49 protein-coding genes, 1 tRNA gene and 1 pseudogene (2 of these 51 only partly in view) are annotated in these 57267 nt (G+C 67.1%); 31 read left to right on the top strand and 20 right to left on the bottom strand.

What is annotated here, in order from left to right; all coding sequences use genetic code 11:
- The 4 genes in view from hemW to rph are tightly spaced (at most 56 nt apart) and all read right to left on the bottom strand, a layout consistent with a single transcriptional unit that may run on beyond the window.
- A protein-coding gene (gene hemW, locus AC5P9P_RS09050; RefSeq protein WP_288469223.1) for a radical SAM family heme chaperone HemW crosses the window boundary here: on the bottom strand, positions 1-499 show its start. 728 nt of this gene lie to the left of the window's left edge; only the first 499 of its 1227 coding nucleotides appear in the window; its start codon is at positions 497-499; the stop codon falls past the left edge of the window.
- A 56-nt stretch (positions 500-555) separates the two neighbouring features.
- A complete protein-coding gene (gene rdgB, locus AC5P9P_RS09045) occupies positions 556-1152 on the bottom strand; it encodes an RdgB/HAM1 family non-canonical purine NTP pyrophosphatase (protein ID WP_033834954.1) in 597 nt (198 codons plus the stop codon).
- Positions 1149-1538 carry a VOC family protein gene (locus AC5P9P_RS09040; protein WP_005414366.1) on the bottom strand — a complete coding sequence of 130 codons (390 nt, stop codon included), beginning with the start codon at positions 1536-1538 and terminating at the stop codon, positions 1149-1151. Before AC5P9P_RS09040 ends, rdgB begins: the two co-directional genes overlap by 4 nt.
- A complete protein-coding gene (gene rph, locus AC5P9P_RS09035; RefSeq protein ID WP_005410889.1) occupies positions 1535-2260 on the bottom strand; it encodes a ribonuclease PH in 726 nt (241 codons plus the stop codon). The genes AC5P9P_RS09040 and rph overlap by 4 nt, the downstream gene beginning before the upstream one ends.
- Positions 2261-2384: 124 nt before the next feature.
- On the opposite strand from rph, the gene AC5P9P_RS09030 reads away from it, so the two are divergent.
- The gene (locus tag AC5P9P_RS09030; protein ID WP_005410888.1) at positions 2385-3245 is read left to right on the top strand and encodes a YicC/YloC family endoribonuclease; all 861 of its coding nucleotides are present in this window, start codon (positions 2385-2387) and stop codon (positions 3243-3245) included.
- A 57-nt stretch (positions 3246-3302) separates the two neighbouring features.
- On the opposite strand, the gene selD is transcribed toward AC5P9P_RS09030, so the two are convergent.
- The 9 genes from selD to fdnG form a co-directional block, all read right to left on the bottom strand.
- Positions 3303-4382: a selenide, water dikinase SelD gene (gene selD / locus AC5P9P_RS09025; RefSeq protein ID WP_495232697.1), complete on the bottom strand. Its 1080-nt coding sequence runs from the start codon at positions 4380-4382 to the stop codon at positions 3303-3305.
- Positions 4383-4408: 26 nt separating this feature from the next.
- Positions 4409-4504 (bottom strand) — tRNA-Sec (locus tag AC5P9P_RS09020).
- 24 nt (positions 4505-4528) lie between these two features.
- Positions 4529-6460, bottom strand: coding sequence for a selenocysteine-specific translation elongation factor (gene selB / locus AC5P9P_RS09015; protein WP_049403447.1), 1932 nt, complete (start codon positions 6458-6460; stop codon positions 4529-4531).
- On the bottom strand, positions 6457-7881 hold the full coding sequence (gene selA / locus AC5P9P_RS09010; RefSeq protein WP_495227226.1) for an L-seryl-tRNA(Sec) selenium transferase: 1425 nt from the start codon (positions 7879-7881) through the stop codon (positions 6457-6459). The genes selB and selA overlap by 4 nt, the downstream gene beginning before the upstream one ends.
- A 4-nt stretch (positions 7882-7885) precedes the next feature.
- Complete coding sequence (fdhE, locus tag AC5P9P_RS09005; RefSeq protein WP_049403445.1) at positions 7886-8869, bottom strand: formate dehydrogenase accessory protein FdhE; 984 nt, start codon at positions 8867-8869, stop codon at positions 7886-7888.
- Positions 8850-9005, bottom strand: coding sequence for a hypothetical protein (locus AC5P9P_RS09000; protein ID WP_495216714.1), 156 nt, complete (start codon positions 9003-9005; stop codon positions 8850-8852). Before AC5P9P_RS09000 ends, fdhE begins: the two co-directional genes overlap by 20 nt.
- Positions 9006-9256: 251 nt before the next feature.
- Entirely contained in the window at positions 9257-9904 is a 648-nt protein-coding gene (locus tag AC5P9P_RS08995; protein ID WP_005410882.1) for a formate dehydrogenase subunit gamma, read from the bottom strand.
- Positions 9901-10818 (bottom strand): formate dehydrogenase subunit beta, encoded by a 918-nt coding sequence (gene fdxH / locus AC5P9P_RS08990; RefSeq protein WP_033834948.1) that lies wholly within the window; start codon positions 10816-10818, stop codon positions 9901-9903. Before fdxH ends, AC5P9P_RS08995 begins: the two co-directional genes overlap by 4 nt.
- 10 nt (positions 10819-10828) lie before the next feature.
- A complete protein-coding gene (gene fdnG / locus AC5P9P_RS08985; RefSeq protein WP_141097869.1) occupies positions 10829-13897 on the bottom strand; it encodes a formate dehydrogenase-N subunit alpha in 3069 nt (1022 codons plus the stop codon).
- Positions 13898-14187: 290 nt separating this feature from the next.
- Between fdnG and gmk the strand changes: the two genes are divergently transcribed.
- From gmk to AC5P9P_RS08925, 12 genes and pseudogenes are all read left to right on the top strand, one after another.
- Positions 14188-14853, top strand: a complete 666-nt coding sequence (gmk, locus tag AC5P9P_RS08980) for a guanylate kinase (protein WP_184014295.1) — start codon at positions 14188-14190, stop codon at positions 14851-14853.
- Positions 14854-14963: 110 nt separating this feature from the next.
- The gene (gene rpoZ / locus AC5P9P_RS08975; protein WP_005410877.1) at positions 14964-15263 is read left to right on the top strand and encodes a DNA-directed RNA polymerase subunit omega; all 300 of its coding nucleotides are present in this window, start codon (positions 14964-14966) and stop codon (positions 15261-15263) included.
- 105 nt (positions 15264-15368) lie between these two features.
- Positions 15369-17531, top strand: a complete 2163-nt coding sequence (locus AC5P9P_RS08970) for a RelA/SpoT family protein (RefSeq protein ID WP_005410876.1) — start codon at positions 15369-15371, stop codon at positions 17529-17531.
- Between the two features lie 148 nt (positions 17532-17679).
- Positions 17680-18066, top strand: coding sequence for a RidA family protein (locus AC5P9P_RS08965; RefSeq protein WP_005410875.1), 387 nt, complete (start codon positions 17680-17682; stop codon positions 18064-18066).
- A 7-nt stretch (positions 18067-18073) separates the two neighbouring features.
- The gene (gene recG, locus AC5P9P_RS08960) at positions 18074-20185 is read left to right on the top strand and encodes an ATP-dependent DNA helicase RecG (protein WP_033834946.1); all 2112 of its coding nucleotides are present in this window, start codon (positions 18074-18076) and stop codon (positions 20183-20185) included.
- Between the two features lie 383 nt (positions 20186-20568).
- Complete coding sequence (locus AC5P9P_RS08955; protein WP_021203710.1) at positions 20569-21507, top strand: nucleoside hydrolase; 939 nt, start codon at positions 20569-20571, stop codon at positions 21505-21507.
- 88 nt (positions 21508-21595) lie between these two features.
- On the top strand, positions 21596-21838 hold the full coding sequence (locus AC5P9P_RS08950; protein WP_005410871.1) for a type B 50S ribosomal protein L31: 243 nt from the start codon (positions 21596-21598) through the stop codon (positions 21836-21838).
- Positions 21839-22134: 296 nt separating this feature from the next.
- Positions 22135-23412 (top strand): citrate synthase, encoded by a 1278-nt coding sequence (locus tag AC5P9P_RS08945; protein WP_049404024.1) that lies wholly within the window; start codon positions 22135-22137, stop codon positions 23410-23412.
- A 292-nt stretch (positions 23413-23704) separates the two neighbouring features.
- Entirely contained in the window at positions 23705-24769 is a 1065-nt protein-coding gene (locus AC5P9P_RS08940; RefSeq protein ID WP_495227398.1) for a hypothetical protein, read from the top strand.
- Positions 24770-25296: 527 nt separating this feature from the next.
- Complete coding sequence (locus tag AC5P9P_RS08935; RefSeq protein ID WP_049404061.1) at positions 25297-25785, top strand: CS1 type fimbrial major subunit; 489 nt, start codon at positions 25297-25299, stop codon at positions 25783-25785.
- 60 nt (positions 25786-25845) lie between these two features.
- A pseudogene (locus AC5P9P_RS08930) lies at positions 25846-26184 on the top strand (usher protein); the annotation flags it as partial.
- 1 nt (position 26185) lies between these two features.
- Positions 26186-26590, top strand: a complete 405-nt coding sequence (locus AC5P9P_RS08925) for a hypothetical protein (protein ID WP_239502980.1) — start codon at positions 26186-26188, stop codon at positions 26588-26590.
- 130 nt (positions 26591-26720) lie between these two features.
- Here the strand turns inward: AC5P9P_RS08925 and AC5P9P_RS08920 are convergent, their stop codons facing one another.
- Both AC5P9P_RS08920 and AC5P9P_RS08915 read right to left on the bottom strand, forming a co-directional pair.
- The gene (locus AC5P9P_RS08920) at positions 26721-27365 is read right to left on the bottom strand and encodes a hypothetical protein (RefSeq protein WP_006466035.1); all 645 of its coding nucleotides are present in this window, start codon (positions 27363-27365) and stop codon (positions 26721-26723) included.
- Between the two features lie 328 nt (positions 27366-27693).
- A complete protein-coding gene (locus tag AC5P9P_RS08915; RefSeq protein ID WP_164133533.1) occupies positions 27694-30117 on the bottom strand; it encodes a PBP1A family penicillin-binding protein in 2424 nt (807 codons plus the stop codon).
- A gap of 219 nt (positions 30118-30336) precedes the next feature.
- On the opposite strand from AC5P9P_RS08915, the gene AC5P9P_RS08910 reads away from it, so the two are divergent.
- From AC5P9P_RS08910 to tkt, 13 genes are all read left to right on the top strand, one after another.
- Positions 30337-31395 carry a pilus assembly protein PilM gene (locus AC5P9P_RS08910; RefSeq protein WP_010484061.1) on the top strand — a complete coding sequence of 353 codons (1059 nt, stop codon included), beginning with the start codon at positions 30337-30339 and terminating at the stop codon, positions 31393-31395.
- Entirely contained in the window at positions 31395-32285 is an 891-nt protein-coding gene (locus tag AC5P9P_RS08905; RefSeq protein ID WP_049404031.1) for a PilN domain-containing protein, read from the top strand. The genes AC5P9P_RS08910 and AC5P9P_RS08905 overlap by 1 nt, the downstream gene beginning before the upstream one ends.
- The gene (locus AC5P9P_RS08900) at positions 32282-32938 is read left to right on the top strand and encodes a type IV pilus inner membrane component PilO (RefSeq protein ID WP_005410857.1); all 657 of its coding nucleotides are present in this window, start codon (positions 32282-32284) and stop codon (positions 32936-32938) included. Before AC5P9P_RS08905 ends, AC5P9P_RS08900 begins: the two co-directional genes overlap by 4 nt.
- Positions 32939-32964: 26 nt before the next feature.
- Positions 32965-33468, top strand: a complete 504-nt coding sequence (locus AC5P9P_RS08895) for a pilus assembly protein PilP (RefSeq protein WP_044571441.1) — start codon at positions 32965-32967, stop codon at positions 33466-33468.
- Positions 33469-33489: 21 nt separating this feature from the next.
- Positions 33490-35457 carry a type IV pilus secretin PilQ gene (locus tag AC5P9P_RS08890; RefSeq protein ID WP_005410855.1) on the top strand — a complete coding sequence of 656 codons (1968 nt, stop codon included), beginning with the start codon at positions 33490-33492 and terminating at the stop codon, positions 35455-35457.
- 198 nt (positions 35458-35655) lie between these two features.
- Entirely contained in the window at positions 35656-36681 is a 1026-nt protein-coding gene (locus AC5P9P_RS08885; protein WP_164133534.1) for an AAA family ATPase, read from the top strand.
- Between the two features lie 8 nt (positions 36682-36689).
- Entirely contained in the window at positions 36690-37619 is a 930-nt protein-coding gene (locus AC5P9P_RS08880; protein WP_005414346.1) for a DUF58 domain-containing protein, read from the top strand.
- Entirely contained in the window at positions 37616-38065 is a 450-nt protein-coding gene (locus AC5P9P_RS08875) for a DUF4381 family protein (protein WP_184014309.1), read from the top strand. Before AC5P9P_RS08880 ends, AC5P9P_RS08875 begins: the two co-directional genes overlap by 4 nt.
- Positions 38062-39066, top strand: a complete 1005-nt coding sequence (locus tag AC5P9P_RS08870) for a vWA domain-containing protein (RefSeq protein ID WP_445950093.1) — start codon at positions 38062-38064, stop codon at positions 39064-39066. The genes AC5P9P_RS08875 and AC5P9P_RS08870 overlap by 4 nt, the downstream gene beginning before the upstream one ends.
- A complete protein-coding gene (locus tag AC5P9P_RS08865; RefSeq protein WP_495232708.1) occupies positions 39063-40907 on the top strand; it encodes a VWA domain-containing protein in 1845 nt (614 codons plus the stop codon). The genes AC5P9P_RS08870 and AC5P9P_RS08865 overlap by 4 nt, the downstream gene beginning before the upstream one ends.
- The gene (locus tag AC5P9P_RS08860) at positions 40904-42619 is read left to right on the top strand and encodes a BatD family protein (protein WP_288417277.1); all 1716 of its coding nucleotides are present in this window, start codon (positions 40904-40906) and stop codon (positions 42617-42619) included. Before AC5P9P_RS08865 ends, AC5P9P_RS08860 begins: the two co-directional genes overlap by 4 nt.
- Positions 42620-42676: 57 nt before the next feature.
- Positions 42677-43996: a dicarboxylate/amino acid:cation symporter gene (locus tag AC5P9P_RS08855; RefSeq protein ID WP_005410848.1), complete on the top strand. Its 1320-nt coding sequence runs from the start codon at positions 42677-42679 to the stop codon at positions 43994-43996.
- Between the two features lie 215 nt (positions 43997-44211).
- Positions 44212-46209, top strand: coding sequence for a transketolase (gene tkt, locus AC5P9P_RS08850; protein ID WP_164133537.1), 1998 nt, complete (start codon positions 44212-44214; stop codon positions 46207-46209).
- Positions 46210-46334: 125 nt separating this feature from the next.
- On the opposite strand, the gene AC5P9P_RS08845 is transcribed toward tkt, so the two are convergent.
- Both AC5P9P_RS08845 and AC5P9P_RS08840 read right to left on the bottom strand, forming a co-directional pair.
- Positions 46335-48287 (bottom strand): acetyl-CoA hydrolase/transferase C-terminal domain-containing protein, encoded by a 1953-nt coding sequence (locus tag AC5P9P_RS08845; RefSeq protein ID WP_100443405.1) that lies wholly within the window; start codon positions 48285-48287, stop codon positions 46335-46337.
- 34 nt (positions 48288-48321) lie between these two features.
- The gene (locus AC5P9P_RS08840) at positions 48322-48879 is read right to left on the bottom strand and encodes a flavin reductase family protein (protein WP_495232696.1); all 558 of its coding nucleotides are present in this window, start codon (positions 48877-48879) and stop codon (positions 48322-48324) included.
- Positions 48880-48997: 118 nt separating this feature from the next.
- Between AC5P9P_RS08840 and AC5P9P_RS08835 the strand changes: the two genes are divergently transcribed.
- Genes AC5P9P_RS08835 through AC5P9P_RS08825 form a run of 3 tightly spaced genes read left to right on the top strand, consistent with a single transcriptional unit; the run spans position 48998 to position 51115 of the window.
- Complete coding sequence (locus tag AC5P9P_RS08835) at positions 48998-49363, top strand: BlaI/MecI/CopY family transcriptional regulator (RefSeq protein ID WP_288416268.1); 366 nt, start codon at positions 48998-49000, stop codon at positions 49361-49363.
- Positions 49356-50555 (top strand): M56 family metallopeptidase, encoded by a 1200-nt coding sequence (locus AC5P9P_RS08830; RefSeq protein ID WP_288416271.1) that lies wholly within the window; start codon positions 49356-49358, stop codon positions 50553-50555. Before AC5P9P_RS08835 ends, AC5P9P_RS08830 begins: the two co-directional genes overlap by 8 nt.
- The gene (locus tag AC5P9P_RS08825; RefSeq protein WP_024958475.1) at positions 50552-51115 is read left to right on the top strand and encodes a hypothetical protein; all 564 of its coding nucleotides are present in this window, start codon (positions 50552-50554) and stop codon (positions 51113-51115) included. Before AC5P9P_RS08830 ends, AC5P9P_RS08825 begins: the two co-directional genes overlap by 4 nt.
- Before the next feature lie 55 nt (positions 51116-51170).
- Here the strand turns inward: AC5P9P_RS08825 and AC5P9P_RS08820 are convergent, their stop codons facing one another.
- The 3 genes from AC5P9P_RS08820 to AC5P9P_RS08810 form a co-directional block, all read right to left on the bottom strand.
- Positions 51171-51971: an MBL fold metallo-hydrolase gene (locus AC5P9P_RS08820; protein WP_322535007.1), complete on the bottom strand. Its 801-nt coding sequence runs from the start codon at positions 51969-51971 to the stop codon at positions 51171-51173.
- 11 nt (positions 51972-51982) lie between these two features.
- The gene (locus tag AC5P9P_RS08815) at positions 51983-52801 is read right to left on the bottom strand and encodes a S1/P1 nuclease (protein WP_111109000.1); all 819 of its coding nucleotides are present in this window, start codon (positions 52799-52801) and stop codon (positions 51983-51985) included.
- A gap of 232 nt (positions 52802-53033) precedes the next feature.
- Positions 53034-53663, bottom strand: coding sequence for an OmpW/AlkL family protein (locus AC5P9P_RS08810; protein WP_005410839.1), 630 nt, complete (start codon positions 53661-53663; stop codon positions 53034-53036).
- Between the two features lie 191 nt (positions 53664-53854).
- Between AC5P9P_RS08810 and gap the strand changes: the two genes are divergently transcribed.
- Both gap and AC5P9P_RS08800 read left to right on the top strand, forming a co-directional pair.
- Positions 53855-54859 (top strand): type I glyceraldehyde-3-phosphate dehydrogenase, encoded by a 1005-nt coding sequence (gene gap / locus AC5P9P_RS08805; protein WP_005414333.1) that lies wholly within the window; start codon positions 53855-53857, stop codon positions 54857-54859.
- 125 nt (positions 54860-54984) lie between these two features.
- A protein-coding gene (locus tag AC5P9P_RS08800) for a DUF2339 domain-containing protein (protein WP_288416282.1) crosses the window boundary here: on the top strand, positions 54985-57267 show its 5' portion. It continues 399 nt past the right edge of the window; the window shows 2283 of its 2682 coding nt (coding positions 1-2283); it begins with the start codon at positions 54985-54987; its stop codon lies off the right edge, out of view.

Genomic DNA, 57267 nt, shown 5'->3' with positions numbered 1-57267 from the left:
CACTGTCGTGGATGCGGCCCAGGCGCTTGAGCATGGCGTCGTCGAAGCTCTGGATGCCGAAGCTGAGGCGGTTCACGCCGGCCGCGCGATAGCGGTCGAAGCGGCCATGTTCGGCGGTGCCCGGGTTGGTTTCCAGGGTGATTTCGGAATTGGGCGCGAAACGCAGGCGTGCGCTGGCCTGTTGCAGGAAGCGGTCGATCGCCTCCGGCGGGAACAGGCTGGGCGTGCCGCCACCGAAGAACACGCTGTGCACCACCCGGCCCCAGACCAGCGGCAGGTCCTGGTCGAGGTCGCGCAGCAGCGCATCGATATAAGCGTCGAACGGCAGCTCGCCCTTGGCCTGGTGCGAATTGAAATCGCAGTACGGGCATTTGCGCACGCACCACGGCAGGTGCACGTACAACGACAGCGGTGGCGGCACCAGCCGCGGCGGGTTGTCGTGGTCGGCGGAGCAGGCTTCGCCGGGCAGATGGTTGCAGTGGTCGTGGGCGTGCGGCATGGGCTTCTTCGGTAGTGCCGGCCGATGGCCGGCTTCCCTGGGTCGATCGGGTGGCGTCAGTACAGCGTCGCCAGTTGCTGCTTGAGCTGCTGCAGGGCAATGGCGCGGTGGCTGATGGCGTTCTTCAGTGCCGGCTCCATTTCCGCGGCGGTCAGGCCGTGGGTGGTGTCCAGGAATACCGGGTTGTAGCCGAAACCATTGGTGCCACGCAGTTCGCGGATGATCTGCCCTTCCCAGCGGCCTTCGCAGATCAACGGCTGCGGGTCGGTGGCGTGGCGCAGCAGCACGATCACCGCATAGAAGCGGGCGCTGCGCTGGCCATCGGGAATGTCGGTCATCGCGTCCAGCAGCTTGGCATTGTTGGCTGCGGCATTGGTCGGGTGGCCGGCATAGCGTGCGCTGTACAGGCCCGGCGCACCGCCGAGGGCATCGACGATCAGGCCCGAATCATCGGCCAGCGCCGGCAGGCCGGTCGCTTCGCAGGCTGCGCGTGCCTTCAGCAGCGCGTTCTCGACGAAGGTCAGGCCGGTCTCTTCCACATCGCCCAGGCCCAGTTCGGCGGCCGAGGTGATCTGCAGCGGCAGATCGGCAAGGATCTCCTGCATCTCCACCAGCTTGCCGGCGTTGTGGCTGGCCAGTACCAGTTTCTTCATTGACGGGGCTCCAGCAGGTCCCAGGTGTTGCCATACAGATCGCGGAACACCGCAACCGTTGCATAGGGTTCTTCGCGCGGCGCTTCCAGGAACTCGACGCCGGCGGCGACCATCGCCGCGTGGTCGCGGCGGAAGTCGTCGGTGTTGAGGAAGAAGCCGACGCGGCCGCCGGTCTGGTTGCCGATGCGGCTGCGCTGCTCCTCGTCGCTGGCGCGGGCCAGCAGCAGGGCGGCGGCGCTGCCGTCGGTCGGGCCGACCACCACCCAGCGCTTGTGGCCCTGGTCGATGTCCTCCAACAGTGCGAAGCCGAGCTTGCCGGTGTACCAGGCAATGGCTTCGTCATAGTCGGCCACCACCAGGGTGGTCAGGGCGATGCGGCGGTTCATGCCGACAGCGCCGCCTGCTGTGCGGCCAGCAGTTCGCCCACGCCCTTTTCGGCCAGGCCCAGCAGCGCATCCAGTTCATCGCGACGGAAGGCGTGGCCTTCGGCGGTGCCCTGCAGCTCGATGAAGCCGCCACCATCGTTCATCACTACGTTCATGTCGGTGTCGCAGTCGCTGTCTTCGGCGTAGTCCAGGTCCAGCACCGGGGTGCCGCGGTACACGCCTACCGATACGGCGGCCACTGCGCCCAGGATCGGGTTGCGCTTGATGTCACCACGCTTCATCAGCACGTTCACCGCATCGACCAGCGCCACGTAGGCGCCGGTGATGGCGGCCGTGCGGGTGCCACCGTCGGCCTGCAGCACGTCGCAGTCGAGGGTGATGGTGCGCTCGCCCAGCGCGTTGCGATCCACGCAGGCGCGCAGGCTGCGGCCGATCAGTCGCTGGATCTCCAGGGTGCGGCCACCCTGCTTGCCACGGGCCGCTTCACGGTCACTGCGGGTGTGGGTGGCGCGCGGCAGCATGCCGTATTCGGCGGTGACCCAGCCTTCGCCCTTGCCGCGCAGGAAGCCCGGCACGCGGTTCTCGACGCTGGCGGTGCACAGCACACGGGTTTCACCGAAGCACACCAGCACCGAACCTTCGGCGTGGCGGGTGAAGCCGCGTTGGATGACGACCGGGCGGAGCTGGTCGGGCTGGCGGCCGCTGGGGCGGGAATCGGACATGGTGCGGGTTCCGTAATGGCGAGGGAGTACGCCGCCACGCCCGCGGCCTTCACGGGGCGGGCAAGGGGGCTCTGGTGAGGGCGCTAGGGTACCATTCCCCCTTTGCACGCACCGGACACAATCCATGATTCGAAGCATGACCGCCTATGCCGGCGGCGAGCGGGTCACCCCGTGGGGCACGCTGGGCTGCGAGCTGCGCTCGGTCAACCACCGTTTCCTGGAGGTCGGCACCCGCCTGCCCGAGGAACTGCGGGCGCTCGAACCGCAGCTGCGCGAGCGCATCGCCGCGCGCCTGAGCCGTGGCAAGCTGGATCTGGTGATGCGCCTGCGCGCGCCGGAAGCGGCGGCCAACCTGCAGGTGGACGAGGCCCTGCTGGGCCAGCTGGGCCGCCTGGCGCACCGCCTGACCTCCGATTTCCCCAACCTGCAGGTCAGCTTCACCGACCTGCTGCAGCTGCCGGGCGTGACCCGTGGCGAGGCCACCGACGCCGCCGCCCTGCAGGTCGAGGCGCTGGCGCTGCTGGACCAGGTGCTGGATGGCTTCGTCGAGGCCCGTGAGCGCGAAGGCGGCAAGTTGGCTGCGGCCATCAGCGAGCGTGTGGACGGCATCGAACGCATCGCCACCGAAGTCCGCACGCTGATTCCGGCCATTCGCGACGGCCAGCGCGCCAAGCTGGCCGCACGCCTGGCCGACCTGCCGCACCCGGTCGACCCCGGCCGCGCCGAGCAGGAACTGGTGCTGTGGCTGCAGAAGCTGGACGTGGATGAGGAACTGGACCGCCTCGGCAGCCACATCGTCGAGATCCGCCGCGTGCTCAAGCAGCGCGAGCCGGTCGGTCGCCGCCTGGACTTCCTGCTGCAGGAGTTCAACCGCGAAGCCAACACGCTGGGCTCGAAGTCCGTGGACAGCCGTACGTCCAATGCCGCGGTGGAGCTGAAGGTGCTGATCGACCAGATCCGCGAACAGGTGCAGAACATCGAGTGATGTTGCATCCAGCGGTACAGCAGGGGCGCCTTCGGGCGCCCTTGTCGTTCCAGCGCATCAGCGCACGCTGACGCCCGGCGCTCCTTCGCTCAAACGCCCGACCACGGCTGCCTGGCCGAACTCCGCGTCGTGGAAGCAGGCCAGCACTGCATCCACCGCCTCCGGAGCGCAGGACACCAGCAGGCCGCCGCTGGTCTGCGGGTCGGTCAGCAGTGGCTGCCAGTGTGCCGGCAACCCATCGGCGAAGCGCACCTCGGTGCCATAGGAGGCCCAGTTGCGGTTGGATGCGCCGGTCACGCAGCCACGCTGCAGCAGCTCCAGCGCCTGCGGCAGCAGCGGCACCTGTGCACTGTCCACCTCGGCAGCGACACCACTGGCGCGGCACACTTCCAGCAGGTGGCCGAGCAGGCCGAAGCCGGTGACGTCGGTCATGGCATGCACACCGTCCAGCGCGGCCAGCGGCACGCCCACGGTGTTCAGGCGGGTGGTCGACGCGATCATCTGCCGGTAGCCGTCGGCATCCAGCACTTCCTTCTTCAGTGCTGACGAATACACGCCCACGCCCAACGGCTTGCCCAGCACCAGCACGTCGCCGGCGCGGGCATCGGCATTGCGCTTGAGTCGTTGCGGGTCGAGCACGCCGATCGCAACCAGGCCGTAGATGGGTTCCACCGAATCGATGCTGTGGCCACCAGCGACCACGATGCCAGCATCGGCGCAGGCGCGTTCGCCACCCTGCAGAATGCCGCGGATCGTGTCCTGCGGCAGCGTGTTGATCGGCATGCCGACGATGGCCAGTGCGAACAGCGGGCGCGCGCCCATCGCATACAGGTCCGACAGCGCGTTGGTGGCCGCGATGCGGCCGAAGTCGAACGGGTCGTCGACGATCGGCATGAAGAAGTCGGTGGTGGCGACGATCGCCTGCCGGTCATCGAGGCGATACACCGCGGCGTCGTCGCTGTTCTCACGGCCCACCAGCAGCTCAGCCGGTGCCGGAAGTACTGGAACGCCACGCAGCAGTTCGCTCAGCACGCCCGGCGCGATCTTGCAGCCGCAGCCGCCGCCATGCGCGAGAGAGGTCAGTCGTTGCGGGGCATCGGCCGTTGAAGGGGCGGGGGACTGCGCGTGCGTGGCCATGCCGACATCTCCTGCGGGAACGCGAATGGCGGAAGGCAGCAGGAGTCGAACCTACCAGGGAACGATCGACGCCCCCTACTGGGTTTGAAGCCCAGCCGCATGCCCGGATGCGCATGCCTTCCGAAAGTACGGCGGTACCGGTGGGCTCAGTCGCGGGCTGCGTTCCACTGCAGGTCGCCGCGCGGCCGATGCTGGTCACCGACGCGTCGAGTGTAGCCAACGCGATTAAAGAACTCCAAGATCTGGATGCTGCGTTTGCGGCCCAGGCCGATGGCATCGCGGAACGTGGCCGCATCCACCGTGCCGCTGGCCTGTGACAGCTGCGCGACGATCGCGGCGAGTTCCGCAATGCACGCGGGTGCATAGAACAGGTCCGGCACCACCTGGAACAGCTCGCCACGTGCGGTGGCACGGCGCAGGACGGCGCGGACTTCGTCTTCGGCCAGGCCGATCTCGGCAGCAAGGGTGCGCACCCACGGCGGATCGAAGCGACCGGCGTGCAGTTGCGGCAGCACGCGTTCCAGCAGCAGACGCTCGCGTTCCGGTGGCGCATGGTCATGCCCGGGCAGGCGCCACCAGGCACCCACGCGTTGCACGCTGCCGTCGTCCAGCAGGTCCTGCAGCAGCGCATTCCAGAGGCTCGCTGCAAGCGCGGGCAGGGTGCTGCGCTGCAGGCGGCCGCTGTCGACACCGGGTTCGTCCGGGCGTCGCTCATGCCATCCACGCAGTGAGGCGATCACCTGCTCGCGCAATGCCTGCCAGTGCGACACAAGGATGACTACCGTGTCTTCGCGGGTGACGATGCGTCGCGTGTCTGCAGGAAGATCGATCCGGTCGGCGGCGCGCCGGCAGTAACGCTGCAGCGCGGCCATGGCAACGCCGAAGGGCGCCTGCTGCAACAGTGGGCCGATTCCCGCACCCGCGGCCAGTTGCTCCAGTGCTCCCAGCCATGCGAGCCGTGCAGGACTGCGCCGGCGCCGCTGTGGCGGGTCCGGATCGAGCACGAGGCCGCCGCCCAGCGTGTGGGTGGCCGCTGAATCGCGGGCAATGAAGTGATCGCCACACATCGCACAGACCGGAGCATCGAACACCAGCTGCACCAACTGCCCATCACCGTGGTCATGGTCCTCCAGCAGCACCACATGGGCCTGCCGGTGCATCGTGCCCCAGTGGATATGCAGCGGTGCCCAGTCGCGCAACGGTGCGGCCAACGCGGACAGCCGCAACCGCACATCAACGCGGGTGGTGGCCAGCAGTGCGCGTGCGTCGGCGATCCAGTCACCGCGACGGATGTCATCACGGGCGATGGCCGCCAGGTTCAGCGCGCAGCGCTGCCCGGCCATCGCGTGGTCACTGGCCTGGTTCTGCGCGTGGATGCTGCGTATGCGCACTTCAGTGGCGGCCGGCATCAGCTGCAGATGCTCACCCACCGAGGCGATGCCGCCGTGCACTGCACCGGTCACCAGCGTGCCATGACCGGCCAGCGAGAACACGCGGTCCACCGGCATGCGGAACAGCTCGCTGCGCAGTTCGGCCTGGCGCGTGCTGGCGTCGTCCGCCGCCCACGCGTGCAGCTGGGTACGCAGCGCGTTGATGCCAGCATCGTCGGGTGCGGTGCTGTTGCAGGTGAACACAGGGGAATCCTGCAGCGGCGTGCCGGCCAGCAGGGCAGCGACCTCGATCTCGACCCGGGCCAGGCGCGCCGCATCCACACGGTCGATCTTGGTCAGCGCCACCGCACCCCGGTTCACGCCCAGCAGCTGCAGGATGGCCAGATGCTCGCGGGTCTGTGGCATCACGCCGTCGTCGGCAGCGATGACCAGCAGGGCGACGTCGATACCCGTGGCGCCGGCCACCATCGTGTGCACGAAGCGCTCGTGGCCCGGCACGTCGACGAAACCCAGCGTCGCGACAGGACCTGTGCCGTCCCTGCGTTCCACAGGAACATAGGCATAGCCCAGCTCGATGGAAATACCACGCGTACGCTCTTCCTGCAGGCGATCGGTTTCGATGCCGGTCAGTGCCCGCACCAGGCTGGTCTTGCCATGGTCGATATGCCCGGCGGTGCCGACGATCATGCCTGCAGCGTGCTCCACTGGGCGAGGAAGTCGGCTTCGTCGGCCGGTTCCAGGCAGCGCAGGTCCAGCCACAGCGCGTCATCGGCAATGCGGCCCAGCACGGGTCGCGGCAGCTGACGCAGGCGCTTGGCCAGCCGATCCAGTCCGCCACGGCGCGCGCTGGTAATGCGCAGTCCGGCGCTGGCCAGCTGCGCCTGTGGCTGGGCGCCGCTGCCGATCTGGCTGTGCATCGAAGCGGGCCCGAGGGTGTAGTCCGCCGTGAGCGAGGCACGCATCGGCTGCAGCAGGCGCTGGGCCTGCGCATCAATGTCATCCTGCGTGCGCGAGAGCGCGCGCAGTGTCGGCAGCCGCTGTGCCAGCAGCTCGGGTTCGCGGTACAGGGCCAGCACCGCTTCCAGTGCGGCCAGGCCCATCTTGTCCATGCGCAGTGCCCGCTTCAGCGGGTTGCGGTTGATCCGCGCGATCAGGTCGGCGCGGCCGGCGATGATGCCGGCCTGCGGACCACCCAGCAGCTTGTCGCCGCTGAATGAAACCAGATCGGCGCCGGCCGTCAGCGTTTCCTGCACGGTGGGTTCGTGCGGCAGGCCGAACGTGGCCAGATCGCACAGGCTGCCACTGCCCAGGTCCACCACCAGCGGCAGGCCATGCTCGTGCGCGATCGTGGCCATCGCCGCCGTGTCGACCTTGGCAGTGAATCCGGTGATCGCGTAGTTGCTGGCATGCACCTCCATCAGCAGCGCTGTGCGCGCGCCGATGGCGTTGGTGAAGTCGGCCGCATGGGTGCGGTTGGTGGTACCCACTTCCAGCAGCCGAGCGCCCGCGCTGCGCATCACATCCGGGATGCGGAAAGCGCCGCCGATCTCCACCAGCTCGCCGCGCGACACCACCACCTCACGGCGGTTGGCCAGGCTGTTGAGCAGCAGCAGGACCGCTGCGGCATTGTTGTTGACCACAGTGGCGGCTCCGGCACCGGTCAGCTCGCAGATCAGTGCCTGTACCCGCGCATCGCGGTCGCCGCGACGGCCACGGATGACGTCGAACTCCAGATCGACCGGCGCGGTCATCGCGCGGGTGACTGCCTGCACCGCGGCCTCGGGCAGCAATGCGCGACCCAGGTTGGTATGCAGTACGGTGCCGGTCAGGTTGAACATCGGCTGCAGGTCCAGCCGTGCATCGGCTGCCAGTGCGGCCTCGACCGCTGCCACCAGCGCCGGGCCGTCGACCGCTTCCTGCAGCTGCGCGGTCGACAACTGGCCGGCGCTGACGCCCTCACGCAGCACCTGCAGGTGCGAACGCAGCAGCTGGGTGATGCGGCTTCGACCGTGGCCTTCGATCAGTGGCGCCAGTGCAGGCAGGCGCAGCACCCGGTCCAGCGAGGGCAGGGCGGCGGCCGATGCCGGGGCGGGGGGTATGGCTGTCATCGCCTCAGTCGCCGTCGGATTGCCACAGCAGAGGATTCTGGCTGGCACGCGCATAGCCTTCCTCGGCCAGCAGCAGATCCAGCGCCAGCGTGCCGAGGTCATCGGCCACCGGCTCCAGTGACGGGTCCTTTTCCAGATACAGGATCTTGCGGTAGCTGTGGCAGTGGTCGCAGGTCTCGGCACGCACCGCGCTCTCGCGCACCGCCTCGCCGCTGTCGCCGTCCACATCGGCCAGGGCGCGATAGGCGATGTCCTTGCCGGCGGCACCACACTGGCTGCACTGCACGCGCACGTAGTGCCATTGGCAGGCGCACAGCGAGCACGACAGGTAACGGTAGGATGCATAGGGTGGGCGTGCCTGCACCACGCTGGTCACCGGCAACGTGCCGCACAGCGGGCACAGCCCTGGCGCATCAGCCAGCGGCTTCAGGTCGGTAGGGCGGAAGCTGGCTGCGAGCACCGCCCAGTAAACCTGCAGTGCGTTCATCACCAGCAGCGCAGTGACCGCATCCACCGACGGCGCGTCATCGCGCTCCAGCACCGCGTGCGCCTGAGCATCCAGCCAGGCGTCGTCGGCAGCCGCGACGCGTTGCAGCTCCTGCCGGGTTTCCACCGGAAGCCCGGCTTCGTCGGCACAGTGCTGGCACAGCGTGCGCAGCCAGTCGCGCCAGCATCCATCCAGCTGAAGCGTGTTGGCCGGCCGCAACGGCATGCCGGCACCGGCCGCCGCACTCGACTGCTGCGCACGCGCCTGCGACTGCAGTGCCTCGCGCTGCTGCGGTGTCAGCTCATCCAGCAGCGCCTGCTGTGCATCGGCCAACGCCGCCAGCAGCTGCAGGTAGCCGCCGATGGCACTGTGCGCGGCCAGGCTGCGCAGGCGCGTCGCGCGCTCAGCGAACAGTGACTCGATATCGGGCAGGATGATGCGCGGCACATCGCGCGAGGCGAGCGTCTCGATCTCACCGGGTTCAAGGATGCGTTGCGCCATGCAGGGCCAGCCAGAGGAACCAGCCTCCATCCTCGCCGTTGTCGGCGCTCGCGTCCAGCGTGTTCCAGGCAGCGCAGTCGAGCAGAGCAGTCGAGCACGGCTCGACTCTACAAAAACCCGTTTCGGTCGTTGCCATGTTCATCGTGTCGACCAAGGTCGACACCCACCAAGAGCAGCTCATGCCATTCCGACAGCAGCGGGAAACTGTCGAAGGCGGGGTGGATCCGGTTGCGGGGGTGTCCGCGGCATGGATGCCGCGGTCAAGCCCCCAAGGACGGGTTTACGGCGTCCCCCGCAACCGGACCCACCCCGCCACCCCTCAGGAAGCCCGCTCTTGACGTTGACGTTGACCTTGCCTCTGCGGGTGCAGGGCCGCAGGCCCTGCCGCTAACCCTCTTCCCGACGTCCGCGCAGGATGTCCCTGAACCACTGCCGGTGGTGCTTGTACGCCCACCCATAGGTCACCTTGCCCTGGGTCATCGCCCGCACCGAGCCCTTGATCCAGATCGCCGCATAGATGTGCACCACGATCGCGCACACCAGCACCCAGCCGAACAGCGCATGGGCCAGCACCGAGAAGCGGATCACCCCGATCGGGAAGAAGTGGCTGAAGTACTGCCGCCAGATCACGAAGCCGGTCAGCAGCAGCGCCGACAGGCAGCCGATGATGGCCCAGAACAGCAGCTTCTGGCCGGCATTGAAACGGCCCACCGGCGGCAGCTTCTCATCCTCGTTGCGCAGTACATCGCGCATGCCGCGCATCCATGCGCGATCGTCGGCGGTTGGCAGATTGTCGCGCCACATGCGGAACGCCAGCAGCGCAAAGCCCACCACCATGGCCAGCCCGATGAACGGATGCAGGATGCGCGTCCACGGTCCGCCACCGAACAACTGGGTCAACGGGAACAGGGCAGGGTGGAACAGCGCCAGCCCGGACAGCGCGGTCAGCACGAAGCAGATTGCCACGATCCAGTGGTTGATGCGGGTCGGTGCGCGGTAGCGGATGATCTGGCGCGGGTGCGGGGCGTACTTCATGGCCGCTGCTCCTCTTCGATCTTCTTCGCCTCGTGCTCGGCTTCCTCTTCTTCCTCGTCATTGACCGTGTTGCGGCCGATGCCGATGTAATGCAGGAAGCCGGCGAAGGCGGTGGCGGCGATCGCCAGCACGCCCAGCGGCTTGGCCACGCCCTTCCACACCTCCACCATCGGGCTGATGCGCGGGTCCTTGGGCAGGTCGGCATACAGCTCCGGCCTGTCCACGTGCTGCAGCACGTACATCACGTGGGTTCCGCCGACGCCCTGCGGGTCGTACAGGCCGGCGTTCTCGTAGCCGCGCGATTTCAGGTCTTCCACGCGTCCGGCCGCATGCTCGGTCATCGCCTGCTTGCTGCCGAAGGTAATCGCGCCGGTCGGGCAGGTCTTCACGCAGGCCGGTTCCTGGCCCACCGCAACCCGGTCCGAACACAGCGTGCACTTGTAGGCCTTGTGGTCCTTCTTGGAAATGCGCGGCACGTCGAACGGACAACCGGTCACGCAGTAGCCGCAGCCGATGCAGTTCTCTTCCTGGAAGTCGACGATGCCGTTGGCGTACTGGATGATGGCACCGGGCGACGGGCAGGCCTTCAGGCAGCCCGGATCGCTGCAGTGCATGCAGCCTTCCTTGCGGATCAGCCACTCCAGCTTGCCCTTCTCGTCCTCGTACTCGCGGAACTTCATCACCGTCCACGACTGATCGCTCAGGTCGGGCGGGTTGTCGTAGCTGCCAACGCAGCTGCCCACGTCGTCGCGCAGGTCATTCCACTCCATGCAGGCGACCTGGCAGGCCTTGCAGCCGATGCACTTGCTCACATCGATCAGCTTGGCGACCTGGCCGGTGTGCGCACCACGCGCCTCCGGCGAGGGCGTGGTGGTGGCCGAGCGGCGGATGATGTCCAGGGATTGCAGTGACATGGCGTGTCTCCTACACCTTCTCGACCTTGACCAGGATGCACTTCGATTCGGGCGTCTGCGAGTTGCCGTCACCGATGGCGTTGGTCAGCGTATTGGCGATGTATCCGGGCTTGGCCGCACCGAGGAAGCCCCAGTGGATCGGCACGCCCACCTGGTGCACGGTCCGGCCATCGATCTGCAGGGCCTTGATGCGCTTGGTCACCATGGCGACCGCTTCGATGTGGCCGCGCTTGGAACTGACCCGCACGCGGCTGCCGTTGTTGATGCCCAGCTCATCGGCCAACGCCGCGCCGATCTCGACGAACTGCTCGGGCTGGATGATGGCGTTCAACTTGCCGTGCTTGGTCCAGAAGTGGAAATGCTCGGTCAGTCGGTAGGTGGTGGCCACATGCGGGAACTCGTCCGGTGAACCGATCTGTGCGCGATCGCTGGCGAATACGCGGGCGGCCGGGTTGTTCAGCGTCAGTGCCTGGCCGGGGCTGAGCGGGTTGCTGCGCAGCGGTGTATCGAACGGTTCGTAGTGCTCAGGGAATGGGCCTTCGGCCATGCCGGCCTTGGCGAAGAAGCGCGCGATGCCCTCCGGGTTCATGATGAACGGGCCCATTCCGCCGGCGGGATCTTCGTCGGCCTTGAAGTCGGGCACGTCCACGCTGCCCCAGTTTTTCCCGTTCCACGCCAGCAGCGTGCGCCGTGGATCAAATGGCTTTCCGGCGGCGTCGCACGAGGCGCGGTTGTACATCACGCGACGATTGGCCGGCCACGCCCAGGCCCAGCCCAGCGTGTTGCCGATGCCGGTGGGGTCACTGTTGTCACGCCGCGCCATCATGTTGCCGGTCGGGCCCCAGGCACCGATGTAGATCCAGCAGCCGGAGGCGGTGCTGCCGTCGTCGCGCAGGTCGCCGAATGCGGCCAGCTGCTCGCCGGCCTTGCGCACCAGCTTGGTTGGGTCCTTCGGATCGAACACGTCGGCCAGCGCCTTGCCGTTGTATTCCATCGCCAGCTCTTCGGGCGTGGGTACCTCAGGGTTGGCGTAGTTCCAGGCCAGGTCGCGCACCGGCTCCCACCACGCACCGCCGTCCTTCTCGTACAGCGCTTTGATGCGATGGAACAGCTCGGACATGATCTCGATGTCGCTGCGTGCTTCGCCCGGTGGGTTGGCACCCTTCCAGTGCCACTGCAGCCAGCGCGAGGAGTTCACCACCGCGCCGTTCTCCTCGGCAAAGGAGGTGGTCGGCAGGCGGAATACTTCGGTCTGGATCGTGCTTGGGTCGACGTCGTTCAACGCACCGTGGTTCTGCCAGAAGGCGATGGTCTCGGTCTCCAGTGGGTCCATGCTGACCATGAACTTCAGCTTGGAGAACGCACTGATCAGCTTGCCCTTGTTCGGCGCCGAGGCCAGCGGATTGAAGCCCTGGCAGATGTAGCCATGGATCTTGCCCTCGTTCATCAGCTCGTACGCCTGCAGCATGTCGTACGGCTTGTCCAGCTTGGGCAGGTAATCAAAGCACCAGTTGTTGTCGGCGGTGGCGGCATCGCCCCACCACGACTTCATCAGGCTGACGTGGAACTTCGGGTAGTTCTGCCAGAACGACATCTGGTTGGCGCGCAGCGGCTTCTGCGTGCGCTTGGCGATGTAGGCCTCGTAGTCCTGTTCGTCCTGTTTCGGCAGGGTCAGGTAGCCGGGCAGCAGGTCGGACATCAGGCCGATGTCGGTCAGGCCCTGGATGTTGGAATGCCCGCGCAAGGCGTTCATGCCACCACCGGCCACGCCGATGTTGCCCAGCAGCAGCTGCACCATGGTGCCGGCACGCACGTTCTGCGCGCCGATCGAGTGCTGCGTCCAGCCCAGCGCGTACAGGATGGTCATCGCCTTGTCCTTGCCGGCGGTGGACGCGATCATGTCCCAGATCTGGCGGATGCTGTCGGCCGGCGTGCCGCAGATGCGTTCGACCATCTCCACCGTGTAGCGCGCATAGTGCTGCTTGAGCAGGTTGTAGACGCAGCGCGGGTCCTTCAGCGTCGGGTCGCTGCGCACGAAGCCATCGTCACCGTAGGCGTAGTCCCAGCTGGAGCGGTCGTAGCTGCGCTTCTCTTCGTTGTAGCCCGAATACAGGCCGTCCTTGAAGGCGAACTCGTCCTTCACCAGGAACGACATGTCGGTGTAGTTCAGCACGTACTCGTGCTGGATGCGGTCCTCGGTCAGCAGGTAGTTGATCAGGCCCCCCAGGAACACGATGTCGGTACCGGTGCGGATCGGCGCGTACACGTCGGCCACCGCGGCCGAGCGGTTGAAGCGCGGATCGACCACGATCAGGCGTGCCTTGTTGTGTGCCTTGGCCTCGGTCACCCATTTGAACCCGCACGGGTGCGCCTCGGCGGCATTGCCACCCATGATCAGGATCAGGTCGGCATTCTTGATGTCGACCCAGTGATTCGTCATCGCACCACGGCCTAGCGTCGGGGCAAGACCTGCCACCGTCGGGCCGTGTCAGACACGTGCCTGGTTGTCGAATGCCAACATGCCAAGGGAGCGCACGACCTTGTGGGTCAGCACCGCGGTTTCATTGCTGGTGGCCGAGGCCGCCAGCATGCCGGTCGTCAGCCAGCGGTTGACCGTCTGCCCGGCCTCGTTCTTCTGCACGAAGTTGGCATCGCGGTCTTCCTTCATCAGCCGCGCGATGCGGTCCAGCGCATCGTCCCAGCTCAGCCGCTTCCACTCGTTCGAGCCCGGCGCGCGGTACTCGGGGTAGAGCAGGCGCGACTTGCTGTGGATGATGTCGGCCAGGCCGGCGCCCTTCGGGCACAGCGTGCCGCGGTTCACCGGATGGTCCGGGTCGCCCTCGATGTGGAAAATGCTCGGTTCGGCGTTCTTGGCACCATCGCCGAGGCTGTACATCAGGATGCCGCAGGCCACCGAACAGTAGGTACAGGTGTTGCGGGTCTCGGTCGCGCGGGTCAGCTTGTACTGCCTGACCTCCGCGAGCGCGATGCCGGGCGCGAAGCCCATCAATGCCAGGCTGGAGCCGACCAGGGTTGTCCCGGTCACTTTCAGGAACTGGCGGCGGCTCATCGATGGCATGCCGTTCTCCTGGGATGGCGGGGAGGCGCAGGCCTCCGGGCTGTCGTTGGGTACGGGCCGGTTATAGCACAGGCCTCCGGATGCCCATGTGGCACAAGGCGCGGCGCCTGCCGGACGGGCCCGGAAAGGGCCTGCTCTGGTAAAGTTGCGTGCCCGCCCCCTGGGGAAGCGTCTGCCGGGCCTGGTTCCAGGATGTTCCGCGCAGCCCCCGCCGTCCTGGCGCGATCCTCCGCGCCGGACCTGGAACACCGAGGAAAAATTTTGCGAAATCAACCAATTGGGTTCCGCGCATGAGCGCCCCGTCGAAGCCGTCGGACGCCGTTGCGCGCGGCACGCTGTACATCGTGGCCGCCCCGTCCGGCGCCGGCAAGAGCAGCATCGTCAACGCCACCCTGGCGCGTGACCCGCAGATCGCCCTGTCGATCTCCTTCACCTCGCGCGCGATGCGCCCGGGTGAAGTGAACGGCCAGCACTACCATTTCGTCTCTGCGGAGAGGTTCGAGGAAATGATCGCCGCCGGCGACTTCTTCGAGCATGCCTGGGTGCACGGCGACTGGAAGGGCACCGCCCGGCAGTCGGTGGAGCCGCAGCTGGCCGCCGGCCAGGACGTGCTGCTGGAAATCGACTGGCAGGGCGCGCAGCAGGTGCGCCAGCTGGTGCCGGGCACGGTCACCGTGTTCATCCTGCCGCCGTCCAAGCAGGCCCTGCAGGACCGCATGCGCAAGCGCGGCCAGGACAGCGAGGCGGTCATCGCCCAGCGCCTGGGCGCGGCACGCGATGAAATGCTGCACTTCAACGAGTTCGACTACGTCATCGTCAACGAGGTGTTCGACACCGCCGTGGAAGAGCTGTGCGCCATCTTCACCGCCAGCCGCCTGCGCCGGGAGGCCCAGAAGGTCCGCCACGCCGGCCTGATCCAGGCTCTGCTGACCCCCGATCCGGGTGCAACTGACTGATTCCAAAAGAATCGGGTGGGGGTTGGCTTGATTTTGTCCAGCCCCTGCCAGTACACTCCGTCCCCTTTCCCTCATTCGACTGAGCGGCCGACCGGTCGCCGGGAGCCCGTATGGCCCGCATCACCGTAGAAGATTGCTTGGAAGTCGTTAACAACCGTTTCGAACTGGTCATGATGGCTTCCAAGCGTGCCCGCCAGCTCGCCAACGGCGTGCAGGCCACGCTGGACAACAGCGAGACCGAGGACAAGCCGACCGTGCTGGCGTTGCGTGAAATCGCCGCCCGCAAGATCGACAACGCGCTGATCGACGAAGTCGAGAAGGCCGAGCGTGAGCGCGCCGAGCGCGAAGCGCTGGAGTGGGCTGCCGCCGAAGTGGTCGCCGACGAAGACATGTCCAAGAACGACGATTGATCGCATCGATCAACGTCATTGCTGGATCGCCGAACAGCCCGCCCCGTGCGGGCTGTTTCGCATTCAGGATTTGCCGTAAACGTCGCGCTGGAATAGGCTTCGGGCATGAACCCAGGCCCCACTGCCAAGGTCGCCGCAGCCCCCGCTGCCGCCGTACCCGACTACGTCCTCCAGCTTGAACGCGCCGCCCATTACCTGCCGCCGGAACAGCTGCCGCTGCTGCGCCGTGCCTGGGAAGTCGGTGCCTCCGCGCACGCTGGGCAGACGCGCAAGTCGGGCGAGCCCTATATCACCCATCCGGTGGCCGTGGCCCAGGTGCTGGCCGAGCTCGGCCTGGACGTGGAAGCGCTGATCGCCGCGATCCTGCACGACACCATCGAAGACACCCCGCTCACCCGCGAGGCGCTGGCTGCCGAGTTCGGCGAAGCTGTGGCCGAACTGGTCGACGGCGTGACCAAGCTGGACAAGCTGAAGTTCCGCGACCGCCAGGAAGCGGCCGCCGAGAGCTTCCGCAAGATGCTGCTGGCGATGTCGCGCGACCTGCGCGTGATCATGATCAAGCTGGCCGACCGCCTGCACAACATGCGCACGCTGGGCGCGCAGAGCCGCGAAGCGCGCGGCCGCATCGCCCGCGAGACGCTGGAGATCTACGCGCCCATCGCCCAGCGCCTGGGCATGAGCCTGGTCAAGAGCGAGCTGCAGAACCTCGGCTTCAAGGCGCTCTACCCGTGGCGCCACGCCATCATTGAAAAACACATCCGCAGCCAGCCGGTGGTGCGCCGCGAGGCGATGGCGCAGGTGGAAGTGCAGCTGTCGCAGCGCCTGGCCAAGGAGGGGATCGAGCATCGGCTGATCAGCCGCATCAAGACCCCGTGGAGCATCTACAACAAGATGCGCGACGAGAACAAATCCTTCGACCAGGTGATGGACGTGTTCGGCTTCCGCCTGGTCGTGCGCAGCGTGCCCAGCTGTTACCACGCGCTGGGTTCGGTGCATGCCACCTTCAAACCGCTGGATGGCCGCTTCCGCGATTTCATCGCCATTCCCAAGGCCAACGGCTACCAGTCGCTGCACACCGTGCTGTTCGGGCCGTACGGCTCGCCGATCGAAGTGCAGATCCGTACCGAGGAAATGGACCTGATCGCCGAGCGCGGCGTGGCCGCGCACTGGACCTACAAGTTTGGTGGCGATTCGCCCAACAGCGCGCAGAGCCGTGCTCACGCCTGGATCGTCGAGCTGATCGACTCGCAGCGCGCCGCCGGCTCCTCGCTGGAGTTCCTCGACAACGTCAAGGTCGACCTGTTCCCGGACGAGGTCTACCTGTTCACCCCGAAGGGCAAGATCCTGGCCCTGCCGCGCAATTCCACCGCGCTCGATTTCGCCTACGCCGTGCATACCGATGTCGGCAACATGGCGGTGGCGTCGCGCGTTGACAAGAAACTGGTGCCACTGCGCACCAAGCTGGTGTCGGGGCAGTCGGTGGAGATCATCACCGCACGCTCGGCCACGCCGAAACCGCAGTGGCTGGAATTCGTGGTCACCAGCAAGGCGCGCACTGCCATCCGCCACCAGCTCAAGCAGCTGGAGCACGAAGATGCCGTGCAGCTCGGCCACCGCATGCTCGACCGTGCGCTGGAGGCGATGGATTCGTCGCTGGAACGGCTGCCGAAGGGGCGCCTGGATGCGTTCCTGGCCGAGCACCGTTTCCCGCGTCTGGAGGCGCTGCTGGCCGAGGTGGCGCTGGGCAACTGGATGCCGACCCAGGCCGCGCAGGCGCTGATGGCCTACGCCGAACTGCGTGGCGGCCCGCATTCGCGCCACCACTCGCAGGAAAAGATCCTGATCAACGGCAGCGAGCGCGGCGTGGTCACCTTCGCCGGCTGCTGCCAGCCGATTCCCGGCGACGAGATCATGGGCTACCACACCGCCGGCAAGGGCATCGTGGTGCACCGCATGGACTGCCCGAACCTGGCCGAGCTGCGCAAGTCGCCCGAGCGCTGGGTGCCGATCGGCTGGGACACCACCGTCTCCGGCGACTACGACACTTCGCTGGTGGTGGAAGTAGAGAACGGCACCGGCGTGCTGGCGCAGCTGGCCGCCGCCATCGCCCAGAGCCATTCCAACATCGAGCGCGTGGACTACCTGGACCGCGACTTCAACGCCGCCGTGCTGGCGTTCAACATCCAGGTACGCGACCGCAACCACCTGGCCGAAGTGATGCGCCGCCTGCGTCGTCTGTCGGTCGTGCAGTCGGTACGCCGTCAGTAGGTCCACGCCATGCGTGGATGACGTTCCGCGCACACGACGTACGGGGTCGGATCCGTTTCCCGCCGGGAAACGGATCCGACCCCCAGCCGATGCCGCGCCCACCCGGTACAATCACCGCTCTGTTTTCCCCCAAGCACCGGAGCGACCCATGTCCCGCCAGATCATCAACACCGAAAAGGCCCCCGCCGCCATCGGCCCGTACTCGCAGGCCGTGCGCGCCGGCAACACCGTGTACTTCTCCGGCCAGATCCCGCTCGACCCGGCCACCGGCGACATCGTCGGCGCGGGTGACGTCGAAGCACAGGCCCGCCGCGCCTTCGACAACCTCAAGGCCGTGGCCGAAGCCGCTGGTGGCTCGCTGGACAAGGTCGTGCGTCTGGGCCTGTACCTGACCGATCTGGGCGAGTTCGCCAAGGTCAACGCGGTCATGCAGGACTACTTCCAGGCCCCGTACCCGGCCCGTTCCACCATCGAAGTCTCCGGCCTGCCGAAGGGCGCCAACTTCGAGGTCGACGCGGTGATGGTCATCGACTGACCGCCACGTGGCACGCAAGGCGGCGGTCACCCCGGTCCTGTCACCGTCCGGCGAAGCATCCCTGGCGATGCTCGCGGGCGTCGGTCCGGCCGTGGCCGCCAAACTGCAGGCGCGTGGCCTGGCCACCCTGCAGGATCTCTGGCTTCATCTGCCGCTGCGCTATGAAGACCGGACCCGGCTGACCCGCATTGAAGACCTGCGCAACGGCGTACCGGCGCAGGTGGAAGGGCGGGTGGTCGCGGTCGAGCGCGGCATGCGCTACCGGCCGATGCTGAAAGTGGCGGTGGAAGACGAAGGGCGGGGCACTTTGGTGCTGCGCTTCTTCCACTTCCGCCAGCAGCAGGTCGGCCAGTTCGCGGTCGGCAACCGGCTGCGCTGCTTCGGCACGCCCAAACCGGGCCAGCTCGGCCTGGAAATCGTCCACCCCAGCTACCAGGTGCTGGGCCGTAACGACGATCCCGAACTCGGCGACCGCCTCGACCCGGTGTATCCCACCGTCGAAGGCGTCGGTCCGATGACCATGCGCAAGCTGATCGGCCAGGCGCTGGACCGCCTGCCCGAGGAAAGCGCGCTGGAACTGCTGCCCAGCGGCTGGCTCGATGGCCTCGGCCTGCCGTCACTGCGCAGCGCGCTGCTGACCGTGCACCGGCCGCCACCAGATGCCGATCTGGCCGCGCTGGCCGCCGGCACCCACCCGGCGCAGCGCCGCCTGGCGATGGAAGAGCTGCTGGCCCACCACCTCAGCCTGCGTCGCCAGCGCATCGCGTTGCAGGCGCACCATGCGCCGCCGCTGGCCGGCCCCGGCAAACTGGCCAAGGCGCTGCTGAAGCAGCTGCCGTTCGCCCTGACCGGCGCACAGGCGCGCGTGTTCAAGCAGATCCGCGAGGACCTCGCGCGGCCCAGCCCGATGCTGCGGCTGGTGCAGGGCGACGTCGGTTCCGGCAAGACCGTGGTCGCCGCGCTGGCGGCGATGCTGGCGGTGGAGCAGGGCAAGCAGGTTGCATTGGCTGCGCCCACCGAACTGCTGGCCGAACAGCATCTCAACAACCTGCGCGGCTGGCTGGAACCGCTCGGCGTGCGCATCGCCTGGCTGGCCGGCAAGGTCACCGGCAAGGCGCGCGCCAAGGTGATGGAGCAGGTCGCCAGCGGCGAAGCGCAGGTGGTGGTGGGTACCCACGCGCTGATGCAGGAGGCGGTGGTGTTCCAGGATCTCGCCCTGGCCATCGTCGACGAGCAGCATCGCTTCGGCGTGCACCAGCGGCTGGCGCTGCGCGACAAGGGCGCAGGCGGCAACAGCGTGCCGCACCAGCTGGTGATGACCGCAACACCGATTCCGCGCACGCTGGCGATGTCCGAATACGCCGACCTGGATGTCTCGGCCATCGACGAACTGCCGCCGGGCCGCACCCCGGTGCAGACCGTCGCATTGAACAACGATCGTCGCCCGGAGCTGATCGAGCGCATCGCCCTGGCCTGCCAGGAAGGGCGGCAGGTGTACTGGGTGTGCACGCTCATCGAGGAAAGCGAAGAGCTGGACGCTACGCCCGCGCAGGCCACCTACGAATCGCTGCAGGCGCTGCTGCCCGGCGTACGCGTGGGGCTGGTGCATGGCCGCCTGAAAGCTGCGGAAAAGCTGGCCACGATGGTGGCGTTCAAGGCCGGGCAGATCGACCTGCTGGTGGCGACCACCGTCATCGAAGTGGGCGTGGACGTACCGAACGCCTCGTTGATGGTGATCGAGAACGCCGAACGCCTCGGCCTGGCCCAGCTGCACCAGCTGCGCGGCCGTGTTGGCCGCGGTTCGGCGGTGTCGCGCTGCGTGCTGCTGTACCAGGCACCGCTCTCGCAGATGGCACGCGAGCGCCTGCAGACCATGCGCGAAACCAACGATGGTTTCGTCATTGCCGAAAAGGATCTGGAACTGCGCGGCCCCGGCGAACTGCTCGGCACCCGCCAGACCGGCCTGGCCGGTTTCCGCATCGCCGACCTGGCCCGCGATGCCGGCCTGCTGCCCGGCGTGCACGACCTGGCCGAGCGCCTGCTGGCCCAGCAACCCACGCTGGCCGACCGCGTGGTGCAGCGCTGGATCGGCACCGCCGTGCGTTACGCCTCGGCGTAGCGCCACCTTGATGGGTGTGGACCTTGGTCCACGCATCCACGCGTGGCGTGGATCTACTCCATGTTCATCCACGCATTGCATGGATGTGTCGACCAAGGTCGACACCCACCAACAGCCGCGGAAATCTGTCGAAGGCGGGGTGGATCCGGTTGCGGGGGCGTGAGCCGCATGGATGCGGCGACCGAGCTACATGGACGTACTTGCAGCGTCCCCCGCAACCGGATCCGCCCCGCCATCCCCCAGGAAACCAGCTTTTGCCGTTGATTCGGCGTTTGCCGTTGATTCGGCGGGTGCAGGGCGCAGCCCTGCCGAACCCCAACCCCCATACTTGCAACGGTCATCATCCCGGTCCACACTTCGTTGCCGATCTGAAGACGGCAACGATGACCCACAAGATCCCGCTGTTGATCGACACCGACCCCGGTGTGGACGACGCCCTGGCCCTGCTGATGGCCTTCGCCGATGAACGGCACGACGTGGTCGCCCTGACCATCGCCGCCGGCAATGTCGGCCTCGAATACACCGTCCGCAACGCCCTCAAGCTCTGCGACATCGTCGGCCGCGCCGACGTGCCGGTGTTTGCCGGCAGCCCGGATCCGCTGCTGCATCCCTCCGTTGACGCTGCCCACGTGCATGGCCGTGACGGCTACGGCGACGTGGACCTGCCGCCGCCGAGCCGCCAGGCTGAAGCCGAACACGCCGCACTGGCCATCCTGCGCCTGTCGCACGAGCACGCCGGCGAACTGATGCTGGTGATGCTGGGCCCGCTGACCAACCTTGCCCTGGCACTGAAGCTGGACCCGACCCTGCCCGAGCGCATCAAGCGCATCGTGGTGATGGGCGGCGCGGTCACCTGCCACGGCAACATCACCCCGGCGGCCGAATTCAACATTGCGTTCGACCCGGAAGCGGCGCACGTGGTGTTCACCTCGTTCAAGCACCTGCTGGTGTCGGACTGGGAGGCCACTGTCGCCCATGGCCTGCCGCTGCAGGACGCCGAGAAGTGGCTGCAGGCCGATTCCGATCGCGCCCGCTTCTACGAACTGATCTCGCGCAAGACCCGTGGCCTGTCCGAAGACAGCAAGGGCGGGCGCTGGTACACCGCCGATGCGGTGGCCATGGCCTGGGCGCTGAACCCGGAAGGGCAGCTGCGGGTCGAGTCGCGCCCGCTGAACGTGGAGCTGAACGGCACGTTCAGCCGCGGCGCCACCATCGTCGATTGGAACCGCCAGACCGGCCAGCCGGACAACTGCGATCTGCTGATGGCCTACGACCAGCAGCGTTTCGAGGCCCTGGTGCGCCAGGCCCTGGGTGCGGACTGACGTCGATTGACCGGCACCGGTTGCCCCGGGCGGCAACCGGTGCTTATAATGCCGCTCTTGACCACCAGCCCATTTACGGTGTGAGCCCATGAAGGCCGATATCCATCCGAACTACCGCGACGTCGTCTTCCATGACGTCACCTCCGATTTCAAGATCCTGACCCGCTCGACCATGGCGACGAAGGAAACCATCCAGTGGGAAGACGGCAACGAATACCCGCTGGTCAAGGTTGAAATTTCCTCGGCTTCGCACCCGTTCTACACGGGCAAGCACAAGGTCATCGACACCTCGGGCCGTATCGACAAGTTCCAGAAGCGCTACGCGCGCTGATCTGTCGATCCAGCTTCGAACCAACGGCCGCGCTCTGCGCGGCCGTTTGTTTTTCCCCAACGCCAACCCAACGGGCGTTTGGATGGACGGAACACTGCGTTCGTGTGACAACGCTTTTGCCGATCCGGGCCGCTCAACGGCCGGTGTCTGGCTGCCTGTCGTATACGACTTCTGTCTAGCGCCGGGCAAATGCTGCTGTGCGATAATGACCTGATCCCCGGCACAGGCCGAGGACGTCATTCACGTGCCTGACCAATGCGCTTGGGCAGGCGCCTTCCCATGAAGGAGCGCACACAGTGTCCGATCTTGATCAGGTCACGCTCAACGCCGGCGACAAGTCGGTCGTTCTGCCCGTCATCAAACCCACCCTTGGCAACGACTGCGTCGACATCGCGAAGCTGACCAAGGAAACGGGGTATTTCACCTACGATTCCGGCTTCACCGCGACGGCCAGCTGCAAGTCCGCCATCACCTACATCGACGGCGACAAGGGCGTGCTGCTGTACCGCGGCTACCCGATCGAACAGCTGTCGGAAAAGTCGAGCTACGTCGAAGTGGCCTACCTGCTGATCAACGGCGAGCGCCCGAGCGCCGAGCAGCTGAAGGCCTTCACCGATGAGCTGGCTGCCGAAGCCAACGTCGACGATTCGATCAACACCCTGATCGGCAGCTTCGCCAAGGATGCCCATCCGATGGCGATCCTGGCCGCTGCAATCGCGCAGCTGTCGGCCATCTACCACGACTCGCTGGACCTGTCCGACGCCGAACAGCGCCGCCAGGCCGCCGTGCGCCTGATCGCCAAGGTGCCGACCCTGTCGGCGCTGATCTACCGCCACGGCAAGGGCCTGCCGGCCAACAAGCCGGACACCTCGCTGGACTACGTCAGCCGCTTCCTGAAGCAGACCTTCGAGTCGGCTGACGGCCAGTACGACCTGAACCCGGACGTGGTGAAGGCGCTGGACCTGCTGTTCATCCTGCACGCCGACCACGAGCAGAACGCCTCGACCTCGACCGTGCGCCTGGTCGGTTCGACCGGTGCCAACCCGTACGCGTCGGTCGCCGCTGGCGTCACCGCGCTGTGGGGTCCGGCCCACGGCGGTGCCAACGAAGCCGTGCTGAAGATGCTGGAAGAGATCGGCACTGCCGACAACGTCGAGTCCGCCGTGGTCAAGGCCAAGGACAAGACCTCCGGCTTCCGCCTGATGGGCTTCGGCCACCGCGTCTACAAGAACTTCGACCCGCGCGCCAAGGTCATCGGCGAGATGACCAGCAAGGTGCTCAAGCAGCTGGGCGTGCAGGATCCGCTGCTGGACGTGGCCGTGAAGCTGGAACAGGCCGCCCTGCAGGACGAGTACTTCGTCGCCCGCAAGCTGTACCCGAACGTCGATTTCTACAGCGGCATCATCTACAAGGCGCTGCAGATCCCGACCGAAATGTTCACCGTCATGTTCGCCCTGGGCCGTACCTCCGGCTGGGTCTCGCATTGGCTGGAACAGCAGGTTGATCCGGAAATGAAGATCGGCCGTCCGCGCCAGGTCTACACCGGTAGCGACGTGCGCGACTACCAGGGCTGATCGCCCCGCGTGAGTTGTGAGAAGAACGCCCCGCATCCGCGGGGCGTTTTTTTGGGGCGGACCTGGTAGGTGCGGACCGTTGGTCCGCACGATTTCGGCGCCCGCGAAAAATCATCCACGCACGGCGTGGATCTACCACCGCAACCGCCTTCGGTAGGTGCCAACCTTGGTTGGCACGCGCTTCATCGCGCCAAGACCGCGTGATTCAAGGGTCTCACCAGCTTCACAAGCGCTCGCGCAGCCTCAGGACGCCAGCTGCATCCGCAGCACCTGAAATGGAGCGTCCATCCCGATGAATACCCGATTCGACCCACCCGAGCGCGGACCGCTCGGCCCTGACGTCGCCGCCGTCGTCACCGCCCCGATCGTCGCCCCTCCCAGCGAAAGCGCCGTTTCCTGGGGCGCGATCTTCGCTGGCGCCACCGCTGCCGCTGCACTCTCCCTCATCCTGCTGATCCTCGGTGTTGGCCTCGGCCTGTCGTCGGTGTCGCCATGGTCGTTCGAAGGCGTCAGCAAAGAGACCTTCGGTTGGTCCAGCATCATCTGGCTCACCTTCACCGCATTGGCCGCGTCCGGCCTGGGTGGCTATCTGGCGGGCCGCCTGCGTACCAAGTGGACGCAGATCCATGGCGATGAAACCTATTTCCGCGATACCGCGCATGGCTTCGTGTCGTGGGCGGTGGCCACGCTGCTGACCGCGGGCCTGCTCACATCGGCCATCGGTGGCGTGCTGGGCGCCGGCGCAAAGGTGGCCGGTGCCGCCGCAGGCGCTGCCGCATCCACGGCCGGCGTTGCCGCCGCAGGTGCCGGTAGCGCCGCCGCGGCCGCACCGGAAGGCGACCTCAACTATTGGGTGGATTCCCTGTTCCGCAATGCCACCAACCCCGGTGCTGCCGATCCCGCGACGCCGCCACCGCCGGGCGCGCCGTTGGATCCGAACGCGGCTCCGGCGCCGGCACCGAATGCGGGCCCGCGCGAGGCCGGCATGGCGCCGCCGCGCCCGATGCCGGGTCGTGCGCCGGCCGGCGACCGCCGCGAAGTGCGTGCCGAAGTGAACCGCATCATCGTCAACAGCCTGCAGGGAGACGGCCTGGACCCGGCCGATACCCAGTACCTGGCGCAGCTGATCGCGCGCGAAACCGGCATGAGCCCGGCCGAAGCGCAGGCGCGCGTGACCGATGTGCAGACGCGCATGCGTGCGGCGCTGGAGAAGGCAAAGACCACCGCCAAGCAGGCGGCCGACGATGCCCGCAAGGCCGCAGCGTATGCCGCGCTGTGGCTGTTCATCACCCTGCTGATCGGTGCGTTCTTCGCCAGCCTCAGCGCCACTTGGGGCGGCCGCCGCCGCGACCTGTAACCCGCCTTCCACGCAAGGAGACCTGTAATGAAAATGATTCTTCTCTGGTTGTTGGGCGTACCGATTCCGCTGCTGATCCTGTACGCGATCTTCTTCTGATCGTGCGCCAACACGATGTGTCATCAGGCCGCCGAAAGGCGGCCTGATGCCATCCAGCAGATCCACGCCATGCGTGGATGACCCCTTGTAGAGTCGAGCCGTACTCGACTCACGCGCGCAGCGCGTGTGCTTCGCGCAGTGTCGGAAGAGCAGTCGACTAACAGTCGACTCTACAAATCCAAGGCAATGAGGTTTATTGCATTCAAGCAGTGAGGGAGTTTGCATAACCCTCAAACATTGAGCGCCTTCAAGAATTCTTCTTAACCTCCCGCGTTTTAGGAATGCTTGAATGGCCTGCATGGCAGCGCATTTCTAACATTCTCTCCGTCGCCCGCAACCACCTCTGCGGGCGGCGCCTCCCTCCCTTTCTCCTTAGGGGAGGGGGGCTTTCATATTCCCCCTGTCCGAGAGAGACACCCAAGCACGCCATTCTCAAGAAGGCCGCGCTCGCTGCAGCGCTGGCCACTGCTTCGCTGTCCGCGCACGCGCTGGAAACCAAGATCACCGTCTACGCCGACGTCGACCCGACCCTGGCGCTGCTGCTCGAGGACGGCACCCCGCTGCCGGATACCGTGCAGATGACCCACGATCCGCTGCGCGGCCTGCTGCCGTCGACGCAGCAGGTGCGCATCCACTCCAACGATATCGATAAGGACATCCAGGTTCGCCTCGGCCACGATCCGGTGCTGCTAAATGGCGCCACCCGCGTGCCGCTGGCCGTCAGCCTGAACACCGATGCGCTGACCACTGCGGTCACCGAGTTCAAGGTGGCTGACCTGTTCAACGGCGCCAGCTCGACGCCGGGTGCCTCCATCTCGATGCCGCTGACCATCGCCCAGGCGGGTGCCGGTGGCCCGCTTACGGTCAACGGCCGCTATGAAGGCATGGTCTACATCGTCATGAACCAGAAGCCCTGATCCACGGCTTCCCCGCGCCGGTCCGCATTCCGGGCCGGCCGCTTCTGCAGCGATACCCCCATGATCCCACACGCCCCCGCCGTTACCCGGCTGGCGGTCGCGCTCGCCCTGGCAATGGCTGCTCCTCTGGTCGCAGCCCACGGCGTCCCCGCCGGCTTCGAGGATCTGGTTGAAGGCCAGACCGAACAACTCGACATCCAGCTGTTCGGCCGCTCGGCCGGGCTGTCGCCGGTGCGCGTGACCCTGGAGCACGTGCAGCTGGAAGATCCCGCGCGCGTACTGCAGGGGCTGGACCTGCCTGCCGAAGCACAGGCAGCCTTGCTGCCGGCGTTGTCGCAACCCCTGCCGCGCAACAGCCACCTGGCCTGCCGCTTCGGTGGCGCCACGGCCGGGCCAGGTGATGGACAGCGAAGTGGTGTGGCGGCTGAAAGCCGACATGCTGGCGGATATTGCTGACTACATCACCGCCACGGGCGGATGCTTCCCGTACAACTGCCGGCGGGTCCTCGATCGATTGGACTACGTGCGCCAGGCGGGGGTTGAGAACGCGCAGATCAACGCGGCGCTGTCGACAGTCCTGGAGGTGCCGCTGGACAAGATGCCGCCGTTGGAGGCAGACGAGCATGAGCGTGTGAAGAGCGGGTGGTCGGATGGATTCGACGACATCTACTACCAGTCCTGGTTGCTGCGCGATCTGCAGGTCATGCACGCGCAGATGATGCGGGAGTATCCGCGGCGAGCTTCTGCCCCGTGGTTGCCGCGGTTGTTCAGCGACCCGCTGCGCGATACCCGTTTTGTCTGGTAGCGGGAGCATGATGGGCATCATCTGCCAGAGCTGGTAACACCGCTTTTGTAGAGTCGAACTTGCTCGACTGCTCTCCGGTCAGCCATCGAAATGCCCGCACCCACCCAAGGCAGGCACCGCTGCGCTATCGTCATCCGCCGATGTACGCGGTGATCTCCGCTTCGGCCAGCACCTGCCGCAACTGCGCGACAGACGCGCGCCGCATCGGCTTCTCATCCACCGGCGACAACGGCGCCTGGCGCAGGGCATCGTAGGGCAGCACGGCCAGGTCGAAGGTCAGCTCCTCGGCACTGAACACCCACACCGGCACATCCAGGCTGCGCTCGCGATCCATGCGCAGGCGACGCGTCCGCGATTCGGCGGGAATGCCGTGTTCGTCCAGGAAGCGGTGCACGGCTTCCGGGTCGTCGCTGTGCAGGTGCAGCTGCACGGGGCTGTTGGCGTCGGCGGTGCCCTCCAGCACCGGGCCGGCCAGGCGAGGCGCGAAGCCGTGCAGGAACTCCAGCGCACGCATGGCGGCCTCGCGGCGGCGCTGCAGTTCGTTGCCGTGTTGGGGGCCGGAGAACAGCCGCTGGTACTCGCGCAGGGCGTCTTCGATCTCGGTGTTGCGGGGCAGGGAGGCATCGTCGTGGATGCCGAGCCGGCTGGCGGCCTTCAACTTGGCCTGGTGGTAGTCGCGGATGCCGCCTTCGGCCATCAGGCGGGCGGCTTCGTGGGCGAGGCGGTGGCGACGCTCGCGGGTCTGGCTGGCAGCATGCTGACGGGCGCGATGCATGCGATGACTCCCTGTTGCGACCTGGGTACAGAGTAGCGCAGGGATGTGACATCTGCGTGGGTATGGCGCAGAGATGCCAACCAACGGTTGGCACCCACCAACGCTTTGGTAGGTGCCGACCTTGGTCGGCACGGGGCGCCAACCAAGGTTGGCGGCTACCAGAGCAGCGCGGGACCGTGCCCGGCGGATGCATTGGTGCCAACCAAGGTTGGCACCCACCGACGCTTTGGTAGGTGCCGACCTTGGTCGGCACGAGGCGCCAACCAAGGTTGGTAGCTACCGGAGCCGCATCGGTGCCAACCAAGGTTGGCACCCACCTGATCCTTCCTCAGAAGATATCGAACGCGGCGGCGTCGGCCTGCGGCGTATTGAGGTTCAGGTCGTAGTCGGTCAGGCGGTCCATGTCTTCCACCTTCACCCATTCGGTCGCGCCGTTGAGGGTGGCCTGGACCATGCCGCTGGGCGGCTCGTTCTGCGCGATCGGGGTGTCCTTCAGCGCGGTGCGCATGTAGTCGATCCAGATCGGCAGCGCCGCCTTGCCACCGTACTCGCGGTAGCCCAGCGAGCGGAAGTCGTCGCGGCCCACCCACACAGTGGTCACGTACGGGCCACCGAAGCCGGAGAACCAGGCGTCGCGGTGGTCGTTGGTGGAGCCGGTCTTGCCGCCCACGTCCTCTCGGCCGAGCACCTTGGCCTGCACGCCGGTACCGCGCTGGACCACGTCGCGCATCATCGACACCAACTGGTAGGCGGTGCGGGCGTCGATCGCGCGCGGGGCGGTGCGGGCATCGGGGTTGGCCGGCGTGGCCGGGGTTTCGGTCTTGGCTTCGGCCTTGGCCGCAGCCGCCGGGTCCACCTTCGGGGCCGGGGCGCCGAAGTTGAAGCCGTCCACGACCTGGTTGACCGGCTGGTCGCTGCTGCCGGCACAGTCGCGGCAGGCCAGGGCGGGGTTTTCCTTGAACACCAGGTTGCCGTCGCGGTCGTTCACCTGGTCGATCAACCAGGTATCCACCCGCGAGCCGCCATTGGCGAACACGGCGTAGCCACGGGCCACCGACAGCGGGGTCAGCGAGGCGGTGCCCAGTGACATCGACAGGTTCGGCGGCAGTTCGGATTCGGCGAAACCAAATTCGCTGATGTACTTGCGCGCGTAGTCCACGCCCATGCCGTCGAGCAGGCGCACCGAGACCAGGTTGCGCGACTGCACCAGCGCCTCACGCAGGCGCATCGGGCCGCGGAAGCCGCCGCCGTCGTTCTGCGGGGCCCAGGTCTTGCCGCGGCGATCGCGGAACACGACGGGCGCGTCGAGCACGATCGAGGCCGGGTTGTAGCCCTTGTCGAAGGCCGCGGCGTAGATGAAGGGCTTGAAGCTCGAACCCGGCTGGCGGCGGGCCTGGGTGGCACGGTTGAACTTGTTGCCGGAGAAGCTGAAACCGCCAACCAGCGCCTTCAGTGCACCGCTGTGGGCATCCAGCGAGACCAGCGCGGACTGGCCGCGCGGGATCTGGTCCAACAGCCACTCACCTTCCTTGGCACCGGCACGCACGCGCACGATGTCGCCGCGCTGCACCAGCTTGCCCGGGGTCTTGTTGGTCCACTTGGCGGCGCCGGCCGGCAGCACGATCTCGCTGCGGTTGGCCAGCACCACGGTGGCGCTGCCATCGGAGCCGGTGCTGGCGACGATCGCCGGCAGCAGGCCGGCCTGGCCGTACAGGCCGCGCAGGTGCTCGGCCAGGGCGGCGGCGTCTTCGCCGGCACCCACCTGCACCTGCTTCTCCACGCCGTGCCAGCCGTGGCGGTGGTCGTACAGCAGCAGGCCGTCGCGCACCGACTGGTTGGCGGCGGTCTGCAGGGTGGAGTCGATGGTGGTGGTGACGTGGTAACCCTTGTTGACCACATCCCCGCCGAAGCGGGCGATCATTTCCTGGCGCACCAGTTCGGCCACGTACGGCGCGTCGACCTGCACCGGCGGCTCATGGGCGGTGGCGTGCATCGGCACGGCCTTGGCCGCGTCGGCTTCGGCCTGGCTGACGAACTTCAGGTCGGCCATGCGCTGCAGCACGTAATTGTCGCGGCGCTGGCGGGCGCGCTCCGGATTGGAGATCGGATTGCCCGAGGACGGGAACTTGGGGATGCCGGCCAGCGAGGCCATCTCGTCCAGGTCCAGCTCGTTCAGCTTCTTGCCGTAATAGAACTCGGCGGCGGCGGCCACGCCGTAGGCACGATTGCCGAAGAAACTCTTGTTCAGGTACAGCTCGAAGATCTCGTCCTTGCTCAGCTCGGACTCGATCTTCCGCGCCAGCAGGATCTCGGCCAGCTTGCGGGTGTAGCTGTACTCAGAGCTGAGGAAGAACTGGCGGGCCACCTGCTGGGTGATGGTGGAGCCACCCGGCACGCGCTTGTCGTTGGTGGTGGCCAGCAGCCACACCGCACGGCCGATGCCCATGTAGTCCACGCCGCCGTGCTCGTAGAAGCGGGCGTCCTCGGTGGCCAGGAAGGCCTGCTTCAGGCGCTCGGGCACGTCCTTCATGGTGATCGGGGTACGCCGGGTCTCGCCGAACACCGCCATCAGCTTGCCGTCGGCGGCATAGACGTACATCGGCTCCTGCATTTCCACGTCGCGCAGGGTCTGCACGTCGGGAAGCTTGGAGGACACGGCGTAGTACAGACCGCCCACGGCGGCCGCGCCGATCAGCGCCAGGACCAGGACAATCAGGAAGATCCAGCGCAGCCAGCGGCGGAGTCGAGTCATCGGGTTCAGATTCCGATTGCGAATTTCGTGGTCGCAGAGTATAGATTACGCAAGGTGGCGGCTGGGGTCGGCACCGGGGAGCGCAAGGGGAACAGTCAGGGGCTGCATGGTGAATCCGTGAGGGACTTCACAGCAGGGCCGTTGCCATTTGCTAAGAATACGTTATTAATGCTCGGGCGCAGGTCTTGCGTCCAAGTGCCCGTCGGCAGGGGAGAAACCGTGGGGCTCATCCCAAAAAGTCAGTCGCCGCTTGTAGGCGTCGACATCAGTTCGACTGCGGTAAAGCTTTTGCAGCTGTCCCGCAGTGGCAACCGTTTTCGTGTGGAACATTACGCCGTGGAACCTCTTCCGCCGAACGCGGTGGTGGAGAAGAACATCGTGGAAGTGGAGGCCGTGGGTGAGGCCATCCGCCGTGCGATGAACCGCTCGGGGAGCAAGGCCAAGCTGGCCGCTGCCGCCGTCGCCGGTTCGGCGGTGATCACCAAGGTGATCCCGATGCCGGCCGAGCTCGACGAGAACGACATGGAAGCCCAGATCGAGCTGGAAGCGGTCAACTACATTCCGTACCCGATCGAGGAAGTGAACCTGGACTTCGAGGTGATCGGGGCGATCCCGAACAACCCGGAGATGGTCCAGGTGCTGCTGGCCGCGTCGCGTTCGGAGAACGTGGAACTGCGCCAGTCGGCATTGGAGCTGGGGGGCCTGCAGGCCAAGGTGATGGACGTGGAGGCCTTCGCGGTCGAGAACGCCTATGCCCTGGTGGCCAGCGAGCTGCCGGTGTCCATCGAGGGCGTGGTCGCGCTGGTCGATATCGGCGCCACCATGACCACCCTCAACGTCCTGCGCGGCGGCCGCAGCCTGTACAGCCGCGAACAGGTGTTCGGTGGCAAGCAGCTGACCGACGAGATCATGCGCCGTTACGGCCTGAGCTACGAGGAGGCCGGCCTGGCCAAGCGCCAGGGCGGGCTGCCGGAAAGCTACGAGATGGAAGTGCTGGAGCCGTTCAAGGAAGCTACGGTCCAGCAGATCAGCCGCCTGCTGCAGTTCTTCTATGCAGGCAGTGAGTTCAACCGCGTTGATCACATCGTGCTGGCCGGCGGCTGCGCCGTGCTGGGTGGCCTGCCGGAGATGGTCGAGGAACAGCTGGGCGTGCCGACCGTGGTCGCCAATCCGCTGGCACAGATGACCCTGGGCCCGAAGGTGAACGCACATGCGCTGGCCCAGGATGCCCCCGCGCTGATGATCGCCACCGGTCTGGCGCTGAGGAGCTTCGACTGATGGCACGCATCAATCTATTGCCCTGGCGCGCCGAGCGGCGAAAGCAACGCCAGCGCGAGTTCTACGCAATGTTGGGCATGGCCGCAATCGGTGGCCTGCTGCTGTCGCTGCTGATCTGGTTCTATTACGACCGGCAGGTGAGCGGCCAGATGGACCGCAATGCCTATCTGGAAGCCGAGATCGAGAAGGTCAAGGAACAGAACAAGGAGATCGATCGCCTCGATGCGCAGAAGGACCGCCTGCTGGCCCGCAAGAAGGTGATCGAGGAACTGCAGGCCAAGCGCTCGCAGATGGTCCACCTGTTCGACGCGTTGGTGCGCACGATTCCCGACGGCGTGGTGCTGACCGCCCTGCAGCAGGAGGGGGACATGCTCACCCTCGAGGGACGCACCCAGTCCAATGCCCGCGTGTCGGCTTACATGCGCAACCTGGAAACCTCCGGCTGGATGACCAACCCGGAGCTGTCGATCATCCAGGCCAGCGCCGGAGACAAGAGTGCAGCCGGCCCGGTATCGGACATCAAGGCGCTGCCGTACATGTTCAAGGTCACGGTGAAGCTGCCTGCGCAGAGTGAAGAGACCGGCACCCCCGGTTTGAACGCCGATGGCAGCGTGGCGACCACGCCGGCTGCGACGCCTGCCGTGGCGCCGCTTGCCGCCGGCCCCGATGCCGCGGCCCCGGCTGCTGCAACAGCACCGGCCCCGGCCCAACCGGCGGCGGCCCCGGCAGCAGCGCCCGCCAGCGCTCCGGCTACTGCGCCGGCGCCTGCACCTGCACCGGCCAAGCCGAACCAGCCCGCCGCACCGGCACCGGCCGCCAGGCCTGAGGGCAGCCGCCTGGCGCAGCCGCCGCAGGCCTCTTACGCCCCGCTGCAGGGGGATCGCGCATGAGCCAGAAAATCGATCTGAAGAACCTGGATTTCAACGACATCGGCAACTGGCCGCAGAAGGCCAAGATCGTCTTCTGTTCGTTGCTGGCCCTGGTCATCATGTTCGTTGCGTGGATGCTGCTGATCAGCGGCAAGCGCGATGAACTGGCCAGCCTGGAGTCGAAGGAAAGCGATCTGCGTACCGAGTTCTCCAAGCAGCAGGAACGCGCGGTGAACTTGGGGCCGCTGAAGCAGCAGCTGGCGCAGATGGAGCAGGTGCTGCAGCAGATGCTGCGGCAGCTGCCCAGCAAGACCGAAATGCCGGACCTGATCATCGACATCTCGCAGACCGCGCTGTCCAGCGGCCTGACCAGCCAGCTGTTCGAACCGGAACAGGAGCAGGTCAAGGAGTTCTACGCCGAGAAGCCGATCAAGCTGAAGATGGTGGGCAGCTACCACCAGTTCGGTGCGTTCGTCAGTGGCGTGGCCTCGCTGCCGCGCGTGGTGATCCTGACCATGCACGACATCAACCTGAAGCCGGCGGACAAGGCCGGCGGTGGTTCGCGTGCCGGTGCGCTGGAATTGTCCGGCACGGTCAAGACCTACCGGTATCTCGACGAGACCGAGGTGCAGGAACAGCAGAAGGCTGAAGCCGGCAAGGAGGGCAGCAAGTGATCCGTTCCTTCTTTGCACGCTGCGGGATGGCCGCTGCCGTATTGCTGCTGGCTGCCTGCGGCCGTGGCGTGACCAGCACGCCGGGCGATGCGCCGAATCTCGAGAAGTGGGTGGAAGGCGAACGTGCCCGGCCGGCGCAGCCGCTGGAACCGTTGCCTGTGATGCAGCAGTTCGAGACCTTCGAATACTCCGCGCAGGGCCTGCGTGATCCGTTCACCGATGCCTGGACCAATCCGCAGGGGAATGGCGGATTGCGGCCGGATCCGAACCGGCGCAAGGAGCCCCTGGAGGGCTTCCCGCTGGACGCACTGGACATGGTCGGTACCATCGGCACCGGCGGCGGCACCGTCGCACTGGTGATGGGGCCGGACAAGGTGACCTACCGGGTGCGCCCGGGCGGTTACCTGGGGCAGAGCGACGGGCGGGTCACTGCGGTCTTCGAAGACCGTGTGGAGCTGATCGAACTGGTGCCGGATGGCGCGGGTGGCTGGCTGGAACGGCCGGCAACGCTCTCGCTTGAAGATCAATGATCGTTTACTGGGGATAGCACGATGACCTTTCACCAAGCCAAGGGGCTGCGTCCCAACCGGCGCTCTACCTTGAACCGTGTCAGCGCGTTGGGAGTCGCGCTGATGCTGGCCTGCGCTCCGGCGCTGGCCGCCGCACCGGCGGAGAAGCCGGTGGGCACCACCGTCGCACCGGCCGCGGCACCGGCCGGCCTGTCGGTGGCCAAGATCGATTTCAAGCGCGGCGATGATGGCGCGGGCCGCCTGATCGTGCAGTTTGACGGCCAGGGCGCGATCCCGGACCTGCGCACGCAGGGCAACAGCGTGGTGGTCGACGTGGGCAATGCCCGCCTGCCGGCCAACCTGCAGAAGCCGTTGAACGTCGTCGACTTCGCCACGCCGGTGCAGCGCATCGACGCCAAGCCGTCCGGCGCCGGCACCCAGCTGGTGCTGAGCACCGGCGGTGCGGTGGAGTCGCTGGCCTACCAGAGCGGCAACGAATATGTGGTGGAGATCAGCGCGCGACAGGCTCCGGCCGCCGTCGGTGCAGTGACCGCCGGCAGCGTCACCCAGGCCGCAAAGGCCGTCGGCCAGCGTGGCTTCACCGGCAAGCCGGTGACCTTCAACTTCCAGGACGTGCCGGTGCGCACCGTGCTGCAGTTGATCGCCGAAGAGTCCAACCTCAACGTGGTGGCCTCCGACTCGGTGCAGGGCAATGTGACGCTGCGCCTGGTCAACGTGCCGTGGGACCAGGCACTGGACATCGTGCTGCGTGCCAAGGGCCTGGACAAGCGACGCGATGGCAGCGTGATCTGGGTCGGCCCGCAGGCCGAGCTGGCCAAGTTCGAGCAGGAGAAGGAAGACGCGCGCATCGCCATCGAGAACCGCGAAGACCTGGTGACCGATTACGTCCAGATCAACTACCACAGCGCCACCCAGATCTTCAAAGCCCTGACCGAAGCCAAGGGCATCGGCGGCGGTGGCGGTGGTGGCGCAGGTGGCGGTGGCGGTGGGTCGTCGCAGGAGGAAAGCGGCTTCCTGTCCGGCCGTGGCCGCATCGTTGCCGACGAGCGCACCAACACGCTGATGATCAGCGACATTCCGAAGAAGATCGCGCGCATGCGTGAGCTGATCAACGTGATCGACCGCCCGGTCGACCAGGTGCTGATCGAAAGCCGCATCGTGATCGCCACCGATACGTTCGCGCGTGAGCTGGGTGCGCGGTTCGGCATCAGTGGCAGCCGCGACAACGCCTACTTCAGTGGCAATCTGGAAGCCAACGAGGCAACCCGCAAGTCGCAGGTCGAAGCCAATGCGACCAACGCCAAGGCCTACCGCGACTGGCTGGCCGGTGGCAGTACGGGCCCGGCGCCGGTGCCGGTCGGCTCGGCAATCACCCGTGGCCTGAACTGGGCCATGCCGGCGGCGTCCACCAACCCGGCAGGCTCGCTTGCGCTGTCGATCCTCAATGCCGGCTACCTGCTGGACGTCGAGCTGTCGGCCATGCAGGAAGAGTCGCGTGGTGAAGTGATCTCCAACCCGCGCGTGGTCACCACCAACCAGCGCGAGGCTCTGATCAAGCAGGGTAAGGAAATCGGCTATGTGACCATCAGCGCCGGTGCGGGCGGTGTCGCTACGCCGAACGTGCAGTTCAAGGAAGTGGTGCTGGAACTGAAGGTCACCCCGACCATCACCAACGACAACCGCGTGTTCCTCAACATGCAGGTGAAGAAGGATGAAGTGGACCGGCTGATCCAGCTGGAAGGCTATGGCACCGTGCCGTCGATCAACCGCCGCGAGGTGAACACCGCGGTGCTGGTCGAGGACGGGCAGACCGTGGTCATCGGTGGTGTGTACGAGTTCACCGACCGCAACAGCATCAGCAAGGTTCCGTTCCTGGGCGATGTGCCGTTCTTGGGCAACCTGTTCAAGAAGCGTGGCCGCAGCAAGGACAAGGCCGAGCTGCTGGTGTTCGTCACCCCGAAGGTGCTGCGCGTGGCCAGGCAGAACTGAGCCAGCGCACCCGCGATACGAAGAAGGGCCGCCATGTGCGGCCCTTCTTCGTTCATGCCGGACGTAATCCGCGGATGATCCGGTAGATCCACGCCATGCGTGGATGAGTTGCCCGTTCAGCCGTTCTTGATGCCAATCGCAAGGCACCCTGCGATGATGTCGGGAACCCGTGCCGTCCCGCGCCGGTCAAAGGCCCCCATGAACCTGCCACCGCCGATGCCCGAAACCATCTCCCCGCCGCCCGCGCCGGCCACCTCCCGCCTGCATGGCGCCTTCAACCAGCTGCGCGACGCGCTGTCGGCCGAAATCGTCGGCCAGGCGGCCCTGGTCGAACGCCTGTTGATCGCATTGCTGGCCGACGGCCACCTGCTGGTGGAGGGCGCGCCGGGCCTGGCCAAGACCACGGCCATCCGCGCGCTGGCCTCGCGCCTGGAGGCGGATTTCGCCCGCGTGCAGTTCACCCCCGACCTGCTGCCGGCCGACCTGACCGGCACCGAGATCTGGCGCCCGCAGGAAGGGCGCTTCGAATTCGTACCCGGCCCGATCTTCCATCCGATCCTGCTGGCCGATGAAATCAACCGTGCGCCGGCCAAGGTGCAGTCGGCCTTGCTGGAAGCGATGGGCGAGCGCCAGGTCACCGTTGGCCGCCACACCTATGCATTGCCGCCGCTGTTCCTGGTGATGGCCACGCAGAATCCGATCGAGCAGGAAGGTACCTTCCCGCTGCCGGAAGCGCAGCTGGACCGTTTCCTGATGCACGTACGCATCGGCTATCCGGACCAGGCGGCCGAATCGGAGATCCTGCGGCTCGCCCGCGAGCGTGCCCGTGGCGCACTGGGCGAGGCGGCACCCGCGCCGGCGAAGTTGCCGATGCAGGATGTGTTCGACGCCCGCCGCGAAGTGCTGGACCTGCATATGGCGCCGGCGCTGGAGCGCTACCTGGTCGAACTTGTGCTGGCCTCGCGTGATCCGTCGCGCTATGACGCCGGCCTCGGGCGCCGCATCGCCTGGGGCGCAAGCCCGCGTGGTTCCATTGCGTTGGAACGCTGCGCCCGTGCACGCGCCTGGTTGGCCGGCCGTGACTTCGTCACCCCCGACGATGTGCGTGCGGTTGCCGCCGACGTGCTGCGCCATCGCGTGCTGCCCAGCTACGAAGCCACCGCCGAAGGCTGGGATGGCGAACGCCTGGTGCAGGAGCTGCTGGCCCGGGTGCCGGCACCCTGAGCCCGCGCATGACCGATCCATCCCTGGAAGCCGCATCCACCGTCAGTGATGGCGACGGATTGCGCCCGCACCTGTCCGAGTTGGTGGCGCTGCGCCGGCTGGCACAGCGGCCGCCGCCGCCGCGCCGTGGTCGTGCCGGTAATGCCGGGCAGGCGCCGTCGCCGCTGCGTGGGCGTGGCATGGAGTATGCCGAGTCACGCGAGTACGTGGCCGGTGATGATGCCCGGCATATCGACTGGCGCGTGACCGCGCGGACCGGGCGTGCCCATACCAAGCTTTTCCAGGCCGAACGCGAGCGGGTCAGCCTGATCGTGGCCGATACGTCGCCGGCGCTGTATTTCGGCACCCGCGTGCGATTCAAGTCGGTGCAGGCGGCCCGCGCGGGCGCCGTTGCCGCGTGGTCGGCACAGCGTCGCGGTGACCGCGTGGGTGCCCTGCGCGGCAGTGACCGCGAAGCGCCGATTGCACCTGCGGGTGGGCCGCGTGGTGTACTGCGCGTGCTCGACGCGCTCACCCGCTGGTACACACAGCCGCCCGCCGACGATCTCGGCCTGGAGCGCGCGCTGGACCATGCCGCCCGCGTGCTGCGCCCCGGGGCGCGCATGCTGGTGCTGGCCGATCCGCAGCAGGCCGCGCGGATTCCCGTCGTGCGCTGGAGCGCGCTGGCCCAGCACCATGACCTCAGCCTGGTGCTGCTGGTCGATCCCCTCGAGCTGCAACCGCCCTCGGCGGCCCTGCAGTTCCAGACCGCGCAGCAGCGCATTGGCCTCGACCTGCGTCGCAGCGAGGTGCAGGCGCACTGGCAGGCGCACTTCGTCGAACCACTGCAGGCGCTGCGCCGCCAGCTCGGCGCACGCCGCGTTGACGTGCAGGTGTTGTCCACCGATGCGCCCAGCGACGCCTGGTTGGCACCACCGGTAACCGAGGTGCCGGCATGAGCGCCAACCTTCCGCTGCGCGATGTGCAGTTGCCGCCGGCACCGTCGTGGTGGCCGCCGGCCCCCGGCTATCTGATGGTCGGTGGCGCGGTGTTGCTGGTGATCCTGGCGCTGGCCCTGCTGTGGTGGAAACGCCGCCGTCGTCGCCAACGCTGGTTGCAGGCGTTCGACCAGGAGCTGGCCACCACCGCCGATGCCACCGCGGAGCTGGCGGTGATCGCCGGCCTGCTGCGCCGTGCTGCGCGGCAGGCACAGCCAGGCAGTGAATCCCTGCGCGACGATGCCTGGTGGCAGCGCGTGGATCCGAAGGGCACGTTGCCCGACGCGCACCGCAGCCTGCTGGCCGAAGGTGCCTATCGTCCCCGCGTGGACGCCAGCGAAGTGGCGGCCATGCGTAGCTGGGCGCGCGAGCGCTACCTGGCGATGCTGCTGGAGCGCCGCCGATGAACCTGCTGGCAAGTTACTGGCCATGGCCGGACCTGCAGCTGACGTGGCCGCTGGCCCTGCTGGCGTTGCCGCTGCCACTGCTGATGCGCTGGTGGAAGCGTCGTGCCGATCCCGGCGCTGCGCTGCGCGTGCCCTATGCGGCGACGGAACTGGAAGCGCTGGCCGGTGGCGGCCGCGTCGATGTGTCGTGGCCGCGTACGCTGCTGTTGTGGCTGGGCTGGTGCGCGCTGTGCGTCGCACTGGCTCGCCCGCAACAGCTGGGCGAAGCGATCACGCCACCGCAGCAGGGCCGGCAGATGATGCTGGCGATGGACGTGTCCGGCAGCATGGGCGAGGGCGACATGGTGCTGGGTGGGCAGGCGGTAGATCGCCTCACCGCAGCCAAGGCCGTGCTGGCTGATTTCCTGGATCGTCGTGCCGGCGATCGCATCGGCTTGCTGATCTTCGGCGACCGCGCTTATACGCTCACCCCACTCACTGCGGACCTGACCAGTGTGCGCGACCAGCTGCGCGACAGCGTGGTCGGCCTGGCCGGGCGCGAGACGGCCATCGGTGATGCCATCGGCCTGGCGGTGAAGCGCCTGCGCAGTCAGCCGGAAGGGCAACGTGTACTGATCCTGCTGACCGACGGCGTCAGCAATGCCGGCGTGCTCGAACCGCTGCGTGCGGCCGAAGTCGCGCAGGCCGAAGGTGTACGCATCCACACCGTTGCGTTTGGTGGCGATGGAAGCATGCGCCTGTTTGGTATCCCCATTTCCGCCGACCAGGACCCGGTCGACGAGGCCACGTTGAAGAAGATTGCCAGCCTGACAGGTGGCCAGTTCTTCCGCGCACGCGATACCGCGCAGCTGGCCGGCATCTACGCCGAACTGGACCGGCTGGAGCCGATCGCGGCGAAGGGACCGAGCCTGCGCCCGCGTGAGGAACGCTACGCATGGCCGCTGGGCCTGGCGTTGCTGCTGGGGGCATTGGCCTGGATGTGGCCGGAGCGCCGTCGATGATCGCGTTGGCATCCCATCTTCCCGACTGGAATGCGCTGCACTTCCTGCGCCCGGAATGGCTGTGGGCCTTGCTGGCCTTGCCGGTGATTCTCGCCGTGGCACTCTACCGGCAGCGGCGCAGCGATGCGTGGCGGCAGGCGGTGGATGCGCACCTATTGCCGCATCTGCTGGTGGCCGGTGCTCGCCGTCGCGTGCGGCTTCCATTGGCAGTGCTGCTGGGGTGGACGCTGGCAGCACTGGCGATGGCGGGGCCGAGCTGGCGGCAGCAGTCACAGCCGATGTTCCAGCCCAGCGCACCGCTGCTGATCGTGCTGGATCTGTCCAGCCGCATCACTGCCACCGACCTGCCACCGTCGCGCCTGCTGCAGGCACGGGCCAAGGTCGGCGAGCTCCTGCGCGCGCGCAAGGGTGGGCAGGTGGGGCTGGTGGTGTACGCCGAAGATGCCTACACCGTCGCGCCGCTGACCGATGACGGCAGCAACGTCGCGCTGTATCTGGATGCCTTGTCACCGGATGTGATGCCGCGCGATGGCCAGCGTGCCGACCGTGGCATCGACTGGGCCACGCGGCTGATGCGGCAGATCGCTGCACCGCAGGGACAGATTCTGCTGGTCACCGATCAAGCCGATGGTGAAGCTGCATTGGCGGCCGCGCAGGCACGTGGTCTCGGCCTGCAGGTGTCGGTGCTGGGGCTCGGTACACCGGCGGGTGCGGCGTATCGTGACGACAGCGGACAGATCCGCCAGGCTGCGCTGGACGAAGGCCGCCTGCGTGCGGTGGCGACGGCAGGTGGCGGTCGCTATGCGCGCATCACCGCCGATGGCAGTGACCTGCGCGCACTGGGTGTGCTTGATGCACGCGAAGGTACTGCGGCGCAGCGGCCCGGCGAGGGCAGGCAATGGCGCGATGAAGGATTCTGGCTGCTGCCACCGGTGATGCTGTTGGCGCTGCTCGCCTTCCGACGCCGCGCGCTGCTGGCCGCAGTGCTGGCGGTGGGCCTGTTGCCTTGGATGGGGGATGTGCAGGCGCAGGCACCTTCAGCGCCCGCTTCGCCGTCATCGCAGGGCACGCTGTGGAAGCGCGCCGACCAGTTGCAGCACCAGCGCCTGGCCGACGGCGTGCAGGCCTATCGCGCGGGCGACTTCTCCACTGCGCGCAAGCAGTTCGAGGGCATCGACAGTGATGCGGGCTGGTACAACCTGGCCAACACGCTGGCGCGCCAGGGCAGCTACGACGAAGCCATCGCCGCCTACGACCGCGCGCTGGCGCTGCATCCCGGCATGGCCGATGCGGCCGCCAACCGTGCCGTGGTTGATGCCGCACGCAAGCGCAAGCAGTCGGGGGGGCAGGGCCAGGACCAGCAGAAACCGCAGCAGAACGGGCAGCAGAAGCAGCAGAACAATTCACAGGGCCAGCGGAACCCGCAGGGCCAGCAACCGCAGCAGGGCCAGAAGGATCCAGGACAGGGTCAGCCACCATCTCAGCAGGGCCAGCAGGGGCAGCCCAAGGCGGGTGACGACGACGCGCAGTCGGCGCCTCAGCCCGGTGAGCGTGGCCGTGATGGACAGCAGGCGCCACCACAGGTGGAGGATGCCAAGGCGCAGGCCCAGGCTGATGAGCAGCAGCGCCAGCGCATGCAGCAGGCGATGCAGCAGGCACGTGAGGGCAAGGGCGAACAGGATGGCAAACCCGTGCCAGGCAGTGACGGCACTACTCCGCGTCAACGCGAGGAGCAACAGGCGGTCGAGGCGTGGATGCGGCGCGTGCCGGATGATCCGGGCGCATTGCTGCGGGCCAAGTTCCAGCTGGAAAATGAACGCAGGAAGAGGGAAGGGCGATGACGCGGGCGATCAACATGCACGGGCACTGGCCCCGACAGGTACTGGCGGCGCTGCTGCTGTGGCTGCCGCTGCTGGCCTGGGCGCAGCCGCGCGCTTGGCTTGACCGCGACCGCATCGCGATGGGCGACACGGTCACGCTCAATGTCGAGAGCGACCAGGGCGCCCCTGACTTCACACCGTTGCGCACCGATTTCGACCTCAGCGGGCAGACCAGCAGCCGCCAGGTGGAGTGGAGCAACGGCAGCATGCAGCAGCGCAACCTGTATGGCGTGGCGCTGACGCCACGGCGCAGCGGTGCACTGGTGGTGCCGGGCCTGCAGGTGGGCAGTGCACGTACCGCGCCGCTGACCCTGCAGGTGGATGCCGCTGCCGTGGCCGGCCCCGACAGCAATGCGGTGGCATTCATCGAAACCGTTGTCGATGACGAAACGCCGTACGTGCAGCAGAGCGTAGGCGTGGTGGTGAGGCTGTTCTTCGCCTCTCAGCTGGCCTCTGGCGAACTGGTGCTGGATACCCCGGCGGGTGCGTCGCTGCAGCGGGTAGGCGATGACCGCACCGATGTGCGGCAGGTCAACGGCCGCCGCTACAACGTGGTCGAGCGCCGCTTCCTGCTGATCCCCGAGCGCAGCGGTGCACTTCGGCTGGCCGGTGCGCGTTTCAGTGGGCGCAGTGCCGGTGGCTTCTTCGACGACTTCTTCGGCGGCGGCGACGGCCGCATGAATGCCACCGGCGCCGATCGCACGCTGCAGGTACAGGCGCAACCGGCACAGGCGCCGCAGCCATGGCTTCCGCTGCAGAGCCTCCAGCTGCGCTACACCGGTGCGCCGACCAGCGCCCGTACCGGTGAGGCCGCCACTGTGGTGGTCGAGGCGATTGCCGAAGGGGCAACCCGTGCACAGTTCACCGACCTGCCGGTGCCGGATCTGGGCACCCGTGCGCAGGTATTCGCCGAACCTGCGCAGTACGAAGAATCGTTCAATGGCAGCACGCCGCGGCTGAAGATCACCCGCCGCTATTCGATCGTGCCGCGCCAGCCAGGCTCGCTGGTGGTGCCGGGGCCGCGCCTGCCGTGGTGGGATGTGCGCGCAGGCAAGGCGCAGGAAGCGAAGCTGCCGGACCTGACACTGGCTGTCGCAGCCGGCAGTGGCGGTGGCAGTGCTTCACCTGCGCCGCTGCCGCCGATCGACACCGATGCTGCGCTGCCGGACGGCGATGGCCAGGACAGCCGCATCGCCGCGACCGATCCGCGCGCCAGCGGCCTGGCCGAACGCCCGTGGCCGTGGATGGGCGCGGCCATCGGACTGGCGCTGCTGTGGCTGCTGACCCTGTTGTGGGGCTGGCAGCGAGGCCGCCGACCGCGTGCGGCGACGCCTGCAGCCGGCAGGCCCTCTGTGCCGACTGTGGCGCGCGGACGCGCCGGCCTGGCCGAACTGCGCCGCACGCTGGATGGCGAAGGCTTCGATCAGGTGGAAGCGCAGCTGTGCGCGATGGCCGGGGTTGAGCGCATCGAGCAGGTCATCGCGCGGTTGGATGACCCTGGCCAGCGCCAGGTGCTGCAGGACCTGCAGCAGGCACGCTGGGGCGGGCAGGGCGACCTGGCATCGCTGCGCGCGCGTCTGCGCGAGGTCTTCCGTGACGGACCGCACTGGTCGGCGGCTACCGGCGCCGCTGACACTGGCCTGGCGCCGCTGTATCCAACGCGGCGAACCTGAACCGGCGCCGCTTGCGCGCTTTGTTAGAGTGCATTCATTTTTCGAGGAAACCCGCGCATGACAGCAGCTGCTGCCGACAAGAAGAAGTTGCCCCTGCATTGGAAGATGGGCATCGGCTTTGCGATCGGCCTGATCCTGGGACTGATCGTGCACGCCCTGGGCGGCAGCGTCGATGGTCTGCAGGCCGGTGCCAAGTGGGTAATGGACTACATCACCACCCCGGCGTCGGGCCTGTTCCTCAACCTGATCTTCATGCTGATCGTGCCGCTGATCTTCTCGGCGCTGATCATGGGCGTGTCGGAGATGGGCGACATCCGCGCCCTCGGCCGCATCGGCTGGAAGACCCTGGCCTACACCGTGCTGCTGTCCGGCATCGCCGTGGGCATCGGCCTGGTGCTGGTCAACCTGCTCAAGCCGGGCGCCGGCGTCGATCCACAGGTCGCCGCCATGATGCTTTCGGAGAACGCCGAGCGCAGCAAGGAAATCGTTGCCGGCATCCATGGCACGCCGAAGGGCATGGACATGCTGCTGTCGATCGTGCCGAGCAACGTGCTGCAGGCCGCGTCGGACAACGGTGCGATCCTGTCGCTGATGTTCTTCGCGCTGATGTTCGGCATCGGCATGGTGCTGACCGACAACGAGAAGGTCGCCCCGCTGCGCCGCGCCATTGAAGGCGTGTTTGAAATCTCGATGACCCTGATCAACCTGGTCATCCGCCTGGCTCCGTATGCGGTGGCCTGCTTCATGTTCAACCTGGCCGCGCTGTTCGGCTTCGAGCTGATCATCCGCCTCGGTGCCTACGTGGGCGTGGTGGTGCTGGCACTCGGCCTGCACATGATCGTGACCTACGGTACCGCCGTGTGGCTGTCCGGCCGTTCGCCGCTGTCGTTCTTCCGCGATACCCAGGAAGCGACGGTGATGGCGTTCTCCACCGCCTCCAGCAACGCCACCCTGCCGACCGCGCTGCGCGTGGCCGACCAGATGGGCCTGCCGCAGCGCGTGTCGCGCTTCGTGCTGACCGTGGGTGCCACCGCCAACCAGAACGGCACCGCGCTGTTCGAGGGCGTGACGGTGATCTTCCTGGCCCAGTTCTTCGGCGTGGACCTGAGCATCGGCCAGCAGATCATGGTGATGGCGGTCTGCATCCTCGGCGGCATCGGTACCGCCGGCGTGCCGTCGGGCTCGCTGCCGGTGGTGGCGATGATCTGTGCGATGGTGGGCGTGAACCCGCTGGGCATCGGCCTGATCCTGGGCGTGAACCACTTCCTGGACATGTGCCGTACCGCGCTGAACGTGACCGGCGACCTGGCCCTGACCACCCTGGTGGCCAAGGGCGAATCGCACGACGGCCCGGCGCTGGGCCCGCAGCAGGACTGAGTCCAACGCCACTGCTGGCGACCTGATCGGGGTCGGATTCCTTTCCGCAGGGAAAGGGCTCCGACCCCGCTTCACATGCGGAATCCGGGGGAGATGACGACGTTGCCGGCCAGCGGCCGGCACGACCGGGCAAGGTGAACCGACCCCCCGCCCGGCGACTATGGGACAATAGGCCGCCCGCACGTCCGCGGCCGCCTCCCGATTCCGACAGAACCATGACGCAGCCTACCCGTCGCCAGTTGGCCAACGCCATCCGCTTCCTTGCCGCCGATGCGGTTGAAACCGCAAAGTCCGGCCACCCCGGCATGCCCATGGGCATGGCCGACATCGCCGAAGTCCTCTGGAACGACTACCTCCGCCATAACCCGAGCAACCCGCACTGGTTCAACCGCGACCGTTTCGTGCTGTCCAACGGCCACGGTTCGATGCTGCAGTACGCGCTGCTGCACCTGAGTGGTTACGACCTGCCGATCGAGCAGCTGAAGCTGTTCCGCCAGCTGGGCAGCCACACCGCCGGTCACCCGGAGCGCCACGAGACCCCGGGCGTGGAAACCACCACCGGCCCGCTGGGCCAGGGTTTCGCCAATGCCGTGGGCTTCGCCCTGGCCGAGAAGCTGCTGGCACAGCGCTTCAACCGCCCGGAGCTGGAAGTGGTCGACCACCGCACCTGGGTGTTCATGGGCGATGGCTGCCTGATGGAAGGCGTGTCGCATGAAGCCGCTTCGCTGGCCGGTACCTGGGGCCTGCACAAGCTGGTCTGCTTCTGGGACAACAACCACATCTCCATCGACGGCAACGTCGAAGGCTGGTTCACCGACAACACCCCGGAGCGTTTCGAGGCCTATGGCTGGAACGTGGTGCGCGATGTCGATGGTCATGACCCGGAGAGCATCAAGGCCGGCATCGAGGCCGCGCTGTCGCAGAGCGACAAGCCGACCCTGATCTGCTGCCGCACCACCATTGGCTTTGGTTCGCCGAAGAAGGCGGGCAAGGAATCCAGCCACGGCGCACCGCTGGGCAAGGACGAACTGGAAGCCACCCGCAAGCAGCTGGGCTGGGAATACGGTCCGTTCGAGATCCCGCAGGCGATCTACGACGGCTGGCGCGCCAACGGCGCCGGCACGCTGCGCCAGGCCGAATGGGAACAGCTGTTCGACAAGTACGCCAGCCAGTACCCGGCTGAAGCGGCCGAACTGACCCGCCGCTCGCATGGCGAACTGCCGGCCGACTTCGTTGCCAAGGCCGATGCCTACATCGCCCAGGTGGCCGCTGAAGGCCCGACAATCGCCTCGCGCAAGGCCTCGCAGCTGGCCATCGAAGCCTACGCACCGCTGCTGCCGGAAATCGTCGGCGGCTCGGCCGACCTGGCGCACTCCAACCTGACCCTTTGGAAGGGCAGCAAATCGGTTGCCAGCGACGACGCCAACGCCAACTACGTGTACTACGGCGTGCGCGAGTTCGGCATGACCGCCATTGCCAACGGCCTGGCCCTGCACGGTGGCTTCATTCCGTTCGACGCCACCTTCCTGGTGTTCAGCGACTACGCCCGCAACGGCGTGCGCATGAGCGCGCTGATCCCGGCCCACGCCATCCACGTCTACACCCACGACTCGATCGGCCTGGGCGAAGACGGTCCGACCCACCAGCCGGTGGAGCACCTGGCCTCGCTGCGCTACATCCCGAACAACGACGTGTGGCGTCCGTGCGATGCGGTCGAGTCGGCGGTGAGCTGGAAGGCCGCGATCACCCGCCAGGACGGCCCGAGCTGCCTGGTGTTCAGCCGCCAGAACCTGCCGCACCAGCCGCGCAACGCCGAGCAGATCGCCCAGATCGAGCGCGGTGGCTACGTGCTGGCCGATGCCGACGGTACCCCGGACGTGATCCTGATCGCCACCGGTTCGGAAGTCTCGCTGGCCACCGAAGCCAAGGCCCAGCTGGACGCGGCCGGCCTCAAGACCCGCGTGGTCTCGATGCCGTCCACCGACGTGTTCCTGCGCCAGGATGCGGCCTACCGTGAATCGGTGCTGCCGAACGCCGTGCGCAAGCGCGTGGCGGTGGAAGCCGGCGTCACCGGTTTCTGGCGCCAGTTCGTCGGCCTGGACGGTGCCGTGATCGGTATCGACACCTTCGGTGCCTCGGCCCCGGCCGACCAGCTGTACAAGCACTTCGGCATCACCACTGCCCACGTGGTGGAAGCGGCCAAGTCGCTGTAAGCAGCTTCGCGACGTAATGAGGAAAGGCCGGCGCACGCCGGCCTTTTCTTTGCCGCAGGAAAAAGGGGACGGAGGGGATTAAGTCGTTTGTGCACATGCGACTTAATCCCCTCCGTCCCCTTTTCTCAGGCGGTGCGCGCCAGCGCCAGCCGCAGCAGTCGCGCGTCCAGACGTTCGGCGAAATCCTTCGGGGCCTGCAGGCCCATGCGCTGCAGGTACACCGCATCGCCGTCGCCGGCCGGTTGCCGCAGAGCCGCCCAGACCGTGCGCAGCTTGTCGCCGCGGGTCTGCGTGTTGGCCTTCAGCCAACCCAGCGCCTTCACCAGCACCTGCTCGATCTCGTTGAAGTCGCTGCCCAGCGGATAGTCCGGCAGGCTGCCGTCGGCGCGGAACGGTGCCAGCGCCGCCGCCAGCGCCTGTGGCGTGTTGCGCTGCTGGCGCTCCGGATCCGGTTGCGTGGCTGCCAGCAGCTTGCGCGAGGCCTGCGCCTGCTGCAGCAGGCCGCTCTGGAACGGGGCTTCGGTGATCGCCGTCATCGCATGCACGCAGTCCTCGTCGGTCAGTCCACGCAGGTCGGCGATGCCGTATTCGTTGAGGTAGATGTCGCGCAGGTGGCGCGGGATGGTGGTGTGCCCGTAGTTCCAGCGCACGTTGGATTCGCGCTGGCCCTTGTCATCGCGCGCCGCGCGGAACATCAAGACGCTGCGCGCTTCCGGCAGGGCATGTGCCATCGCCACGAAGTTGTACTGGCCACCCACGCCGGACACCACACGTCCGTCGTCCAGCGCATCCGACACGGCCGCGCCCAGTGCAGTGGCCATCATGCAGGAGTTGAAGAAGCGCGCATGGCGGCGTTGCAGGCGCTCCAGCGTCTCGTTGCCGCCATACAGCTGGTTGATTTCGCTGATGCGGCGCATGCCGATCGCACGGCATTCGTCTTCCGGCAGCGTGCGCAGCCACTCGTAGAACTCCGGCGAGCCCAGGTAGAACGCGCCGTGCAGGTACTCGCCCTCGGCGGCCAGGGTGGCGTGGTCGATGGACAGCGTGCTGCCGTTCTCGATGCGCTGCATCAGCGCCAGGTCGTCGTGCACCTTGCGCTTGATCACCCCGGTCTGCACCAGCCGGCGGAAGCCTTCGTTGAGCATCTCGCTGCAGCCGTACAGGCCCACCTCGAACGGATCCAGTCCGCCGATCTCCTGCACCAGCGGGTGGCTGGCAAGCTGTGGATCCAGCGCATGCAGCACGCGGCGGTAGCGCGCGTTGTCGGTGTGGCGCAGCACCAGCGCATGGCTGAGCGCGTCGGCCAGCGTGCCGATGCCGATCTGCAGGGTGCCGCCGTCGCGCACCAGCGTGCTGGCGTACAGGCCGATGGCGTAGTCGGCATCGCCCACCGGCTGCCGCGGCAGCCCGAACAGCGCCGGGTACGGCGGCGGCGGGGTGATCACCAGATCGAAGAACGACACATCGACCGTGGCCGAGCCGCCCATGTAAGGCAGCTGCGGATCGATCTCGGCGATCAGCAACGGGCGCGGCAGCCCGCGCGCGGTCATCGCATCCAGCGTGTCCTGGGTGATGTCGTTGTTGCACGACAGCGAAAGCCGGCGATCGTTCGGCCGCATCGCCACCTTCTGCACGATCACCTGCGGCGCGCGCTGCGCGACCGCATCGGCGGCGTGGGTGTAGTTCAGGCTGGTATAGCTGGATTGCGCCTGGCGCGAACCGAGCAGGGCGCCGGACTGCATGTAGAACTCTTCCACCTGCACATGTGCCGGCAGTGCATCGCGCGCGATCGCATCGGCATAGGCCAGGCGCGGGAAATCGTCGCCGAAATGGCGCTGCGCGAACGGCGCCATGAAGCGCGCTTCCAGGCCGTTGCCGCGCGCCTTCGGCGGGTTCAGCGACAGCGCGGTATACAGCTGCAGCGGTCGCGATGGATCGTGCTCGACGCGTGCATAAAGGGCATTGAGCAGCCGATGCGGCTTGCCCAGTGCCAGCGGTGCCCCGATCCGCAGCGGCCCGTCCACGCGCGCAAACAACCAGTCGACGGCGGCGTCCAGGTCGGTGAGGTGTTCGGTCATGCGCGGCGGTCCTGCGTGTGGGGGAGTGCTGGCATTACAGCATGTCGGGCTTGAACCGCCGTCGACGCGAGACTTCGGTGCCGGACACCATGAACTGGCCATCGCCCCGGTAATGCACCGTGCGCGGCAGTTTCGGCCGGGGCGCGACGTGGGCGCGCACGATTTCCCAGATGAACAGGTTGCTCGATTGCACCTGGCTGTCGTCGTAGAGTCGGCATTCGAAGCACGAATGACATTGGCCGACCAGCGGCGCGCCGACCTCGCGCGCGGGCAGCGCATCGAGCTCGAAACGGGCGAACTTGTCGACCTCGCGGCCGCTGCAGTTGCCGATGTCCACCACGGTGTCGAGCAGTTCCACGCCCGGCACATTGATCACGCACTCGCCGCTGCCACGGGCCAGCGCGTGGCTGTGGTTCGCGTCCCACAGGTAGGTGGCGACCAATGACGGCGAGAAGCCCATCACCATGTGCCAGCCCATCGTCATCAGGTTGCGCTGGCCACGCCAGGCGGTACTGACCAGCACGATCGGGCCAGGTTCGAGGAAGCGGTGGGCCTGCTCGACCGGGAAATCCTTCTTGGGCAGCGCTTTCATCCGGGGCCTGGAGCGGGAGGCATCGATGCTGGCGCAGCCGGGATGAACCTGGAGTCGAGGGGCTTGACAGACGATTCGATTACGCGCGTAATCGTTGCGTCGATTACGGATGTAAACCATGACCCCGATCAGCGAAGCCGAAGCCGTTGTGATGGAGGTGCTGTGGCAGCAGGCACCGCGTAGCGCCGATGAAGTGGTAGCCGCACTGGCCCACCGCGACTGGGCCGAACCGACCATCAAGTCCCTGCTCAATCGTCTGCTGACCAAGGGCGCGATTGCTGCCGAGCGTGATGGCCGGCGCTACCTGTACCGGCCGCTGCTGCAGCGCCAGGCGTGGGTGGAGGCGCAGAGCCAGGACTTCATCGGCCGTGTCTTTGAAGGGCGCGTTGCGCCGTTGGTCGCGCACTTCAGCGAACGCGGCCAGTTGAGTGCGCAGGACATCGCCGAACTGAAGAAACTGATCCAGGAGCTGGACCATGACTGAGCTGCTCAACGGAGTGTGGCAGGCCAGCCTGTGGTTGGCGGTGGGCGCGGTCCTGCTGGCGGTGATGCGGCCGCTGCTGGTGCGATTGGGGGGCGCTGGTCTGGCATACCGCAGCTGGTGGCTGCTGCCGATGCTGCTGGTGGCACTGATGCTGCCGTTGCCGCAGGTTGCGTTGTTGCAGCAGGTACCCACGCTGCCGCTGAAAGTGCTGCCCGGTGCCATTGATGGAGCGGCCGGCCAGTCCTTGCCATGGGCCGGGTTGTTGCTGGCATTCTGGGCCGTGGGCATGGGCCTCTGCCTGCTGCGCGACCTGCGTGCGCAGCGCCGTTTCGAACGGAGCATGGGTCCACTGACGCCGCGCACCGATGGTAGCTGGCAGGCGAGCGGCGACCCGGGTCTGCCAGCCCTGGTTGGCCTGTGGCGGCCGCGCATCGTGGTTGGCCCGGAATTCGATCAGCAGTTCAGCGCGCAGGAACAGGGCCTGATCCTGCAGCACGAGCGCAGCCACCGTCGCAATGGCGACCACTGGGCCAACGGCGCGCTGCTGCTGGTGCGCGCGGTGTTCTGGTTCCACCCGTTGCTGCCTTGGGCCGCACGCCGCTTCCTGCGCGACCAGGAACTGGCCTGCGATGCCCGCACCATCGGCCCGCAGCCTGCGCTGCGCGGCCTCTACGCCAGCACGCTGCTGAAGGCGCAGCTGGTCCAACCGGTTGCGCCCGCGGTCTGCCATTGGCGCAGCCAACCCGTGTTGAAGGAGCGCATCGCGATGTTGAAGCAGTCCAAGCGGAAGGCATTGCCGTGGGTGTCGGGACAGGTACTGGTGGTCGGGGTGTGCCTGGGAATGGGAGCGGTGGCGTGGGCCAGCCAGGGCGGAGGCGCGGGAGGCGCGGCAGGGTCCGTCATGGACCGGGAGATCCAGGTCGACAAGATGCCGCCACCGTCCTATCCGAAATCTGCGGTCGAGCAGCGCCAGGTGGGCGTGGTGAACCTGCGCGTGGAAGTGGACGCCCAAGGCCATCCCACCGACGTCCAGGTGCTCAGCGCCACCAATCCGGGGGTGTTCGATGCTGTCTCGATTGCTGCGGCGCGCAGCTGGAGCTATCGGCCCGCAGTGAAGAACGGCAAGCCGGTGGCCGGTGCCGTGCGCGTCCCGATTACCTACGCCATGGATGACACCGAGGACACGAAGTGAAGCGAGCGCCGCTGCTGATGATGGCCGTGCTGCTGGCGGGATGTGCAACCCAGGATCGCCTGACCACGGCCGATACCCGCAGCGAGAATGTCGGTCACCAGCGCCTGCGACCCGATGCGGGGGGAGGGACCGGCCAGATCCAGCCCTACGCACTGGCCGCCAGCGAAGGCTACCGCATGCCACAACTGCATACGGCACCGGACCCGGTAGTGGGCGAGCGTGATCCACGCACCTCGCTGCCGCCGACTACGGTCTGCCTGCAGGTGGTGGTGGATGCGCAGGGCAGCGTTGAGCGCAGCATCCCGCTGACCGACCGCAGCGAATGCAGTGCGGGTGAGGCACCGGAGAATGCGCCCTTGCTGCAGGCAGCGCAGGAGGCGGTTGCCATGTGGAAGTACTCGTCTGCCGCAGTCTGCCACTTCGCGGCAGGTAAAGTGCCGGCAGATCGCGGCGACTGCCGCAGTGCCGAGCGGGTCGAACCGGTGGCCGTCACCCTGCAGTACGCCTTCACCTTCGAGGTCGTGAAGGGCCGGCAGACGGTCCGCACGCAGGGAAAATGATCGCGCGTGATGCCGGGTGGCGCCGGGCCATGCCCGGCCAGTACAGCGGCGTCGATCAGGCCCCGCCCTGGATGTTGGCCTTCACTGCGGGCTGCATCAGTTTCGGTTCTTCCAGCATGGCATCACGGGCCTGTCGCACGCTGACGAACTCCGCCTCGGCTACGCCGTCATGCACGTGGATGTTGTGCGCGCGCTGTTCGCCGATGGTGGTTTCGTTGGCGAAACTGCGTCCACCCGGGCCGTAGTCGTGACAGACGAACACGCGCGTTGCATCGGGCAGGGCCAGCAGGCGCTGGATCGAGCGGTACAGCTGCGCGGCATCACCACCCGGGAAGTCACAGCGGGCGGTGCCGCCATCGGGCATGAACAGCGAGTCACCGGTGAACAGCGCATCGTCGATCAGGTAGGCGATGCTGTCGCTGGTATGGCCGGGCACGGCGATCACCTGGCAGCGCAGTTCGCCCAGAGCGAAGGTTTCGCCGTCGCTGAACAGGTGATCGAAGATTTCATCTGCGGCAGGAAGCTGCAGGCCATAGCGTGGTGCAAACGTTGCCTGTACCGCGCGGATGCCTTCGCCGATGGCCAGCGTGGCCTGCGGGAACCGATGCTTCAGGCGCCGCCCGGCCGACACATGGTCAGCGTGGGCATGGGTTTCCAGCAGCCAGCGCAGCTGCAGGCCGTGTTGCTCGATGGCCTGCAACGCGGCATGCAGCGGCGCTTCACTGCTGGCGTCGGTATCCGGGTCGTAGTCCAGGACCGGGTCGATCAGCGCTGCCTCGCTACTGGCCGGGTCGCTGACCAGGTAGCTGAAGGTATTGCTGTCACGGTGGAAGAACGACTGCACCTGGACTGACATTGGAATCCTCCTCAGCGCGCGCCGAGCACGCGGTTCAGCAACTGCGCCAGGTTTTCACCGGCCAGTCGCAGCTGCGCTTCGGCCAGCGGCCGGTAGCGCTCGGTGTATTCGTCACCGATTTTACGCGTGGCCGGATAAACGCCAGCTTGCATGGAAATGCGGCAGCTGGCCTCGGCCCACGTCTGCGGGTCGCGCTGCGGGTTGGACTGGCGCGCCAGCTTCGGCGCGCGCTGGCTCTGCAGCAGCGGCAGGTAGCCCGCGTCGTCCAGCTTGCGGGTGTTGAGCATGCCGCTGTCCCACAGCGAGTGCAGGTTGGTACCGCGGTTGCCGAACTGCAGCTGGAAATCGTTGCCGCCCTTGTCGTGCGCGTAACCGGCGTGCATCGGCTGATGGATGTCGCCGACCAGGTGCACGACGAACTTCAGCGCCTGCAGGCGCTCGCCATCGGTCAGGCTGCGGTCGCCGAGGATGGCGCTCTGTGCTTTCAGCGCCTCGACAATGCAGTTGCCGTTCCTGCAGTGCTTCGGTGCTTCGTAATGGCAATTGTCTTCGGCGATGTTGACGTAGTGCCAGCCGGCCGAGCGACGGCCCAGGCCCGGATCCTTGGCACGCAGCTGGTCGGCCCACGGGGCGATGCTGGCCAGCGTGGCGTCCGGTTCGGTGGCCAGCAGGCGGTCCACTTCTGCGCGGGCAGCGGGGTTGAGACGGGCGTCGGCGACTTCGGCGACAAGGCGGTGGCCTTGTGCGCCCCAGGCATGGGCGGGGGCGGAAGCGGACAGCAGGACCGGCGCCAGGGCGGCGGCGAGGAACAGGGAATGCAGGGCTTTCATGCGCACATTCTAGCGGTGTAGGTGGATTGAAGAGCGGCGCGTTCCTGTTCCGAAGCGGGAGCGCAGCGGGAGGGGCGGCGTGTCCCGGCTCTGCTCCCCGCCTTGCCCCAGCTCCGGAACCGCTTCAGTCCCAGGCACAAAAAAAGCCCCGGCAATCACCGGGGCAACATGCTGCGAGGGTTTTGCGTATGGCGGGGGAGCGGGGGCGAAGCCCCCGCGCCCAACACACCGTTTAGAACTTGAAGACGTACGAAGCGCCGTAGACCAGCGGATCGATGTTGACCGTGCCGATCTTCTCGCCGTTCAACTTCACCTTGCTGTCGATGTCGATCCAGCGCATGTCCACACGCAGGGCGCCCTTCTCGCCGATCGCGAAGTCGATGCCCGCATGCGCGGCCAGGCCCCACGAATCCTGCAGCTTCAGCTTGCTGCCGGCCAGCGCACCGGTGGTGTCTTCGCTGAAGAAGGTCGTGTAGTTCACGCCCGCGCCGACGAACGGCGAGACCTTGCCCTTGCTGTTGAAGTGGTACTGCAGGGTCACCACCGGCGGCAACTGCTTGGTGCTGCCGACGCGGCCGAGGCCATTGATGTTGATGTCGTGCTTGAACGGCAGCGCGGCCAGCACTTCGATGCCCAGGTTGTCGGCAATGAAGTACTCGCCGGTGATGGTCGGCTTGACGTCGTTGTCGACGTCGACCTTCAGCGTGTGGCCGGCCAGCCAGCCGTTGTTCGACTTCGGCGCCACCTGGTGGACGCCGGCCGAGACGGTCCAGTCGCCCTTGGACTGGGCCATGGCCGGGGCGGCGGCGAGGGACAGGGCGGCGGCCAGGCCGGCCAGGATCAGGGGGGAGGTCTTGCGCATGGGGGTGATCTCGTTGCTGGGTGGATGGCGACAGTCTCGGCCTCACGCCGTGCTAACGCTTTGATCCGGATCAAATCCTGTCCGCCGGCCCTCTGGCCCGGGCGCTGGCCCACGGTGGCCAGCCCCGGTTTGCTAGACTTGTGGGCCCTATCCATCCCGCCGCACCCGTAGCGGCCGCAGGAGCTTGAGAAATGGCAATCAAGGTTGGTATCAACGGTTTCGGTCGCATCGGGCGTAACGTCCTGCGCTCGGCGGTGCTGAACTTCGGCGACGACATCGAAATCGTGGCCATCAACGATCTGCTGGAGCCGGACTACCTGGCGTACATGCTCAAGTACGACTCCGTGCACGGCCGCTTCAAGGCCGACGTGGCAGTGCAGGGCAACGACCTGCTGGTCAACGGCAAGAAGATCCGCCTGACCCAGGAACGCGACCCGGCCAACCTGAAGTGGGATGAAGTCGGTGCCGACGTGGTGCTGGAAGCCACCGGCCTGTTCCTGACCAAGGAAACCGCGCAGAAGCACATCGATGCCGGCGCCAAGAAGGTCATCATGTCGGCGCCGTCGAAGGACGACACGCCGATGTTCGTCTACGGCGTGAACGACAAGACCTACGCCGGCCAGGCGATCATTTCCAACGCCTCGTGCACCACCAACTGCCTGGCCCCGCTGGCCAAGGTCATCAATGACAAGTGGGGCATCAAACGCGGCCTGATGACCACCGTGCATGCGGCAACCGCCACCCAGAAGACCGTCGATGGCCCGTCCAACAAGGACTGGCGCGGTGGCCGTGGCATCCTGGAGAACATCATCCCGTCGTCCACCGGTGCGGCCAAGGCCGTCGGCGTGGTCATCCCGGAACTGAACAAGAAGCTGACCGGCATGAGCTTCCGCGTCCCGACCTCTGACGTGTCGGTGGTCGACCTGACCGTCGAACTGGAAAAGGAAGCCACCTACGCCGAGATCTGCGCGGAAGTGAAGGCACAGAGCGAAGGCCCGCTGAAGGGCATCCTGGGCTACACCGAAGACAAGGTGGTGGCCACCGATTTCCGCGGCGAAACCTGCACTTCGGTGTTCGACGCCGACGCTGGCATCGCCCTGGACGGCACCTTCGTCAAGCTGGTCACCTGGTACGACAACGAGTGGGGCTACTCGAACAAGTGCCTGGAAATGGCCAAGGTCATCGCCGCCAAGTAAGGCCGGCGAAGATCGCACACGGACCCCGGCCTGGCCGGGGTTCGTCGTTTATGGGGCCGGCCCTGTCGTAGCATGGGCCGGTCGACCGCTGCCGCTGGGGCGCGGGAACGCTATGGAAGCACGCAATGGAAGCACTGATTGCCCTGGTCGTACTGGTCCTGCTGGCCATCCCGCTGCTGCTGGTGGTGGCGCTGGTGATGATTGCCGGCCTGCGCCGCCGCGTCGCCGCGCTGGAAAGCGCCATGGCTGCCGCGCCGGTCGCCGCCATGCACGCGCCTGAACGGCCTGCGGCCCCCCCTGTGGCCAGTGCCGATCCACCGTTCCTGCGGCCGGTGGCGGCTGCTGCACCGCCTCCGCCTCCGCCTCCGCCTCCGCCTCCGCCTCAGCCAACGCCGGTGCGCGAAGCGGTGCCTGCGGCAACGGAGGCGCCGCGCCCGATCGCACCACCGCCGGTGCCACCCGCGCCGATGCAGCCACCGTTGCCTTCCGGACCGGCGCTGCCGAACTTCATCGAGCGCGGCAGTGGCGCGGTCAAGCGCTGGTTCACCGAGGGCAACGTGCCGGTGAAGATCGGCATGCTGGTGCTGCTGGCCGGTGTCGCTGCGCTGCTGAAGTACGTCAGCGACCAGGGCTGGCTGGTGCTGCCGATCGAGCTGCGCCTGGCCGGTGTCACCGTCGGTGCACTGGGCCTGCTGGCGTTCGGCTGGCACCAGCGCGAGCGCCGGCGCCTGTTTGCGCTGGCCTTGCAGGGCGGTGCCATCGGCGTGCTGCTGTTGACCATCTTCGCGGCCTTCAAGCGTTTCGAGCTGATTCCGCCGGGCTTCGCCTTCGTCAGCTCCATTGCACTGGTGGCCGCGCTGTGCGTGCTGGCGGTGGTGCAGAACTCGCGTACGCTGGCGGTGCTGGGCATCCTCGCCGGCTTCATGGCACCGCTGTGGCTGTCCACCGGCAGCGGCAACCACGTGGGGTTGTTCAGCTACTACGCCGTGCTCAACGCCGGCATCTTCGCCATTGCCTGGTTCCGACCGTGGCGCGCGCTGAACCTGCTGGGCTTCGCCTTCACCTTCGGTATCGGCACGTTCTGGGGCGTGCTGCAGTACGCGCCTGACAAGTTCAGCAGCACCGAGCCGTTCCTGCTGCTGTTCTTCGCCTTCTACCTGCTGATCCCGTTGCTCTACGCACGCCGGCAGCCCGCCGGGCAGCGTGACCTGGTCGATGGCAGCCTGGTGTTCGGTACGCCGTTGGTCGCGTTCTCGTTGCAGGCGGGGATGCTGTACCAGCAGCCGATGACGCTGGCGCTGTGCGCACTGGGCCTGGCCGCGATCTACGCGGCGCTGGCGTGGGCGTTGATCAGGCGCGCGTCGTACACCGTGCTGGCGCAGTCGCACGCGGTGCTGGCGGTGGGCTTTGCCACGCTGGCGGTGCCGCTGGCCTTGTCGGCGCGGGCCACCGGCGCGGTCTTCGCGCTGGAAGGCGCCGGACTGGCCTGGTTGGGCCTGCGCCAGAAGCGCTGGCTGCCGCAGGTGTCCGGCGCGCTGCTGCAGATGGGCGCTGCGTTCGCCTTCGTGGCCGGTGGCGATCACTGGCATGAGGACCTGCGTTTCCTGATCAATCCGACTGCCATCGGGGCGCTGCTGCTGGCCCTGGCCGGCTTCGCGTCGGCCTGGAGCTACCAGCGCAGGTCACGCCACGAGATCGCCCTGGTCTACTACCTGTGGGGCCTGCTGTGGTGGCTGGGCGGCATGGTGCATGAGATCACCCGCTTCTTCCCGTACCGCGCCGAAGTGGACGCGTTGCTGGTGCTGGCCGCCGTCACTGCCTGGCTGGCCGCCGAAATGCAGCGCCGTCAGCCGGCACGCGCACTGGGCGTGACCGCGCTGGCCATGCTGGCGCTGGGCTTCCCGCTGGCGCTGATGCAGAGCGACGCGCACCATCAGCCATTCGCCGGCTACGGTGCGCTGGCCTGGGCGGTGTTCGCGGTGATGGGCGTGCGCACGCTGCTCTGCCTGCGCCAGGGGGGCGACAGCGTGGCGCGCATCGCGCAGTTCCTGTGGTGGCTGTTGTGGCCGTCTCTGCTTTCGCTGCTGGCCCTGTGGGGCGGTGGCGAGGCCGGGCTGGCACAGGGCTGGACCACGTTGCTGGTGACGGTGCCGTGGCTGCTGATGGCGGCGCTGTCGCTGTGGCGCTGGAATGCGCTTCGCTGGCCGCTGGGTGCAGCGTTCGATCGCGTGCGCCAGCCGCTGCAGTGCGTGCTGTTCGGCCTGTTGTCGATCGGCTGGCTGTTCGGACAGCTGCTGCCGGGCGATGCTGCGCCGCTGCTCTGGCTGCCGGTATTGAATCCGGCCGAGCTCGGACAGTGGCTGAGCCTGTTGCTGCTTGCACGCTGGCTGTACAGCGATCAGGCGCCG

This window comes from Stenotrophomonas sp. YJH_SMC_14-1 (assembly GCF_059372275.1).
Note: the sequence above shows the minus strand (reverse complement) of the source record. Positions and strands in the feature narration are given on the sequence as shown.

Coding starts and splice junctions, on each gene's coding strand:
- rdgB (WP_033834954.1), bottom strand. CDS start 1,152: ATGAAGAAACTGGTACTGGCCAGCCACAACGCCGGCAAGCTGGTGGAG.
- AC5P9P_RS09040 (WP_005414366.1), bottom strand. CDS start 1,538: ATGAACCGCCGCATCGCCCTGACCACCCTGGTGGTGGCCGACTATGAC.
- rph (WP_005410889.1), bottom strand. CDS start 2,260: ATGTCCGATTCCCGCCCCAGCGGCCGCCAGCCCGACCAGCTCCGCCCG.
- AC5P9P_RS09030 (WP_005410888.1), top strand. CDS start 2,385: ATGATTCGAAGCATGACCGCCTATGCCGGCGGCGAGCGGGTCACCCCG.
- selD (WP_495232697.1), bottom strand. CDS start 4,382: ATGGCCACGCACGCGCAGTCCCCCGCCCCTTCAACGGCCGATGCCCCG.
- selB (WP_049403447.1), bottom strand. CDS start 6,460: ATGATCGTCGGCACCGCCGGGCATATCGACCATGGCAAGACCAGCCTG.
- selA (WP_495227226.1), bottom strand. CDS start 7,881: ATGACAGCCATACCCCCCGCCCCGGCATCGGCCGCCGCCCTGCCCTCG.
- fdhE (WP_049403445.1), bottom strand. CDS start 8,869: ATGGCGCAACGCATCCTTGAACCCGGTGAGATCGAGACGCTCGCCTCG.
- AC5P9P_RS09000 (WP_495216714.1), bottom strand. CDS start 9,005: ATGGCAACGACCGAAACGGGTTTTTGTAGAGTCGAGCCGTGCTCGACT.
- AC5P9P_RS08995 (WP_005410882.1), bottom strand. CDS start 9,904: ATGAAGTACGCCCCGCACCCGCGCCAGATCATCCGCTACCGCGCACCG.
- fdxH (WP_033834948.1), bottom strand. CDS start 10,818: ATGTCACTGCAATCCCTGGACATCATCCGCCGCTCGGCCACCACCACG.
- gmk (WP_184014295.1), top strand. CDS start 14,188: ATGAGCGCCCCGTCGAAGCCGTCGGACGCCGTTGCGCGCGGCACGCTG.
- rpoZ (WP_005410877.1), top strand. CDS start 14,964: ATGGCCCGCATCACCGTAGAAGATTGCTTGGAAGTCGTTAACAACCGT.
- AC5P9P_RS08970 (WP_005410876.1), top strand. CDS start 15,369: ATGAACCCAGGCCCCACTGCCAAGGTCGCCGCAGCCCCCGCTGCCGCC.
- AC5P9P_RS08965 (WP_005410875.1), top strand. CDS start 17,680: ATGTCCCGCCAGATCATCAACACCGAAAAGGCCCCCGCCGCCATCGGC.
- AC5P9P_RS08955 (WP_021203710.1), top strand. CDS start 20,569: ATGACCCACAAGATCCCGCTGTTGATCGACACCGACCCCGGTGTGGAC.
- AC5P9P_RS08950 (WP_005410871.1), top strand. CDS start 21,596: ATGAAGGCCGATATCCATCCGAACTACCGCGACGTCGTCTTCCATGAC.
- AC5P9P_RS08940 (WP_495227398.1), top strand. CDS start 23,705: ATGAATACCCGATTCGACCCACCCGAGCGCGGACCGCTCGGCCCTGAC.
- AC5P9P_RS08925 (WP_239502980.1), top strand. CDS start 26,186: ATGGACAGCGAAGTGGTGTGGCGGCTGAAAGCCGACATGCTGGCGGAT.
- AC5P9P_RS08920 (WP_006466035.1), bottom strand. CDS start 27,365: ATGCATCGCGCCCGTCAGCATGCTGCCAGCCAGACCCGCGAGCGTCGC.
- AC5P9P_RS08915 (WP_164133533.1), bottom strand. CDS start 30,117: ATGACTCGACTCCGCCGCTGGCTGCGCTGGATCTTCCTGATTGTCCTG.
- AC5P9P_RS08905 (WP_049404031.1), top strand. CDS start 31,395: ATGGCACGCATCAATCTATTGCCCTGGCGCGCCGAGCGGCGAAAGCAA.
- AC5P9P_RS08900 (WP_005410857.1), top strand. CDS start 32,282: ATGAGCCAGAAAATCGATCTGAAGAACCTGGATTTCAACGACATCGGC.
- AC5P9P_RS08895 (WP_044571441.1), top strand. CDS start 32,965: ATGGCCGCTGCCGTATTGCTGCTGGCTGCCTGCGGCCGTGGCGTGACC.
- AC5P9P_RS08890 (WP_005410855.1), top strand. CDS start 33,490: ATGACCTTTCACCAAGCCAAGGGGCTGCGTCCCAACCGGCGCTCTACC.
- AC5P9P_RS08885 (WP_164133534.1), top strand. CDS start 35,656: ATGAACCTGCCACCGCCGATGCCCGAAACCATCTCCCCGCCGCCCGCG.
- AC5P9P_RS08880 (WP_005414346.1), top strand. CDS start 36,690: ATGACCGATCCATCCCTGGAAGCCGCATCCACCGTCAGTGATGGCGAC.
- AC5P9P_RS08875 (WP_184014309.1), top strand. CDS start 37,616: ATGAGCGCCAACCTTCCGCTGCGCGATGTGCAGTTGCCGCCGGCACCG.
- AC5P9P_RS08870 (WP_445950093.1), top strand. CDS start 38,062: ATGAACCTGCTGGCAAGTTACTGGCCATGGCCGGACCTGCAGCTGACG.
- AC5P9P_RS08865 (WP_495232708.1), top strand. CDS start 39,063: ATGATCGCGTTGGCATCCCATCTTCCCGACTGGAATGCGCTGCACTTC.
- AC5P9P_RS08860 (WP_288417277.1), top strand. CDS start 40,904: ATGACGCGGGCGATCAACATGCACGGGCACTGGCCCCGACAGGTACTG.
- AC5P9P_RS08855 (WP_005410848.1), top strand. CDS start 42,677: ATGACAGCAGCTGCTGCCGACAAGAAGAAGTTGCCCCTGCATTGGAAG.
- tkt (WP_164133537.1), top strand. CDS start 44,212: ATGACGCAGCCTACCCGTCGCCAGTTGGCCAACGCCATCCGCTTCCTT.
- AC5P9P_RS08845 (WP_100443405.1), bottom strand. CDS start 48,287: ATGACCGAACACCTCACCGACCTGGACGCCGCCGTCGACTGGTTGTTT.
- AC5P9P_RS08840 (WP_495232696.1), bottom strand. CDS start 48,879: ATGAAAGCGCTGCCCAAGAAGGATTTCCCGGTCGAGCAGGCCCACCGC.
- AC5P9P_RS08835 (WP_288416268.1), top strand. CDS start 48,998: ATGACCCCGATCAGCGAAGCCGAAGCCGTTGTGATGGAGGTGCTGTGG.
- AC5P9P_RS08830 (WP_288416271.1), top strand. CDS start 49,356: ATGACTGAGCTGCTCAACGGAGTGTGGCAGGCCAGCCTGTGGTTGGCG.
- AC5P9P_RS08820 (WP_322535007.1), bottom strand. CDS start 51,971: ATGTCAGTCCAGGTGCAGTCGTTCTTCCACCGTGACAGCAATACCTTC.
- AC5P9P_RS08815 (WP_111109000.1), bottom strand. CDS start 52,801: ATGAAAGCCCTGCATTCCCTGTTCCTCGCCGCCGCCCTGGCGCCGGTC.
- AC5P9P_RS08810 (WP_005410839.1), bottom strand. CDS start 53,663: ATGCGCAAGACCTCCCCCCTGATCCTGGCCGGCCTGGCCGCCGCCCTG.
- gap (WP_005414333.1), top strand. CDS start 53,855: ATGGCAATCAAGGTTGGTATCAACGGTTTCGGTCGCATCGGGCGTAAC.